Here is a 56,345-nt window from a genome sequence, read left to right as displayed (position 1 = left end):
ATTTCGATAGTGACTCGATTCTGAGAGTAGCTGAAACGGCCGTAGTTAATCTTAAGATTAATATTCAGATTAGATTTAAGTCGGTTCAGTATGTGGAGCCACTATGAGCGACCAATTCACCGAGGCCCTCGATAAAACAGAGGAGGCACAGGAGACCTATGCGAATCAACTCGGGATCAAGCCAGAGCGAATTCCGTTCACGGCTGAAACACTTCCTGACGCGAGTATTGCGGTGCGTGCGAATCAAGATCTACTCAACGAAGTCGCGAGCCACATCCTGAATCGAGCAGGCCACATCTCGATCATCGATGAACGGGGCGCTGGGAAATCTCACTTCCGTGATCTCGTGTACGATGCTCTTTCAGATGGNAATCGAGCAGGCCACATCTCGATCATCGATGAACGGGGCGCTGGGAAATCTCACTTCCGTGATCTCGTGTACGATGCTCTTTCAGATGGCCCTCGGAGCGAGGAGTTCCGAGTCGCTCGAATACGCGAAGTGGAGTCCATCACGACACGTCGCTTCTATACACGCCTTCTCGACGAGCTCAGCGAGTACGATGACCTCGAGATTCCAGAGTCTTACCCTCACGCCACAGACGAAGTTCGACAGCTCGTCGAGGAGGTTGCCGACCAGCTCGAAGCCCTCGATATCGCGTGTATTATTCAGGTCGACCAACTCGAGGATGCAGCTCGGAATACACGGACCTTCGAGCAGCTACTAGCCGCGTTGCAGAGTGTCGGTGACCTCGGAGAAAGTGAACCAGTTTTCATTCTCTTCCTGTTCGGAACAGAGCGTGCTGGTGATCGAATCGACGAACTGCGCGAGACACTCAGTTCGCGACTCGTCGCGAANACAGAGCGTGCTGGTGATCGAATCGACGAACTGCGCGAGACACTCAGTTCGCGACTCGTCGCGAAGGATCGGACGCTGGAACGGTTCGGGTTCGCAGAAACAGAAGAACTCATCGCCAGATGGCTTGCCTGGGCCCGTGAGGAAGAGTACGATTCTGGATATCCGTCCGACCCCTACACGGCGAGTGCCATCGAGACTGTCGTCGAAGTCAGCGATGGGACTCCGCGTAATACTCGACAGAAGTGCTATCATGCATTCCGGGCTGGTGCGCAGCAATTCGCAGCCGAACAAGACGTCCAAATCACGGACGAGACGTTAGACGAATATCTTTAATATTAAGCTTAAGAATAAGAGCGTATGAGCAACGACAATCCATTCGGCGAAGCGATGGATGACGCAGCGGAGGAAAAAGACCGAGTGGACCAGCAAGGTTCGTCGGACTTCGATACAGAACCTTACTACGACGCACTCAACACTGGCGTGAAGGACCACACAATAGGCGTCTCGGTAAGCGAAGAGATGCATCAGTTCTGGCGTGAACTCCAGGACACGGATGATGTCGACGTCAATCCAGCCCAGTCCATTCGTAATCATCTCGAGAATCTCGCCCATCGTCACCCGGACGTATTCGAACGAGCCATGCGGAAACTCGAAATCGATCGGGAGATGTGACCGACGCCCTTAACCAACAGGCCTATCGGAAGACATCTCCGCGTTGGTTAACTGGCAAGAGAGACTCAGATTGTCTTGCAGTTGGTGACTCGCGGACAGTACGCATCGACTCTGCAGTGACGTAGAATCCGATGAATTGCATCCTAATCGCCAGGATGCGGAGGCTCACCTCTATCGACTTGTTCACCGAGACCACGCGCGTACACAGAGTCACCTCTATCGATTTGTTCAGGGGCGTAGCTATGGGCAGTTCGATCATTGAGGAGAGACATTCCCGAATTGCAGGATGGAATTATGAACGCGGAAAGCCTTGCTGGGGAACGGATTCTGCATATTACGGTACTGACTTTGGAACCACCCTCTCACCCCTATCGATTTGTTCTCCCGGGAAAGAGCACCACCGGGGCAGTTTGACGCCAGTGGAAGTAATGAGAGATACCGTGATTGGGAGCTATAACCCATATTTTCTGCTTTTTTAAGACTGTTTTCGACTTTTTCGGGAGACGAGGACGATGTAGAACAAATCGATAGGGGAGACTGACCGAGTTCAGAAGCAAGTCTAAGGACTTGTATTGGAGATGTAGAGGCTGACCACACCCACGTTACAGGAACCTGTTTAAGTCAAGAAACGAAGCCAAATCGAACGACTCCAATTGATCAGAACAAATCGATAGGGGTGTGTCTACTCTAGCTAGTCTAGTACTAGAACTAGAAGAAAGAAGAATAGATAGAGAAGACAACAGCTCATCCAACGATAATTCGGCTTTGGGGTGGCGACAGCGTGATCAACATCGAGTGACCCCTACCCCTCCTTTGTGGGTAGAACAAATCGATAGGGGTGAGAGGGTGTTGTTCATTTCTCGTGATGTCGTCCAAAGAAAGCCTCTCTAACAAATCGTCGGAGGTCTGCGAGCAGAACGCTATAACTCGTTGATTCTGTACCGATGAGCCTCATAACGGTAGAAAAGAAATCGACAGGGGAATCTTTTAGTATCCTGATAGAGTGGGGTGGGGTATGCCCACGGATCCTGGTCCCGAGGAAACACCCGAGTCCACGGGTTCTATTAAAGATCTCATCCTCGAGCAGGAAGAAGCCGCGAGTCTCATCAAGAACCGTTCTCTTCTCGAACCGAACGAGATCGTCGACGAGGAACGTATCGTCGGTCGCGACTCCCAGCTCACCGACATCACCCAGCATCTTCGAGTCGCGATTAGTAATGAGCGCCCTCCAAACCTCTTCCTCTACGGGCCGTCAGGGACTGGAAAATCGCTCATCATTAACGCCGTCTGTTCGAACATCCTCGAACTCTGTGAAAGTCGTGACATCAGATTCGGCGTAATCCAGATGAACTGCCAGAACGTCGGGACTCTCGGCTCAGCCGTTTACGAGCTAGCCCGAAAAGTCGCGAACGACGTCGGAGCGACCGTTGAGGTCCCAGAACACGGTATCCCGAACAAGAAGAAATGGCGAGAACTCTACCGCCTTATTAACGAACACTACGATACTGTCGTCTTCATCCTCGATGAACTTGATATGCTCGTCGGTCGCCGAGATATGGACGAGCCGGCCTTCTCCCGTCTTCTGTACCAGCTTTCTCGCGCAGGGAGTACGGACGAGATCACCGCCCAAGTCTCTGTAACCGCCATCACTAACGACACAAAGATGATGGAGAACGTTGGCAGTCGAGCACTTAGTTCGTTCACGCCGGAGGACGTCCACTTCAGCGACTATGATGCCAACCAGCTCCGAGAGATTCTTTGGGCTCGGGAAGATGCTTTCCACGAAAACGCACTCAGTAACGACGTGATTCCGCTAGCTGCCGCGTTCGCTGCACAAACGAACGGGGACGCACGGAAGGCGATCGACCTCATGCGAACAGCAGGGTCGATCGCTGAGAAAGCAAATGCGGACCAGGTTCGCGAAGAGCACATCCGAGAAGCCCAAGACAAAGTCGAGAAGAACCGCGTACTCGAAGTGACTCGTGGGATTAGCACCCAGAAGAAGCTCTGTCTCTTTGCGACTGCTGCGGTTGCTCGGGAAACCGGGACTGGTGCAGCGAAAAGTCCGCTCGGCTATCGCGTGTATCAGTATCTGACGGGGACACTCGATGCAGATCAGTATCACCAGGAGACGTATGTGAACAAGATGAAGGAACTCACGACGTATTCCTTGGTTGAGACCGAGCGGAAAAGTCAGGGACCGCATTCGGGAAGCTACCTCGAGTTTACGTTTGGAGAGAACCCGAACACCATCATCGAGACACTTCGAGAAGATTCGCGACTGAAGGACGTCAACGTGGACGAACTACGGACCGTCGTGAAGGCTCAGATCAATAAGTAGCTTCTTCTCGGAACAAATCGATAGGGGCGAGGGTGCGGTGACGACCTAGCTCACCCGACATCGAGAACAAGTCGATAGAGGTGTGCCCAGGTGTTTGGTGGTTTCTCACACAACAAATCGATAGGGGCGTCTGTCTCACTCTAATCTACGGTATTCTCAGGCGACATTTGTTCTATACTGTCCTCGAAATATGGGGCACGAGTGGTGCCGCTCCGCCAGCCTACTGGCGGAGTCGATTCACTAGTCTACGCTCATATTCATGTAGCCGCCTTTAACGACTTCCTCGAAGGGATCTCCACGAACCAGGGATTCAGCGTCCGACACATCTTCGAGTACTATCTCAGAGACGAACCGCGTCTCTGACGCCCAGTTGGGTGTCCCTGGCTCAGGAACATGGACGAGCCGGATCACATATGACCGATCTCCTCGGAGGAATGCCTTGCAGCGACGGTATTCGTTGGTCGTTAGTCGGAAGTGGAACGGTGGGGTACGGCCGCCGACCGCCTTCACCTCGACGGGAACGAACTGGCTGATATCGAACTCTCGCCGTGGACCTGATAATGGACCGAATGGGTCGATTACGTCGAACCCGGGGCCCTGTTCAAGCGTGACGTTACAGAGTCTGACCAGTGGGTGATCCCGAAGCCGTCCATCTCCAAGGTGATCACGCCAGTCGACGATAGATTCCCGCGTTAACCCACCGCCCGACAAGAGCGGTAGTAGCTCCTGGTCCCAGACTCGGTCGAGATGCCAGTTGTGATCGCCGTTCTGCTGATCGTCGTGCAACGCGCGGAACGTCGAGCGGACCGGCCGAATCATTCCGATGGGCTGGTCGTCAAGCCAACGAGCAGCATCATCCAGAATCGCGACGAGCGTTGCAGCCTCACCCTGCTGACCACGACCACGATACTGCGTACTCCCACCGCCACCGCCACTGCCAGTTGTCCTCGTCTCGCGTCGCCAGGTAACACGTTTCGTCCACAACTGCTGGCGAACCAGTTACGTCCGGAATCGTCTCCGTCCACTGGATCGATCCATCGGAGCGGGCGAGGGCTGTCAGGGTCGCCTGCTCGTAGTCCGGACCACGTGTAACGGCCAGGAGCGTCTCATCTGCGAGTGCGACTCCGACAGCGCGGCCTGTTTCGAGGTGCACGTCAAGTTGCTGTTCGCCAGATTCAGCGTCGAACCCTGCAAGGTAGACGTCCGAGTTCTCGGCGTCATCCCGCGACTCGACATAGGCGAGGTAGACACGCACCGGGCCGACGATCGGTGCCGTTGCGCCATGTAGGTCCTTCCCTGGACGCCGAAGCCAGGCGACGTCGACATCGCCGTGTGGGACTGTGGAGGCCGCGTAGCCGGTTCGGCCGCCATCGTGTCCTTCCAAGAGCCAGTGACCGGCCGCCGTGTAGCTCGCAGTGTACTCGTCGTTCGTGAACGGCTTCGGAACCGACCCCCTACGTGAGAGCCCGGGAACGTTCGGGGCGGTACACCCGGCGAGAGACAGCACACTTCCGCCAGCCACAGTCTGTCGGAGGAGGTACCGACGCGTCAGCGAGACCATATGAACAGTGGACAACACTGTGTCAAACATCTTCTGGAGGGACAAACAACTGCTAGCGTCGGTTGCGGTCTCCTCGAAAGCCCCCGAACGCTCGCCGGCTGCGTCTGGCGATACTGTGGTCTCGCTGAGTCCCGCTCGCACTGCTCACGGGACCCTCGCTGCGCGCCTCGTTCCTGCGGTGGTTGCGTCGCCGGGGCACGTCGAGCGTCCGGCCCCTTTCACTCCCACCCGGTGTGGGGTGGTTAGCATCGCTGCTTCACTGTCTGCTAAGGTGTGACGACTCGGTACGCCCGCTCGCCGTCCGGTCGGCCGGCCGCCTACACTCGGCTCACGCTGTTCGCCTCGGCACGCCGCGGGACTCCCAGTAGTCGTCCCGCGCGTCGTTCGCTTCTCCCGAAGCGCCAGCGGGTTAGTCAGTCGACGCCTGCGCGCCAGTCGGTGCTCGTCGTCGACGAGACTAACTCCGCTGGCCACTCGGACCGGCCTGTCCGGCGCGCGTGCTTGTCTGTGGAGCCTTCCGTGAGCGCTCTCGCTCGCGCCCCAGGGGGCGCTCACGAAGGCGCGAGCGAGAGCGCGTAGACGGGTCTGTCGGGTGACGTTGTGAGAAGTCCGCGATGTAGGAGCATCGCGGTGTTGGGCGCGTGAGCGCCTTCAGGAACGTGTGAGTTCCAATGTCAAGTAACAACGCAACCAGTAATGTAGTTTCGGTGGATGAACAGGCGTTCGAAAACGCGGATGAAGCAGCGGTCGACGAGGACGGCTTCGAGGTCGTCGATGAGACGCCGGAATTCAGAGCGACAGTGCAGATGGAAGTGCAAGCGAAGGTGGACGCGAACCACCCGGATGGAATCGTCGATACCGATGACGAACGGATCTACGGAGCAACCCTCGAACAGGAAGAGCGCATTCGAGGTCGTGAGGAAGAGCTAGAGCGCATCAGTGCACGAGCGACGTTCGGAACGCAAGCGGGACGAGAGAAGCGGTCGCGAGACGTGGCGGTGAGACAGAGTGTGGAGCGACGGACGACGTTCCAGAAGCGAGCGGCGAGCGTGGATGTGTGGGCCGACCCGGATAGAGCCGATCCACGTGAAGAACTGTCCCAGGAGCAGTTGGCAGCGGTGAACACCCAGGCGATGCGGTTGAGCGAGAAACTCGATGGCTGGTCGCGAGCGGCGATTGGGCGGCGACTCGGTGAGGCCGTGATCGGTGGCAAGGACATGATGAGCGCGGTCGTCAGTGTGTTCGAGGAGTTGCAGACGGCGCCGGGGCAGGTGGTTCCGATTGGGAAGCTCGAGGACGTGAATCGCAAAGAGGTACGCATCGAAGGGCGTGTCGAGACGCTGTGGGTGCCCTCACATCCAAGTATCGCTCAAGTGGGCCTCATCGCGGACGACAGTGGGAAAACCCGAGTGACAGTCTGGAAAGCGTCGAATGCACCCCTAATGGACGAGGGCGAGCAGGTGCGCATCGATGGCGCGGCTCGGAACTGGTACGAAGGGCGCGTTTCACTGGCCGTCACCGGGTGGTCGAGTCTCACCTTCCCTGAGCGCGGTCGGTGGTGGGAATAACCGGTTGTCGTGGCCTTCTTTTTTGCTATGTGCCCGTTCGCCCGCTTCCCGCCACCCCACCCAACCTCCACGTTCCGGGCGGCTTACCAGCCGCCGGGCTTTCGCTACAGCTTGGTGGTGGATTCACTCCGTATGGGCGGTCTTGGATTGTTCTGAGTTGAGACTCACCGTTTGATTTCGCGATGACAGCCGTAAGGAAGCCAACGACTAAGCAGACACTCTGTTATGTCGCTATCATGAGCGCCCTCCAATTGAATCGCCGCGCAGTACTCGCTAGCGCTGGCGCGGGGCTCGGACTGGGGAGTCTCACCCAGCTGAGCACGTCAACGTCACCACCAGTAGAAGGGTCGTGGCCGCTCGGTCGAGGCGATCCACAGAACACGGCCTATACGACCGACAGCGGGCCAACGAAATCGGTGACCGTCTCGTGGACGTACGAAAAGCATCTCAGCTCTGTCAAAGCTCCAGTTATCGCAGATGGGACGGTCTATCTCGGATTCCACGACGAGGTATCCGCGTTCGTTGCATTGGACGCAGCAACTGGCACCGAGCAGTGGCGTACCAAACTCGGGGACGGGTCAGCGGTCGGCTTCCCAGATGCGGCTGCCGCTGTCGTAGACGATCTTGTTCTTGCTCCGTTCGGGGACCACCTGTTCGCGTTCGACCGCGAGAACGGAGAGATCCAGTGGGAGCGGCAGTTTGAGGACGAAATCGATGCTTCGACTATTGTCGATGGTGTCGCCTATCTCGTCATCAGAGGCAGTGGTGCCCTCGTCGCTCTCGATAGCAAGACAGGTGAGACGATGTGGGAACAGTCAATCGGAGCGTGGGCCGACGGTGCAGTCGCTGTCTCAGAGAACCGAGTGTACGCAGTCGCCACGACAGCGGATGAAACCGGTGCAGTCGTCGCCCTCGATGCGACGACTGGGGAGAAACAGTGGCAGTACACGAGCTCACACCGGCTCGCCGGGACACCGGCCGTTGCGAAGGGAACTGTCTACGCCAGTGACGCCCGTGGAGTCCACGCGATTTCGAGTGAGGATGGATCCCGTCGCTGGCGGTTCGAGGGCCAGCCGATCAAAGACCACGAATGGGGGAATTTCAGTTACGATGGGTCTGCCCCTGCAGTCGCCAACGGGACGGTCTACACCGGTGCGGCCGATGAGCGCGTGTACGCACTTGACGCCGACTCCGGTGAGAAACGCTGGGAATTCTGGACGTGGAACAATGTGACCGGCGAACCCGTTGTCACCGACGACGCAGTCTATGTCGGGAGTGAAGATTCACTCATCTACGCACTCGACGTTGAGGGTGGGACACGGTACTGGGAGTTCGACACCACGGGACGCATCAGAGGGACCGGTGGAGCAGTTGTCGACGGCCGGCTGTATATCTCGACGTTCTCCGATGGGCTCTATGTCTTGGAGGAAGCATGAATCGCCGTTCGTTCATTGGTGTGCTTGCGGGAGGTCTTACTGCCACGGCGGGCTGTCTCGGTGGATCAGGTGTGACGGGGTCAAGCGCCGAGCACATTGAACCGCGCCGGAACCGCGAGCAACGGCCGACTATCGTCGCATTCGACGAAGCTGAGAGTGCTGTTTACATCACTGGCCACATGGCCTACGGATCGAGTAGTTGTAACAAGGTCGGGATTGCGTCGACGGCGTACGATGCGAAAGCGAACTCGCTCCGTGTCGTCATGGAATCGCAATCCGAGAATTCGCTTCCCTTCCTCCCGTTCGCCTGTACCGCAGACATGGCCGCAACATGGTACCGTGCGACTGTCCAATTCGCGGGTGAGTTGCCACAAAAGGTGACCGTCGTCGAACGGCGTGGCTCCAGCGAGGACGTACGGGTGGTCAACCGCCGTGAGCAACGTCAGCTATGTACTACGGATCATCCTCCAGATTCGACGGAAGCGAAGGAAGCGCACTGGACCTGTCCCGAACAGTATGTGGCGAACTCTACGAACCAGTAGTCGGTCAAGCGGTCGATTTGACGGCCAGTGTTGGGGCGAGCCCCACGGTAGGCAGTTGCTCAGTCTGTGACTTCTAGCCGCCATCGATGACGTTTCAGTTGTCGTGCTGAATAGAACGTGCGAGTCCTTCAGACCAGAACAGATCGGATTACCTGCTTGGAAACCACCCGAGACGAGAATACACGTATTCTCTCGTTGATACTTCCACAAAGCATATTTTCACTGAATAGGTTGCCAGTTGTATGAATCGTGTTCCACAGAATCAAACAGTCCCTCAATTGAATCGTCTCGGAGGAATACTGATTGTATTCGCACTCGTAACTGTCGTCATTTCCTACCCACCGCCCGCTACCGGAATCAGGCCTCTTTTCGGCTTTGGGAATCTGTTCCTGCCGCTCTTCATCGCAGCAGGTTCGCTTGTGATCGCCACCGTCGGTGGCATACTTCTTGCTCGTAACATTGCGAGTGCACAAACAGAACGGGGCCGACGACTCGCTATCAGCGCCTTGATACCCGCTAGTGCTGTGGCTGTTGTTGGTGCGTACCTCGCTGTTGTAGCTGGGTTTGACCCGAGTACTCCCATCATCATCGGCGTCTTGACAATCGCGGCTGTAGGTGGGTTAATAAGCGAACTTGTCAATTGAACGTCCGCACCTATCTGTTGATGTGCTGATTTCACCCTCGAGATTCAGCACGCAGCTTCTGACAGCGTCCGGTGAGGTTTCTGTGGTCGTGCTGAATACAGCGCGCAAGTCGCTCAGAGACAGACAAAACCGTTGGGTTCATACTACTATTGATGAAATATATTGTACAGATGACGGATGGCCCCTCCAGACGCCGTGCTCTCCAGCTGTTTGGGACAACTTGTGGCATTTCCCTTTTGTCCGGGTGTAACTCGACTCAGAGTTTCACATCGTCTCCGTTTGTTCCACAGTTCGATGCCAGGTACACTACGAACCAACCAACAGAGGCAGTCGTGGCATCAAGCATAACGACGCAAACTGGGCCACCTTACTATGCAACTCTCATTACAACCGAGGAACAGGCTGACGAGTTGCTACGGATCGAGACCCTCCCTGAGCACGCCCACTCAGAGTGGCAGTCGATAAACTATGAAGAAGAGTTTGTTGCAGTCTTCCTGTCTCGATTTGATCTCGGAGGACCATCCGGGAGCAAGCCTGCGTCGTCCATCGAAGAGGACACGTTCGTCTTCTCCCTCAATGGGATGGATGGTGAGTTCTACTATCAAAATCACATCTACACCATACTTGAGAGATGGACGCTCAATGGCGCTGATGCCCCGCAAGAGAGTGTCGTGAAACTCAACTATGGAGAGTGACCGACACACCCTCTGAGTGTTGCACGTGAAATCTGACAGCGATTGGTGAGCTTTGTACGGTCGTGCTGAACTCAGCGCGCATAGTCAGCATCGTAATCTCTGAACCAATCAGTCACGAGAATAGCCGGGGATTGAGATAGTGTCACGAGTATTGCTCAAGTTGGCAAACACATCCCCTGCCCGTTTGACGACTACTTCAAACTGAAGAGTATCGTTTCCGACAGCGTCATTCAGAGTATTTGCCGAGACGACTTCGAGATTATCGTGGGTCTGGGAGTGAGCTGTTAAACTATAGAACCCAGAGCCAGTCTCAAAATCATCTACAATGACTGTGTCACCAGATTCAGGAAGGTCGTAGCTGCCCCAAACGGGCCGTTCAGTAGAACCATCGCGTGGTGCATAAACAAGGGTCAAATCCATCTGCTCAGGTTGTCCTGTGTCTGATCGGAGAACGATTCGGTCAACCGTTGCCTGTCCTTCATCTGAGGACGAAGAACAACCAGCAAGTCCAGATAACGTTACCAAACCAAGTGTCCCAGAGAGGAGGGCTCGACGACGCATATTCAATCAAAAGTTTTGATGCATAAAATATCTTGCTGAACTGAAATTTACAGTCAAACATGCATGCTCACTGTGCTGAATTTTCCCTCTAAGTTCAGCACGCACCTTCTGTCACCACTTGGAGAGGCGACGAGACCGCAGTGTTGTTTTTCTGCCCCTGAGGGGTGAGGGGCGCAGAGAGATTCGCGATTCGTCTAGTGTCCCTCGTGAGTACCATGGCAACCAGAGACATCTACGAAACGAGCTTCGACGAAGACGTCCAGTGTGAATCCAGTTCGAACACCTGTCCCGAATGCAACGGCCACGTGGCGACCAACGCAGTGGAAACAGTTTGTGAAGACTGTGGGCTGGTCATCGCAGACCAGCAGATCGACCACGGCCCCGAGTGGCGCTCGTTCGAAGACGACAACAGCAATCGCGAACGGACAGGTGCTCCACTCACAGCGGCCCGTCACGACCGGGGCTTATCGACCACGATCGGGCGCAGAACCGATGGGAAGGGACGCACGCTCTCAGGGTCGAAACGATGTCAGCTTGCCCGACTGCGACGTGAGCAGACGCGGGGGCGGTTCCAGTCGAAAGCCGAGCGCAACCTCGCACACGGGTTAGGTGAAGTTCGAAGAGTCGCAAGCGCTCTCGGACTTGCTAGTTCGATTCGTGACCAGGCGTGTCAGCTCTTTCGCAGTGCCCAACGCGAGGACCTCTTGCTTGGCCGGTCGATCGAAGCGATGGCCGCCGCCAGCGTCTACGGGGTCTGTCGGTGTCACGGACGACCACTCGCCCGTGATGACCTCGTCGACATTGCTCGAGTCGACCACTCGAGTATCACGAACGCGTACAAAACGCTCAACAGAGAGTTGGGACTCCCGACACAGCCCGTCGCCCCACAATCGCTCATTCCGAAACTCGCCTCGGAACTCAATGTCAATTCACGGGTTCGTCGTCGAGCGCGGACGCTTGCCGAGCGTGCGCATGAGACGTCCATTACGAACGGCTCTCAGCCGTCTGGGGTTGCTGCAGCCTGTCTCTATCTCGCCAGTCGTGAACACGGAGAGTCGCTGACACAGGCACAGGTTGCAGCGGCCGCCGGAACGACGCCGGCGACACTTCGAGCGCGACGTACAGAACTTACCAAGCTGGTCGACGGGGAGGTCCAAGTCGCATCAGCGTAGGGTTCTCCGAGTGAGGACAGCGTCGACAGACAAGACGAGTGCTTCTGTGGCCGAACGCAACCCGAGTGCGGTTCGTCGAGGCAGTCTCGATATTGAAATACGAGGACGGATAAAATCGAGACAAGCCGATGACTGACCACTACGTCGACCACGAAGCACTCCGTCCGGTGGGTGAAGCAACCCGGGCGGCGGATTGCGAACTCGGTGCTCGATTCGACGCTCAAAATCGAGAAGAGTCTCTCGTAGGCTACCCGGCCGAGAATTACCAGCGAGAGACCAATTGTGCCTCTTGTGGGACGTCGATTCCGCCGGGGCAGCCAAAGTGCCGATTCTGTCTCACCCACCATCTCGATCCATCGGACGAGCAGCGTCACTCGGACACTGGGTTGTCGCTCTTGCACGTCGTGCACCTGTTCGTCGAGTCGTCGACGTACTACGGCGCCGTCGCAAAAGGAGCCGCCGCAGCGAGACTGCTTGTGACGAATTCGTTTGATCCCGTCGTCGACGAGTGCCAGCTCATCTACGACTTCGACGAGGCGCCTGCCGCACAGGTGACCGACGAATGGCCTGTACTCCCCGACGCGATGGGAACCACCTCGGAATGCGGTAAGGAGGCGCTTGCGGTCGCTCGTGAACGAACGGCTTGGGGAAACACCACTCGCTCAGCGACTGAACACGCGACGTACCTCTACGACGAAAGCGGGAGCCCCATTCAGGATGAAGCGCACCTCTCGGCACTCCTCGAGAGCACAGGCGACGATGGCTGGCTCGTTCCAGCGATTGCACTCCAACGCTCACCCGTAGAGACGCGTTCGGAGTCTCAAGAACACCAGATACCAACGAAGCGGTCGCTGCAGTGTCGAGAGACCACACATCGGCTTTCGGCGTTCGAGGATAATCCTGACGACGCGTGGAGTGGACAGCCAATCTGGGAGTGCAATCTCTGTGGAACACCCTGCTTTGGGTCAAATCCGGGAATAGAGACGTAGGGTCGCGCAGAGAAATTTCGAGAGAATGGTGGGGGAGGAGGGCCGAACTGTCAGCGAGTCATTGTGCCGACAGGAGTAGCGAAGTGAGTTCCATATAAATTCTTTCTGGAAAGAAAACTCGTGAACGGAACTAAACAGCAGAGTGGTTCCGATTTGTAGCCTCGGAGAGATTTTATTTGCCCCCTGAAGGGTGCGGGGCACTCGAGAGGTGCCTCGTCGACCCATGACGAACGCATTTGCACACCTCGACAGTACTTGGAGAGTCGTCAAACGAGCCCAGTATGAGGCATTCGAGTTCGAATGCTGCGATGGCGGTATTCGCGTCAGAAACTGCAGTCACGCTGAACCAGCGAAGCACGAGTACCACGTCACCGTCGACGGTGGGATTCCGGTAGCTTGTGAGTGTCCAGCTGACGCGAAGTATTCCTCAGCCTGTAAGCACCGTGTCGCAGTTGCGATTCGGACCCCACTCCTCGATGCCGCTGCAACACAGGCGGTCGCTGACGGCGGAACCGTCGTGAGCGACGGCGACGCTGGAGAGACAGACGAGTGCGACTGTGCAGACCTCGGCGACGGGGTTCCCTGCTGGGAGTGCTATCGAACGGGGAAGCGAACGCTGCCGGAGTAACGCCGACTCACAGCTCACGAAGCGAGCAGCTATCGGTGGTTCTTCCCCTAAAGATGACAGATTGAGTATACTAAACGTAGAATTCGGATGTGTCAGGTAGTCATTGTCGCTTCCCAGTTTATTACGACGAAGAAGCACTTGTAAGAGTGCAACTCTGCCGACTACTCTTCGTTACGTTTCCAAGCATTCAGTCCCCCATCAAGGGCACTCGCGTTTCGGCCTTGATCTTGGAGTTGACGGGCAGTCTCCGTTGAGGCAACACCCGCATCGCATACCATAACCAGTTCCTCCTCATCGGAGAGATCTTCCAACTCGGCTAACGCTGCCTCCACATTGCCTGATAGAAGTTTCTCCCGAATCGGTCGGTTCACACTTCCCTCAATATGGTATTCCTCGTAGTCGGTCTCTGAGCGAATATCAACCACACACACGCCTTCGTCGTTCTCCAACTGTTCCTGAAGCGTTTCAGGGTCAATCGTGGTCATCACGGGCACATTCCAGGGCGAAGTTCATGAATACAGTGGTCTTTGTGGGTAACCGACTCGCGCGCTGAGTTCCACACACCCCCAGAAAATCATCGTATCTTCTGACAAAACCGCCGGGCGAATGGCGAAGAGAATCACCACCAGGTTCAAGCAACATGTGAACAAAATAACTCTATGAACCTCGGTATCATTCTGGAGACCAACGATCCTGAACGCGTCTGGAACGCGTTCCGTCTCGCCAACACAGCGCTTGATTCGGGCCACACGGTCGAGGTGTTTCTCCTCGGCGACGGTGTCGAGGCACCGGACCTCGAACACGAGAAATTCAATCCCCACGATGTGATGGTCAAATACACTCGGAATAAAGGAGAACTCCTCGCTTGCGGAACGTGTCTCGACTCCCGCGATATCGAGGCGGACGACCTCAGACCACGAGCGACGATGCAAGACTGCCTCGGAGTCGTCGAAGATGCCGATAAGGTACTGACGATCGGCTAATCAGAACCCGTCGAGCGTAGAGGCTTCAGTTAGCGGCCGTCTGATCGGCTTGGCGGGTCTTTTCGACCTCTAATGGATCTGCTGTCGACGTCGCCGTAACTAGTCGTAGGAACTGCCCGGCGTTCGTGAGAATTTTGTTCTCTGCCTTCCGGAGGTGTTCTTCGTACGTCGAACGAGCGACAGCGGTCTGGTCAGCCAGTTCTCTGAGTGATGTCTTGCGGGGTTGCTCGTAGTATCCGCTCTCCAGCGCCAACCGAAGCGCCGCCAGTTGTCGCTCAGTAACGTTCTCGAACAACTGGTCGACTGGAGCCAACATACTGTGTGGAATTTGTTGTTCCGTAATCGCGGTTTTCGAGAGGACTTCGATATCACGATCTGCCTCCAGATCGTGTAGGAGTGCTCTGACGTCGCTCTCGTCGAATGCGATCACCGTGTAGTGTTCCCATCCCTGACGATGGATCGTCGGCGGCTGGTACAGACAGTTATGTGCTTCGAACCGCTCGATGATGGAATCTTCCAGTGAACAGAGGCAGGATTGCGTAACGACGTGAAGCCCAGATTCATCAATCGACTTGTGGAGAATTGTCCCGATGTGGTCAATCTCGTCAAGTAACTCTTCAGTTGGCGAACCAGGTGCTGTGATTTCGATCACCTGGCAGTCGCTCAGGTACCACTCGCGAATCGTGAGATCCGGGTGGCGTTCCGAGATTTCGCGATACGGACACTCGTGTTTGACCCGGAACGAGGCCTCGTAAAGACTCATAGAGATGTATTCGAGCTGAATTTGATTAACAGTGCCGGTCATGTCCGGCAGTAGCTATACACTAATACTCCCCGTATCAGTAACCACTGATGTCGAAGATTACCCCCGAGAAACTGGGCGAACGATTACAGACTGACGATGATGACCTGCTCGTGGTCGACATTCGCCACCAAGAAGCGTTCGATGACTGGCACGTACCGGGGTGTATCAACGTCGACGTCTACGACGAACTGACCAACGGCCCTGACGAGGCCAAGGACGGTCTTTCGGATCTCTCCGAGCAGAAGGAGGTCGTAACTGTCTGTGATGCGGGCATCGCTGCTGAGACGGCAGCGGACGTCCTTCAAGAGATGGACTACGACGCCAAGGCTCTCGCCGACGGGATGAACGGGTGGAGCCGGGTTCACCGTCACGCGCCGGTCGGCGTTGACCTTGACGGCACGCTCGTCCAGGTCGCACGGCCGGGGAAAGGCTGTCTCTCACACGTGCTCATCGCCGACGGTGAAGCGGTCGTTTTCGACCCATCACACTACCTCGAGGAGTACGAGGCGATTCTCGACGAGCACGACGCCGAACTCGTCGGCGTCTTCGACACGCACGCTCACGCCGATCACGTCTCCGGCGCTGCAGAGTTCGCTAACCGTCACAGTGTCCCCTATTATCTCCACCCGAAGGATGCACTGGCCATCGACGCGACGCCTGTCGAAGACGGGCAGTCTATACCGGTCGGGAGCCTCGACATCGAAGTTATCCACACGCCGGGACACAGCGAAGGAAGCGTCTCGTTCGATATCGATGGCGCAGCGTTGATCACGGGCGATACGCTCTTCCACGAGAGCGTCGGACGTGTCGAGCTCGGTGTCGAAGCAGGAATCGAGGACTCAGATGCCGAACAGAACGCCGCGACGCTCTACGAGAGCCTCCAGCGACTACTAGACCGGCCAGACAACGCTCTGGTCCTGCCGGCGCACGACCCTGGTTCGCCCGAACCGCCGGTGACCGCGACCCTTGCGGAGGTCAAGGAACGGAACGAAGATCTCGGACGTGATCGCGAGGCGTTCGTCCAGGAACTCGCGTCGGATATACCGGATCATCCGCCGAACTTCGAGCGCGTCAAGCGAACGAACGTGGGACAGGAGTCAGTTCCTGCTGACGAACTGGCCGAGCTCGAACTGGGTCCGAACAACTGTGCAGCTGAGTGATTCATGAGTACGGACACTGAACTCAAACAAGGGATCCGCGAACACCTCGGACAGTTCTCGCTGCACGTCCTCTTGGTGTTCGCGACCGGGTTGACCATCGGGTCCGAGCGCGCCGTCGTCCCTGTGCTGGGGCGCGACGTATTAGGTGTCGAATCGCTGTTCGTTATCGGCTCGTTCGTCGTCTCGTTCGGCTTCGTGAAAGCGCTGCTCAACCTCTACGCCGGCAAATGGGGTGGTGAATACGGCCGCAAGCCCGTGCTCATCCTCGGATGGGTGACCGCACTCCCACTCCCTGTCATCCTCATCTTCGCGCCGAGCTGGGGGTGGATCACCGTCGGGAACATCCTGTTGGGCATCAACCAGGCGTTGACTTGGAGTATGGCGATCAACGCTAAGATCGACATTGCAGGTCCCGACCAGCGAGGACTCGCCGTCGGTATCGACGAGGCGTTTGGATACACCGGCGTCGCCGTCGGTGCCTGGGTCACAGGCATCATTGCCGCCCGGACGAGCCTCCGGCCCGAACCGTTCTACTTCCTCGCCGTCGTCGTCGTCCTCGCGTTCCTCATCTCGGTCTTCCTCATCAAGGAGACGGTCCAACTCGCGGAGGTGGAAGTCGAGGATGACGACCACCACGACGCGAACCTTCCGTTCGTTGAGGTACTGAAGCGGGCGACATACGGCGATAAGACGCTGTTCGCCGCGGCACAGGCAGGTCACATCGAGAAGTTCGTCGATACGTTGTTCTGGCTCGCCGTCCCGCTATATCTCACAAGTCAGGGCCTCGGTATCGCAGCGGTCGGATTCATCGTCGGCGTCCATAGCGTGATGTACTTCCTACAAATTGCAACGGGTGGCCTCGCGGACCGTATCGGTCGGCGTCCGCCCGTCGTCGCGGGGATGTTCCTTGCCGGCGCGGGTATCCTCGGAATGGTATTCGTCGACGGCTATCTCCCGTGGGTCATTCTCTCGGGCGTATCTGGCCTCGGGATGGCGTTGCTCTACCCGAATCTGATGACCGTTCCCGGCGACGCCGCCCACCCGACCTGGCGTGCGACTGGGATGGGCGTCTACCGGATGTGGCGAGACTCCGGCTACGGAGTCGGTGCGATCTTCATCGGCCTCTCGATGGAGTTCGTAAACGCGGAGGCCGCCTTCTACATGACTGCACTGTTGATGTTCATCTCGGGTGCAGTGGTGTACATCTGGATGGAGGAGACTCATCCGGACTTCGGCACTCATGAGCCACCAGCTCCTGCAACGGAGCCACGAAAACAGGTAGTAACCGAAGATTAGTCGCCGATTTGCTACCGTCGCTCTTCACCCGCAATAGTCATCAGGATTGACGGAGTATTGTATAGTATGGGATACACCATACAGACACGCACCGATGACGCGTTTGACGATGTCGTTGACCAAACGGTAGCCGCACTTCAGGATGAAGGATTTGGGGTGCTCTGTGATATCGACGTCCAAGCGACGTTCGCTGAGAAACTCGACGCGGAATTCCGCCAATACCGAATCCTCGGGGCTTGCAATCCTCAACTCGCCTATGAGGCTCTGGACGACGAACTTGAACTCGGTGCCCTCCTCCCGTGTAACGTCATCGTGTACGAGGACGACGACGGAACGACAGTTGTGAGTGCTGTGGATCCACAACAGCTCGTCGGGATTACCGACAACTCCGAGCTTGACTCGATTTCCGAGGATGTCTCTGAGCGATTCGAGCGCGTACTCGATTCACTCTGACTGGCCGTCCAGTGACCAATGGCAGACTCCGGCCCTCACAGCTCACAAGTTGATCTCGAAACCGCTGATATTCCAGACTTGTGGAAACGAATCGGGACTGATGCCACTCGAATAACTGACGAACGTAACCCTATCGTCCCGATTTAGGCCATTTGTTATCGGTAGCATATTTTTGACGAGGGCATACATAATTGTAATGGCATCTATTACATTTGTAGGTTCAGCTAATGTTGCCCTTTTGTATTGTAATTCCTAGTTGGTTAGCAAGACTATGGAACCCCCTCCTTGGGGGGATTTCGGCACGCCTGTGAAAATTTCCTTATTGATTTTGGAATTTGAGTTGTCGTGGGACAAACGAAGATTGATGATATTGTCATCTCTATAAAAGACTGTAATGTCAGACGATAAAACGCACGCCGCCGGTGGAGTCGAACCAGGCGACACAAGCAAGCGGGTCGGTATGGAGGTAATCCGTGAGCGTGGTGTCGATCCCGAAGAACTACGTGAGAAGCTGATCGACGCTATCGGCGCGGAGTTCACCACTTATTACTACTACACAAACCTTCGAATGCATTTGGCGGGCGAAGAGGACTACAAGGAGATCACCGAGGATGCGCGTCTGGAGGATCGTGCGCACTTCGAGTTAGTCGTTCCACGGGTCTACGAACTCGAGGGATCACTCCCGAATGATATCCGCGACTTCGCCGACCGTGCCTCTTGTCCAGACGCCGAGGTACCGACCCCGATGGACGACGAGGGTGGATTCGACACGTCCGAACTCGAGGTCGAAGACATTCTCGAAGTACTTCTCGAGGCCGAGCGCTGTGCGATCCGGACGTGGAGCGAGATCTGTGATATGACGCGGGAGGCCGATCCTCGTACGTACGATATGGCACAACGCATTCTCAACGAAGAGATAGACCACGAGGCGTGGTTCATCGAACTGCTGAGCAAGGAGCGCGACGACGAGATCAATCCGGCCGGCCACTTCGCACGTGGTGAGCCTGGGGACGCGCCGTACTCGACGAACAACCGGTTCAACGATTCGGCGTAGGCGGTCGCGTCAATCGACCGTCTCTGTATCCCTGTTATGATGGCTACCGACGATGGACCCGACATATGGACGGTGACGATTACGATACCCAAAGACGTCGACCGCGACGACGCGGGGCGGACATTCGAGATCGAGGTGTCCGCGGACGAGACGATCCTCGCGGCCGCCCGCCGTGAGGGTGTCTGGCTACCGGCCGACTGTCAGCAGGGGTGGTGTACGACCTGCGCAGGTCGAGTCGTCGACGGGGAAGTCACCCATCCGCACGCCCGCCGCTACCACGACGAAGACCGTGAGGCTGGCTTCGCACTACTCTGCACGGCGAGACCCCGGTCGGATGTCACCGTCGTCACCGATCAGTACGACGAGTTGCTTGCGTTTCGAGCGAAACATGACCGCCCACCAGGGAACGCGAAATTCAATGACGACTAACCCGGCGATGTAGCCCACCTGCTGCCACTCACACGACCGGATACGGATGGCGAAATATACCTACTCTTCTACACAGCTTAGCCCAACATACGCTTCGTACCACGAACCGTCGCCATCATATGGTTTGGCACCAACCAGGAGAGCATTAATCGGGCCCCGCAAGCTGAAAACGAGTACGCGGTGGGATGCTTATCGTTTGATGTCTGATCGAATGATAGACATTACAGATCGTCACGATGTGTCCTCTCCGTCTGAACTACTCCATGCTATCCACTGTTGAATGAGCTGATTCACGTTATAGAACACGAGACCTACTGACGCGAGCGTTGTGATGAAGTAGACGATGAGGCCAGGTGGCCCTCCGATTGACGTCCCTATGATGCCTCCAACGAGTCCGACAAATGTGAGTTCGACCCACGTTACGACAATCCGTGATGCAAGCTGTGGTTTCGTTTTGGAGTGAGATTGGGAATTCATTCGTGGTTCATCAAGTTCGACGGTTTTTGAGCCCCAAGGATGATTTGACTTGCCTGTGGGGTTCTTTTGTAGATCATCTGTACGTTTCCTCGCTTTCGATTGGACCGCTGAACGCGGAATAGAGCACGACAAAATACCCGAATACTAGGGGGAGTAGCACACTCGCCATGATCGTCATGAGGTTGAGCGGCAGCGTCGAGATGATGGCGTCGCGAATCGTTAGCTCAGCCGCTCGATCGACGACCGGGAACATGAGTCCTGCAAGCAGTGTGACGAGTGCAAAGACGAGCCCGGCCGCGATTACGAAGGTCAGATGATATCGCTGCGTACGGAACGCGAGGATGTACCCCGCGACGAGACCTCCGGTCAGGAGGACGAGACCGACGATGGCAGGTGATTGGAACGAGGGGCGTAGGCTTGGGGTAGTACTATACACGAGTCCTAGCGTGAGGCCAGTTAGTACGAGATAGCCAATGGCTGCCCGTACGCCATACGTTCGTGCGTCATCTCGGAGCGCCCCCCGCGTTTTCAATCCGAGGAACGCCGCGCCATCGACGACGGTTAGTGCTACAACTGCAAGGCCAGCAAGCACGCCCTGTAGACTGATGAGTGCGGATGCACCAAGGAGCCAGTTCATCACGAAGATTCCGAGCAGGAACGGCGTCGTCGTACTGCCGATGATGAACGCGTATCCCCAGAACCGTCGCCACTGGGTGTCTTCACGTTCTTCGTACATCTCCGGTGCAAGCCCCCGAAATCCGAGTGCGGCGAGGATCGCGAACATCAGCAGATAGTACCGGCTAAAGAGGTTTGCATATACTGCGGGGAAGGCGGCGAACAGGGTCCCCCCAAAGACGACGAGCCAGACCTCATTACCGTCCCAGAAGGGACCGATAGCTGCGAGTAGTTGCTCTTGTTCGTGCTCGTCGTCACGGGTAGCGAAGAGAATGCCGACACCGAAGTCGAAGCCATCGAGAAAGAGGAACATCGCGAAAATGAAAAACAAGAGCGCGAACCAGAGTTCTGGGAGTGGAAGTCCAAACAGCGGCTCGCTTGCGAGCGATCCAATCTCAGTCACTCGTGGTCACCTCTGATTCCGTCGCTGTCGAATCCGCGCTGCTCTGCAGGTCCTCATCTGCTGGTGGCCCTGCCCGAATGAGGCGACTGACGACGTAGGTGTACAGCCCCAGTAGCAGTGCGTAGCCGGTGACGAATCCGAGCAGTGTGAACGTTGCTTCTGCACCCGTTAATCCAGGTGAGACGCCGGCTTCGGTCTTCATAACGCCCTGAATGACCCATGGTTGGCGGCCGACTTCGGTAACAATCCAGCCGACCTCGACGGCGACGAAGCCAAGCAGTGACGACCCCATCAACGCCTTATGGAGGAGGTCGTCCTCGAAGAGTTCCCCGCGCCACCAGCGATACGCACCCCAGAATGCTAACAAGATGAACCAGAAGCCGAGCGCGACCATAATGCGGAACGCCCAGAAGACGATTGCGACTGGTGGTGCCTGTGTGTCGAAGGACTTGAGCCCGCGTATCGTTGCCTGTGGATCACCACCGCTTGCAAGCCACGATGCGCCACCTGGTATCCCGATGCCGAAGAGGTCCTTGGTCCGGGGATCCAATAGGTCGTTGACGTCTGTCGGGAACGCAACGATGTACTCTGGGACATACGATTCAGTCTCCCAGACTGCCTCCATCGCGGCGAACTTCTGTGGCTGGGTTTCGTAGACGTGACGGGCGTATGCGTCACCGTGGAGTACCTGGAGTGGGGCTGTGATGAGTAACGCGACGAGCGCAATCTTGAGCGTTTTTTCCCAGAACCCGATGTGTTCGATCGGATAGCCCCAGACGTGGTGGCGGAACACGTAGTAGGCGGCGACGCCAGCCATGAAGAGCGCGACTGACTCGACGGCTGAATTCTGCATGTGGACGAACATATACGGGAATCGTGGGTTGAGATACGCTGCTAATGGATCGGTGAGTTTCACGACACGGTGGCCGTTCTCGACGACGACCTCGAATCCACGGGGTGTTTGCATCCAAGAGTTCGCGATGAGGATCCAGACAGCCGACAGCCACGTCCCAAGGCCGACAGCGATACTCGAGAGGAAGTAGAGTCGGTCGGACACTCGTTCGCGGCCAAAGACGAAGATGCCGAGGAATGTCGCCTCGAGCATGAACGCCATCATCCCTTCAAGAGCGAGTGGGCCGCCGAATAGTTCGCCAGCGGTCGTTGAGAAGGCGGCAAAGTTCGTCCCGAACTCGAACTCCAAGACGAGACCGGTGACGGTTCCGACGACGAAACTCACTGCGAAGATACGGGTCCAGAACCGACGAAGTTGCTCGTAGATTGGTTGTTCTGATCGAACTTCTTTCCACGTGAAGTAGATGAGGAAGGGTGCAAGTCCCATGCTCATCACGGGGAAGATGATGTGGACGATAGTGGTAATCGCAAACTGGAGTCGACTTGCGATGACGGGATCAACCACTAAAATCACCACCTCGTGTATCCCGCTGGAGACGGCATATTGCGTATCTGAGAGACGTATCTACCTTGGATCGACGGCTCAACCCTGTTCGTTGATTGTTCTTCGGAGAGGGGATAAAGGGGAACGCGTTGGGTTGGCATCAATGGTATTTCGCGATGGACGCAAATTAACGGGCGTCGGATTCCCATCGAATGGGAATCCGCCATCTATTCATCCCTGATCACTTCGATAGCTTTGCTAGAGAGACTCAGTCGACGGCCAAGATCAGCATCTCACAGACCCACATGACGAACACAGTACTCAACACCGAAATCGATCGCAGTAGTACCGGTGAGCAGACTGCCGAATCGCAGTCGCTTACTACCTGTCCGGAATGTCAGGGACGAATCGTTCGCGATGACGAGCACGGTGAGACACGCTGCGAAGACTGTGGGCTGATTTGCGAAGACAGAGCACTCGATCACGGTCCCGAGTGGCGTTCTTTCGATACTGAGGAGCAGGACGAAAAGAGTCGCGTCGGCGCTCCAACGACGCAGTTGATGCATGATAAGGGTCTCAGCACGACGATCGGCTGGCAGAATACCGATGCCTCTGGACGGGCCGTTCCAACGGAGAAACGTGCTCGCTTAGAGCGGCTCAGAACATGGGACGAACGGTTCCGGACGAAAGATGCCCAGGAGCGAAACCTCAAGCAAGCACTTGGTGAGATCCAGCGGATGGGTTCCGCGCTGGGGCTCCCCGAGCCGGTTCGCGAAACGGCCGGAGTCCTGTACCGCCGCGCCGTCGAATCGGATTTACTCCCCGGTCGGTCTATCGAAGGGATGGCGACCGCCTCACTGTATGCCGCTGCACGGCAACAGCATTTCCCACGGCCGCTGACCACGTTTGCAGACATCAGTCGCGTCGAGAAAATCCGCATCCAACGAGCGTACCGTTATCTCTCTCGCGAGCTTGGCCTACAAATTGAGCCCGAGGATCCGTCGACGTACATTCCCCAATTCGCGTCAACCCTAGAAATCAGTGATGAAGCTGAACGAACGGCACGAGAGCTACTTGACGTAGCAAAGAATACCGGCACTCACAGCGGAAAGAGCCCTGCGGGATTAGCCGCAGCCGCCCTCTATGCAGCGACTCACTTGACTAACGAACAGCTCACCCAGGCAACAGTGAGTAACGCCGCGGATGTGAGTATGGTCACGATTCGGAATCGCTACCAAGAACTCCTCGAAGTCTACGCGGAGCAACTGTAAGTCTGGACGGGGCCTGAAGCAACCAACTCATGATACAGCGTACTATCTACCGATGTACGAACCGAACCGAGATATGAGTACGTTCGAGCACAAGACGGATGCAGAAATTCTAGAGACACTCCTTGAGCACGCTCCAGTCCACGTCACGGATCTCGCTATGGCAACAGACACGCATGCGATAACAGTCGATCAAACTTGTTCGCGGCTATACCAGCAAGGATTAATCTATCCTCTCGGTCGAGGGTGCTACAAAGTGACAGACGCCGGAAGACGGCTGGTGGAGACTGAATGCGATTTGTGAGTATAAGGATGTCCATCTCTCATGTCGATTCCTATACCTAGTAGTGTCTCCTCGAAACATGTCTCAGACGGTTTCGTTACCTGTGTGGCCACTTCGACCGTCTTTCGTGAGAGTTCACCTGCACACCAATCGAATGTCATATTCCGGAGCATCTCTTAACTCAGATAATGGTGCGCGATTCAGCGTCGTCCGAGGACTCCCCATCCTTGCAGAACGTCCTGGACGCGCTGGACGACCCCGACTGCCGAGCCATTCTCAGAGTTACAACTGAACCCATGACCGCAAACGAACTTACGGACACCTGTGACATCCCCACATCGACGTTGTACCGGAAACTGGAGCTTCTCAGTAACGCCTCGCTCGTTCGCGAGCAAGACACGATCAATCCCGGAGGTGGCCGCACGACTCGATATAAGCGAGATTTCGACGACGTAACGATCTCGATGACTGAGGAAGACGATTTTTCGGTGACGGTCGAACGACCGCCCCGGAAGGCCGACGAACGGCTCGCTGATATCTGGTCGACAATGGGTGACGAACTATGACTTGGATGGGGACGGCGATCGTCGTCGTAAAGACGGTGATTCTGCTCTTGGGGAGTGGAATCACCTACATTGCATTCAAAGCGTATCGTCGGACTGGAGCCCCATCGATGCGGGCTCTTGGCATCGGGTTTGGGACTGTCACCCTCGGAGCACTTCTCGCTGGAATTGCTAATCAACTGCTCTCTGTTTCGCTTGAAGCCGGCGTTTTGATCAACAGCGTCCTCGTTGCAATCGGGTTTGCGATAATCATGTATTCACTCTATCTCGAACGTGGGTGATCTCTGCGTTCGCCTCCGAAGGTTCGAAGTCGAAGTCGGTTTGTATAGCAATCCCAATACTCCCACGTATTGATGACCGACAGCTCAGACAATGCTGACGAAGAGGCTCGCTCCTTCCGAGAGATTGGTAAAGGACTGTTAGATGAAGAGATGGGGCCGAGTTCTTCGATGGCACACCTGTATCGGGGGGAAATTCATCGGATGAAATTCTGGCGTGAACGCCTCGACCGAACGACGAACTGGGCCGTCATCATGATGGCGGCGATCCTCACGTGGGCCTTTTCGAGCCGAACGAATCCCCATTACGTGATTCTCGTCGGCTGGGCTGCACTGACGGTCTTTCTCGTCGTCGAAGCGCGCCGTTATCGGGGGTACGACATCTGGCGCTCCCGCGTCCGAACGCTCCAGCGAAACGTGTTTGCACTGGGACTAGATCCGTCTCGCGAACTTGCTGACCCTGATTGGCGGTACAAGTTGGCCGACGACTACGACCAGCCGACACTCAAAATCACGATGGAGGAAGCGATTGCACACCGGCTGCGGCGGATCTATCTCCCGCTGTTCGCAGTCCTACTTGCTGCGTGGGTCATTCGTGTCACAGCGTTCGTCGAGCAACCGTGGCCATCGAGTGCTGCAATCGGTCAGATTCCTGGCGAATTCGTGACGGTCATCGTCTCTCTGTATGCACTCATACTCGGAGTTATTGCCTGTCGCCCCCGAACATGGTACGCGGAAGAAGAACTGCGGACGAGTGATTTTCGAAGGGATCAGTGAACTACTAAATTGAGTTGCCCCACTGGATCGGTATTGATTCGAAATCAGCCGCAATAGTGACCTACTCGATCAGGACCAATAGGTCCGTTGTAGCTTAGATGAGGAGTTGAATGTCCGATTCCGCCATGTCCTGGATTGCGGTCGCAGCGCCGACACCGGTCGTCACGCCGTCGTAGAAGTCGGCCTCGTCATAGTCCATCAGGTCGATGGTCATCTGACACGCTTGGAACTCGACGCCCATCTCCAGTGATGTCTCGATGAGTTCCTCGATGGTCGCGGTATCGTTGTCCTTAATTTGCTTTTCCATCATCTTTGTCGTCACGCGGTCCATACCGGGGAGTGCACCAACGACGTTCGGAACGGGCATGTTGGGGTTGCCCACCGAACTGAGCTTGAGCTTTTTCGACCGCTCCTCGTGGAGAATATCCAGACCCCAGAACGTGTGGAATACAGTTACTTCGTAGCCGAAGGCAGCCGCCGTGCTCGCGAGGATGAGCGGCGGGTACGCCATGTCGAGCGTCCCTTTCGTCGCGATGATCGACATTTTCTGTTGGTCATCACCCGTCGTATTCTCGACAGTAGCGAGTCGAGTTTCGAGCTGTTCGATGCGTGCTTGGAGCTCCTCTCGACTGAGTGTGTCTGTCGTCTCTCCCGTTTCAGTCGACGTCTGGGTTCCGTCGTTTGTTTCGGTGCTCATTCGTTACTCGGTCTTGCGAACGTAGTGTTTGTACACGTCATCGCCTTCTTCTTGGTCGAGGAGCTCGACCCCATCGGTCGTCTCGGCCCATCCAGCGAGGTCGCTCATACTCCCCGGGTCGGTTGCGAGGACTTCGAGAACGTCATCGGTAGCGAGCTGGTCGACAGCCTGTTTGGTCTTGACGACGGGCATGGGGCAATTCTGTCCTTTGACATCGAGGCTCTCTGCGATTTCGTCTTCCATCATAGTATTGACTTCGACACCCAATACTGGACACGGCAGTAAAAGTGTATCGATGGCAATTCCAATACCTCACATTACCATAGGGGTTATTATGTAGAAAAGCGGCGTGGTATAGCTATGAGCGTAAAAATTGGGGCTATAGTATTGTTCGATATTTGGTTTTCTATGCGAATCTTTATTGGCGTGTGGCTGGTAGCAGTAGGTGACGATGACCGAAGCGACTCCAGAGACTGATGGAGCGGTCGAATCGATTACGCCCACAGAATTGAAAGCACGAATCGACGACGGTGAAGACGTGTTCCTCCTCGACGCCCGCTCGGAAGGAGACTATGCGGAGTGGCATATCGATGGGGAGACCGTCGACATCGTGAACTATCCGTATTTCCAGCTCCTCGACGGGATCCCGGAGGACTTGCTCGCCGATCTCCCAAGGGATCAGACGGTTACCGTCCTCTGTGCGAAAGGCGGGTCAAGCGAGATGATCGCCGAGTCGCTCGAAGCCGAGGGCTACGACGTCAACCATCTCGAACACGGTATGAAGGGCTGGGCGCGCATCTACGAGTACACGGAACTCGACGTTGATATCGACGCCACAGTCGCCCAGTACCAGCGTCCATCCAGTGGGTGCCTCGCGTATCTCGTTGCTTCGGACGGTGAAGCGGCTCTTATCGATCCACTTCGCGCGTTCACTGACCAGTATCTTCAGGACCTCCGACTGTTCGGGGCTGACCTCAAATACGCTCTAGATACGCACATCCACGCGGATCACATCTCTGGGATTCGCGAACTCGCTACGGAGACCGGGGCGTCCGCGGTTCTCCCCACGCCCGCAGCTGACCGCGGTGTCGGCTACGATCTCGAGTACGAAACTATCGGTGACGGCCAGAGACTCACCGTTGGAAATGTCGAACTCGAAGCGATCCACACGCCCGGGCACACGACCGGCATGACTGCCTACCGGGTCGGAGACGTGCTGTTCACCGGCGATGGCCTCTTCACCGAAAGTGTTGCCCGTCCGGACCTGGAGGACCCGGAGGCTGCGAGGAACGCCGCTCGGACGCTGTACGAAAGTCTCCACGAGAAGGTCCTCCCCCTCCCTGACGAGACGGTCATCGCACCTGCACACTTCAGCGATGCAGCGACACCGACCGACGATGGTACCTACACAGCTACACTCGGCGACCTCCGCGAACGCATGGACGCTCTTTCGATGAGCGAAGAAGCGTTCGTTGAGTTCATCGTCGCCGACATGCCACCCCGGCCGGCCAACTACGAGGCAATCATTGCGACGAACCTCGGTCAGGCGGCACCGGACGACGATCGAGCGTTCGAACTCGAACTCGGTCCGAACAACTGTGCGGCCAGCGACGAGGCGCTCACCAACTGATGATGGAGTCAATCATACCACTGCTCGCGGTCGGTGAACTCTTCCCTCGAGGAATCACGCCGTATCTCCTCGGTGGACTGCTCGTTGGACTCGGAGCCGCGATCATCTACCTTGCCACGGGCATCATCGCGGGTGCGAGTACGTTTCTCGAGTCGACGCTCTCGTACGTCTCGGACGTGCCGCGGTTCAATCGCTTCAAATACGTCCAGTCGCGCGGGTGGCGGCTGGTGTTCACCGCCGGTATCATCAGCGGTGCGGCGATCTGGGGGCTCGTCTTGCACCCCGGTATCTGGACGACCGATGTCCAGTGGTGGCGACTGCTCGGCGGTGGATTCCTCGTCGGCGTCGGCACCCGCCTCGGAAAGGGGTGTACCTCCGGGCACGGTGTTTGCGGCGTCGGATCGCTATCGAATACGTCACTCGTGAACGTCGCCACCTTCCTTGTCGTCGCCATCGGGACGGCACAGCTAGTCCAAGCCCTGGGGGTGTCGCCGTAATGGCTGAGACCGAGCGCAGTCCGTGGTTCCTCCCCGTCATTTACGTCGGTGGGCTTGTTTTCGGGCTCGGGTTGGCAATCAGCGGGATGGCCCGCCCCGAAGTCGTGCTCGATTTCCTCCAGTTCGAGGATTTCGGTCTACTCTTCGTGATGGGCGGGGCCGCAGTCGTGACCGGGGTTACGTTCGCAATTGCGACACGCTCGCTCAACCGCGCGCCGCTGACCGGAAGCGAGTACACGCGCCGTCTCAAGGACTTCGATCGCAACGTCCTCGTCGGTGGTGGTATCTTCGGCGTTGGCTGGGGCCTCTCCGGCATCTGTCCTGGGGCCGCATACGCAAGTATCGGTATCGGGAACTACCCCATCCTCTGGGCCATCGTCGGCATGTTCCTCGGTGCGTATGCACAGGGCTACTGGCGGACGCTCCGTGCCGGAGATGCCGCTGATGGGGTTGAATCGACGGCTGATTGAATATCATGTTCAAACTGAATCACCCATCACACCTACAGCAATGGTATAGCGTCAAAATGACTCGATCACACAAAACTCTAGGTGGCAAGTGAAATGTTCGGTATCGAAACGCTGAGCAGTACCTCACAGGCAGCGGCACAAATCGGTCTCGTCCTCGCCGAGTCGATTGTGCTGTACGTGGGCTACGGCGCGCTCACGCAAGCGGTCGGCCCGACGGTACTCGATACACTCGGTGGTGAGTAATAATGGACGTGTTCGGGATGAGCCTCCTGTTGATTCTCGCGTTCGTCGGCTTCGGCCTGATGATCGGGACGCTCTTCGGCTTCTTCGGTATGGGTGGATCGTTCCTTGTTACGCCGGCGCTGTTGGTCATTGGCTACCCGGCCGAGGTCGCTGTCGGAAGTGGCCTTGCGTTCGTCTTCGGGACGAGCGTCATCGGTGCGATCAAACATCGCGACCACGGGCACGTCGATTACAAACTCGCGGCCATCATGACTGTCGCCATGACGATCGGCATCGAGGCTGGGAAGTACGTGGTTCTCTTCCTCAAAGCGACGGGCCAGGCGGATCTGATCATCAGCATCGCGTACGTCGGTCTACTGGCCATCGTCGGTCTGTTCACCCTCCGGGACGCTCGTTCGACGGATGACGAATCGAGCGTCGATCTGTCCGAAACGGTACAGGGAATCGAGCTTCCACCGATGGTCACCTTACGCGGTGACATCCAGGTGTCAGGTGTCATCATCTTCGCCGTAGGGTTGGCTGTCGGTGTCCTCTCCGGATTCCTCGGTGTCGGAGGCGGCTTCTTGTTGATGCCCGCCATGATGTATGGCCTCGGTGTTCCAGCTGCAGTCGCCGTCGGAACGGATATCCTGCAGATCACCATCTCAGGAGCGTACGGTGCGTTCTCGTATGCACAGGCCGACGCCGTCGCACTTCCCGTCGTCGGTGCGATGCTGATCGGGAGCGCCCTCGGTGCTCGCATCGGTGCCGGCGCGACGGATCTCGTCGACGAAGATGACATCAAGGGCTACTTCGCCGCGATGTTGCTCGCGGGGAGCCTCGCTGTCGGTGCGAAGCAACTCGGCACCGCGTACGGAATTGAGGCGCTAAACACCGTGAGTATCGTGCTCATCTTCGGTGCAGCGCTACTCGTGAGCAGTGCTGTCGTCCTCGCCGCGATCTGTCGGCTCCGAGGGGATGCTACCGGAACGTGGTGCCGGCTGACCACATCGTAGCGTACAGTCTTGTACCGACTATACAAACGTTTTTACGAACTAGGGACGTACACTCGAGTATCGTATGACCGATTCGATGAGTGAAATGCTCCGCCAGGACATGACCTGTGAGGGCCTGCTAGAGTGTTTCCACGGGACGAAGGAACTCGACAAGGACGTGTTCGGATTGCTTGTAGCGAGTTCTGAGCCCCTCACTGTCGACGAAATTGCCGAGCATATCGACCGTGAGCGGTCGACGGCGTATCGGGCCGTCCAACGACTGATGCAGGCCGGGTTCGTCCAGAAAGAACAGATCAACTACGATCAGGGCGGCTACTATCACGTCTACCGACCGACTGACCCCGACAAAATCGCTGACGACATGCAGCGGATGCTCAACGACTGGTACGCGAAAATGGGGCAACTAATCGGCGAGTTCCGCGAGAAGTACGACCAGCAGATGGCCGATCCGGTAGCGGCCGAACAGTGACGCTACACGAAGTCTTGCTGACGTTCCGTATTCCCCTCTTGAAACGGATCAAGCATCAGGTATAGCAGGTATGGCCGAAGATTCTCCCACCCCCCCCCTTTTCGCAGCTCTCTACGATCCGGTAACAGCAGTCGCCGAACGAACGGTTCTCCGTCCCCATCGAGAGTATCTTGTTCGTAACCTTACGGGGCGTGTACTTGACCTGGGTGCTGGGACCGGTGCGATGTTCCCGTACTTTTCAAAGTCCGAGGCTGCCTCCTTGCACGCGATCGAACCTGACCCCTATATGCGAAAACAGGCCGAATCGAAGGCGAGCGAGCTTGACTTAGAGATCGATATCGGCGACGCGAGTGCCGAGTCGTTACCGTACGGAGACGACCAGTTCGACACCGTGGTCGCCTCGATGGTGTTCTGTACGATCACCGACGTGGAAGCGGCTCTCGCGGAAGTTCATCGGGTCCTGAAGCCGGGCGGTGAATTCCGGTTTCTCGAACACGTCCACGCTGACGGATGGCGAGCTACTGTCCAGAACGTACTGGCACCGCTGTGGCGGCGAATCGCGGGCGGATGTCATCTGAACCGACAGACGGTCTCTCAGTTCACGGCCAACCCAGGATTCGATATTCTGGAGATCAAGCGCCTCGATGTCGGGATGACGCCGGTCTGGCCGTTCGTCCGCGGTCGCCTCCGAAAACGCGAATGAATCGAGTTCGGCCGGGTTATCGTTTGTCGTACGTATTGATCCCGGCAACTTGGTTTGCCGGGCATTTCCGCGTCGTTCCAGTAATAACGAAGATCGCGCCAGCGACGAGGATGAGTGCTGTCACGGCCAGTCCGACAGTCCCTGCAAGTCCGATATCGAGATACCCAGCGAGGAGTGCGACACCGATCGCAACGAGGATAGGACCGCCAATGAGCCGTGCTGTCCGGTCGAGGCCGCCGACATTCTTTTCCATACTAATATCTATTAGGCAGGCGGTCTATTAACAGTTTGGCAATAGTGTACAATACTCGCCCGTCAGAACTGAATCTCCAACTCAAATTGATATTTGGACTCAGCTGGATATCCGAGAGTACTACGTTCGAAAACCGACGATGACGAACGTCTCTGGGCGAGTTGATTCGTACTGTATATCGAATCCACCCTTACGAAGCGCTGTTGCCGCTTCTTCTGCGGTGAATCGCTCCTTGAGAGGTGGACCGCTTTCTCCTTCCCCATCGGCAGACCAGTCGGCGATGACAATGCGACTGCCTGATACGAGTACCCGGCTCAGTTCCTGTATCGCGTCACCGCTCGTGAACTCGTGGTACGTCATCGTCGAGAATGCCGCATCAAGCTGTCCATCCTCGAACGGGAGGTTTTCGACACCGCTCGTGATGAGTTCGACGTTGTCCGGAACGCCCTTCTCACGATAGTAGTCGTGCATGGCCTCCTGTACGTCGACACCGTAGACATAATCGACGTAAGGAGCGACGTCGTCGGTGTAGAATCCTGTTCCACTCCCGAGGTCGGCGACTCGATCTGATGACGAGGGAGCGAGTGCCCCTAGGAGCTCATCACGGGAGAGGTATCGATAGCGACTCCCGGCATCCTCCAGATTGTCCGCCTTGTCAGCGTCGAACGTATGGTGTCCCACACTGACTAGTTGTGCACGAGTTGCAAAAGTCTGTTCGATACAGATGGGGCAACAAATCCTGCTTCAGGTCAGTATCAGCTGTCCTCGTCTGAATTTTCGCCGCCGTCTGCCAACGCTGTTTCACGCTTCCGTTCGAACCATGCCCACTCTGCTGTGTAGAGCCCACTTTCTTTGAGATCCCACGGGTCGGCGTCCGGGACTCGTTTTCCTTCGAGCCAGGATGTGACCATATTGTAAAACCAGATAATCTGGGCGACCGAAATGATCACCGCCCCCAGCGTAGTGATCTGATGGAGCGATGTGAACTGCGGAAGGTACGTTGCATATCGCCGGGGCATCCCTCCGTAGCCGAGCAGTATCATCGCGAAGAACGTGATATTCACGCCGATATTGCTTAACCAGAAGTGCCACTTCGCGAGCGTCCGCTGATACATACGTCCAGTTATAAGTGGGAACCAGTAGTAGATCGCGGCGAAGACAGCAAAGACGGTACCTCCCATAAGGAAGTAGTGGAAGTGGCCGACGACGTAGTAGGTGTCGTGGAGGATTAAATCAACTGGAATCGATGCGAGAAATACCCCCGTCACCCCACCGATAATCAGATTCGAAACGAACCCGATACAGAATAGCATCGGTGTGGTAAGCCGAATATTCCCGTTCCACATGGTCGTAATCCAATTGAACGTTTTCACCGCCGTTGGGACGGCGATTGCGAGTGATACCGTCATGAACGAAGCCCGTAGTCGAGGGTCGATACCCGTCGCGAACATATGGTGAGCCCACACGCCGAATGAGAGAACGCCGATGGCGAGTGTCGAGTACACGACGAATTTGAATCCGAAGAGCTTCCGCCCCGAAAACGGAGGTATAATCAGGCTCACGAACCCCATCGCAGGGAGAATAAGAATATACACCTCTGGATGTCCCCAGAACCAGAAGAGATGCTGCCAGAGGATGGGGCCGCCGCCGTCGACGGTGAAGAATGTCGTTCCGAAGTTTCGGTCGAGGAGCAGCATGATGAGTGCGCTTCCGAGCAGCGGGAAGGCGAACAGGATGAGTCCAGACTGCGTAAGGACGGTCCAAGAGAAAATGTCGAGATTCGACCAGGATACGTTCTCACCGCGCTCAGTGAAGATCGTCGCGATGAAATTTATAGCTCCCATCGTGACGCTGATTCCGGAGAGATGGAGGCCCAGAAGCATCAGGTCCACAGCAGGACTTGGTAGCTGAAGCGATAGCGGAGCGTACATCGTCCACGAGGTTTGTGCAGCTGGTATCGCGGGGATGAAGAAGCCAGCATAGACGAGCAATGCCGACGGCGGTAAGAGCCAGAAGGCGATGGCATTGATCCGTGGGAATGCCATGTCGTCAGCACCAATCAGCAGCGGGATGAAGTAGTTCGAGAAAGCAGCCAAAATGGGCGTCCCGAATAGAATCAACATCGAGAGCCCGTGGCTGGTCATCAAGGCATTGTAAAATGAGGGCGAGATGAGATCTTGTCCCGGTGTGAGTAGCTCAAAACGCATCACTAGGACTGCAAACCCGGCCCAGCCGAAGATCGCCACAGAATACACGCCATAGAGAATTCCGATATCTTTGTGGTCCACAGTAGTCAGCCAGCGGACGATACCGGACGGTTTCTCTCGATGCGTCTCACCGGCTTCCCCACTCACCCCGCCGGTTCCGAGTGGCGAGTATGAGCGCCACTCTTCTACTCGTGAGAGCCAAGCAGCAACGAGGACAAGGAACACGGCCATAACAGCGGTTAGCACAATCTGTGACGTGGCCATACGAGACCGTTCGGTCCGTAGCCATCTAAATTATGAATTGGCGCACGACAATCGAAGAACGGCACTGTCTAGTTAACCTCCTGAGCTGGCGTTCGACCGGCGAGCGATTGATGTGGTCGCTGAAAATTATAGTAGTGAACGAACACTGCAAGACACTGGCGGACGCTCAGCCGACTGCCCACCCATGAATTATGGAAACGGTCGACTCTCATTTTGAACGTGTGAAACCACTTCTCAATCAGGTTTCGCTCCGAATAGTCGATTCGACCGTTCAGTCCTAATCGAGAGAAGGCAGTCCGATAGCCGAAAGCATCGGCCAGAAACACAGTCTCAGAACAGTCGTGTTTCTCGCAGAGTCCATGGAGAAACGCAGCCGCCGGATCAGTCCCGTGATGTTTGAACAACGCGACATCAAGAATCGCCTTTGTATCGAGGTCTATTGCAGCGTACAACCAAGACCACTCGCCGTTGATTTTGACAGCTGTCTCGTCAACCGCGACCCGCCTCGGCTGCGCCTTCGGCGGGTCTGAGACGCTGTCAGCCAGCCGATGTACCCACTGGAAAATCGCTCGAAACGAGCGTTCTACGCCGAGGAGATGGAGAATCTCTTCTGTCTCTCTGAGCGAAAGTCCCGCAGCGTGGAGTCGGACGGCGAACGCCCTGACGGGCGTCGCCGTCCGCTCCCGCTGCCAACATTCAAGCGTAGCAGTGTCTAAAGTCTCTTTGAGCAGGTTTGAGAGTAGCATGAAACACTAGCTCTTCGACCTGCTCGTTCCTTATCTAGACAGTGCCCGAAGAACGGTAGAGTAGAGAAACCGACAGGTCACTGCATGGAATTCGTCTCGAGTTTTTGGGTTGCATACCGCCCACGTTCGATCGGAGCCCCAACGGTGTTCCCCCATTCGACCCACGAACCGTAGTAGTGCCGGACGTCCTCCTGGCCAAGGAGTTCGTGGAGAACGACCCATGCCAGAGCAGAGCGTTCACCGATCCGACAGTACACGAAGATTTCCGTTTCCGAGTCGAGGATGGGTTCGTAGACGTGTCGGAGTTCTTCTGGGGGCTTGAATCGTCCGTCTTCAGCAACGGCCTGACTCCAAGGGATGTTAATTGCACCAGGAATGTGGCCGCCCCGTTGCACGCCCTCGTTCCACCCCGGCGGTGCCAGCACCTCGCCACGGTACTCTTCTGGAGACCGGACGTCAACGAGCGATACGTCGCGGTCGAGCGCGTCGTTAACGATTTCCCTATCGACACGGATCTCGTCGTTCACCGCTGTCACCTCGTACTTCCGTTCCGTGACGGGGGGCTGCTCCGTGCTTAATGGAAACGACTGTCTGGTCCAGTAATCTCTACCACCGTTGACGAGTCGGACATCGGGGTGCCCGTAGTATTTCAATAACCAGAACGCATAGGCAGCGAACCAGTTCATCATATCGCCGTAGAGGACGACTGTCGTTTCCGAGGTAACTCCATATGACCCAAGTAGCGTTTCGAAGTCTTCGCGAGTCAGAACGTCGAACGTTTCGGGATCCTGTAACTCGACGTTCCAATCAAGCGAGTGTGCACCGGGAATATGACCGTCGTCATACACATCCGTATCGACGCTGACCTCAAACAATTGTAGAGCTGGATCGTCTGCCTGTATCTCGTCGAATCGGTCCACGACCCACTCAGGAGAGACAAGAACGTCGTGTGCGTACTCCGCCATTGGTTGCCTGGAGTTTCGTCTCGATGTTCTTTAAGTTCCTGTTGGAGTCCGCCAACAACACTTCGTAACGTCCTCAGTCATCAACAGATTCGCCGATGTATCCACGGGCAAGTTTTGCTTCAGCTTGTCGAAGCCGATACGAGAGTGTCGAACGAGGCATATCCAGCTGGTCTGCGAGGTCGTCAAGTTTGATCTGGCGAGGGGTTTCGTAGTATCCAGCGTCGAGGGCAGCATGGAGTGCTGCTCGCTGTGAGGCAGGCAGCGACACGGCTGCGAGTGTATCCTGCTGCCATCCCTCTGCATCGCGAAGGTGCCCCATCCGGAACGTAAGGTCCGAACGCAGGGCGGCCCCCAGTGAGTCGTACAGCATCCCGACCTTCTCATCCGAGCGCATCAGAATGCGCCAATCATGGCGATCCTCCTGACGGTGGGTCTCGAAGATCAATCCCGACGGCAAATACCGACCGGCGAGGGTGTGGACTGATTCACAGCCACTAATTCCCTCAAGATACGTGTACAGTACTCGCTCGTTGTTCGTTCGCTTAAGGACATCGTGGTGTCTCGTCGCCCGACAGTCAGTTTCCGTGATTGACTCGCCACAGATTGAATCATCGAAGCGGAGTTCTTCGATCCGGTTGAGTGCCGCCGTTGGGCCGGTGATCCGTTCGACCCGCCAGAAGTGGTCTTCGGTGACACACCCATCCAGCGAATGAGCGAGCACCTCTGGATGATTAATGAAGACGTCCATCACTGGGTCTGTATTGGCTTCGTACTCGATGCCAAACGTGAATTCGCGCATAATTACTGTCTCGTATCCCGGGAAGCGCGAGTGACTGAGGGTCGAGACCCGATAAATACGCATACTCTCAGATGGGAGAGTTCCCCGCGGAGTCCAAGGAGAAAACGAGGGCCACGCATACCGCTTACTAAGATGTTCGGCATAAAAAATGTTGTCGTCCGCCAAACGGAGTACTACCAACGGTCTCCGCGTAGGGGAGAGTATGGATGGACGCTCGGGTACGACCGTCCGGCGCACACAGGAGTCCACCGAGCGGGAGACGAGTGAGTTCACTTGTCCTGAGTGTACAGCACCGCTCCAACAGGACGAAACTCACGGTGAGACAACGTGTATCGAGTGCGGATTAGTCGTTACGGAGGATGAGATCGATCGAGGGCCCGAGTGGCGGTGCTTCAATGCGGCAGAAAAAGAGGACCGCTCTAGAGTGGGGGGACCAACGACGAAACGCTTGCACGACGATGGACTGAGCACGGTAATCGACTGGCAGAACTCCGACGCACACGGGAACGCGTTGTCATCGAAGAAGCGCCAGCAGATGCAGCGGTTGCGGACCTGGGATGAGCGGTTCCGTTCAAAAGACGCTCAAGAACGGAATCTCAAACATGCACTCGGCGAGGTAGACCGGATGGCGAGTGCCCTCGGCCTTCCAGAAGCGGTGAGAGAAACTGCGAGTGTAGTGTATCGGCAGGCACTTGATGCGGACCTTCTCCGAGGGCGCTCGATCGAGGGCGTTGCCAGTGCCAGTCTCTACGCTGGTGCACGACAAATGGGTACGCCGCGGAGTCTCTCAGAGGTTACAACTGTCTCGCGGGTCGAAAAGCTCCGTATCCAGCGAGCATACAGCTATATCGCACAGGAACTCGGTCTCGGAGTAGAACTGGCTGATCCACACACCTACGTCACTCGATTCGTCTCCGATCTCGACGTCACGCACGAAGTCGAACAGATCGGCCACGAACTCCTCGACGCTGGGAACGCCCAGAACGTACACAGCGGGAAGAGCCCAGTCGGCCTGGCTGCTGCTGCCGTGTATGCTGCGTCCCGACTCGCGAACCAGCGGGTGACCCAAGAAACCGTGGCGGCGACGACAGATGTGAGCATGGTAACGATACGGAACCGCTATCAGGAATTGCTCACTGCGTACGAAATCGCCGAATAATCACCCGACAGAGCGGGATTATAAAGAGTAAGAAGAATNATACGGAACCGCTATCAGGAATTGCTCACTGCGTACGAAATCGCCGAATAATCACCCGACAGAGCGGGATTATAAAGAGTAAGAAGAATACCCGCGCCTCCAGGCGCGGGATGAGTCCGGCAACCCATTCCACAGTCCACCATCGATAGCACCGCTGGATATTCCACCGCCTCAATACGAACTTTCACAAGAAGTGCGAGTATAAGCATTTATACAGGCGTTCCACGGATGCTGGAAATCCACCGAACACACCGAGCGAAGATCCTCAACCACAGTCAGGTAGAGGACTCGCTCGACCGTCACGGGTGGAGTGCCAGCAAGCTCTGGAACGTCGCCAACTACCAATCCCGAGACGTCTGGGAAGACACAGGCGAGATACCCGACCACGAGGAGTTGAAAGACGAGTTGAAGACACATCCAAAGTACAAGGGACTACACAGTCAGTCCAGCCAGCGGGTTCTGGAGGAACTCGCTGAAGCCTTCAACTCGTGGTACTCCAGTGATGACGACCGGGATAATCCGCCCGGCTACCGTAAACGCAACTACTACGACGACCAAGAATACCGCGTCCACGAGGAACACCCGCGTTCCACCGTGACGTGGAAGCAGAACGGCATCCGTCACGACTCGAAGAACAACCGTGTTCGTCTCTCAAAAGTGCGAATCACAAGGAACACCCACGAGCGTGGGAGTACATCCTCGTCGAGTACGAGACACGCCCCGGTGTCGAGGTTGAGAATCTGCAACAGGTTCGCGCCGTCTACGACCAGGCGAAGGAGCGATGGGAGTTACACCTCGTCTGCAAGGACGAGATTGAGACCCCCGACGCTCCCGGCACTGAGACAGCGGGTATCGACCTCGGCATCAGCAACTTCGCTGCCGTCGCCTACAGTACGGAGGAAGCTGATCTGTACCCCGGCAACCGCCTGAAACAGGATGGGTACTACTTCCCGAAAGAGATCGCCAAGTGCGACGACTCAAGTGGTGACAGGGCCACGCGACTCCATCAAAAGTGGTCTGAACGTCGTACCCACTCTTCCACAGTCTCGCCAAACACATCGTGGAGCAATGTGTCGAGAAGGGCGTGGGTTGCATTAACGTCGGGGAGTTGGAAGGTGTGCGCGAGAACGAAGACGGTGAGTCGAAGAGCTGGGGGAAACATGGCAATCTCGACCTGCACGGGTGGGCGTTCGACCGCTTCACGTCGATTCTCACGTACAAGGCGAAGGTCGAGGGCATCGAGGTCGTGGAAGTGGACGAGAGCGACACGAGCAAGACGTGTTGCGTCTGCGGTCGGGAAGACGACAGTCAGCGGGTTGAACGCGGCCTGTATGTGTGTGAGGAGTGTGATGAGGCCTATAATGCGGACGTGAATGGGGCGGAGAACATCCGTCTCGACATCAACGAAAGTAACTCCGAGTCATCACCCGTTCTGGGTGGGGATAGGAGTACCGGCTGGTTGGCACAGCCCGGAGTCCACCTGTACGACCTCTCCTGCGGATTCCAACCGCAGGCCGAGGTGGTGGACTCCAAACCCTAATATCCCAACCTCGGGATTCCTCCGCCTTCAGGCGGAGGAGGATGTCAATTGTCTGTCATCCCCTGCAGCTGATTCGCCCGTTCGACACCCTCTTCCGCGACGTCCTCGATCGAACGATCGTTGTGTTCGGCTAGTATCTTGATGAGCTGTGCCAGAAACAACCCGTAGTCGCCCTCACTGTCTTCCCGACACCCACTCAGCATCATCGGACCGTCTTCCATCGCCGCGAACAGCTGAAAATACTCGACTTCATCGCTGTCCAATAGAATCATTGCGCCCTCACGTTGCCGTTCGAAATCTGTCGGTTCGTCGTTCATGACTACGTATCACCCTCCAGAGGAGGCCATTTGGTCAACTGTACCGATTCAACACGGAATTGACAGCGCCGATTCATTCCTGTTTTTGGGCTTTGCCCATCCGGCGAAGGAACTCCACGAGTGTTCCTAGTCCTTGCCGGACATCGTCATCCCGAAGGGCCCCAAGCAGTCCTCGGATTCCAGTCGGTTCCGACGTCCGCTCATCTGTAAACGCAGTCAGTCCAGCATCGACTGAATTGATGAGTTTTGGGTCACCAAGACGTTCGGCGAGCGACAGCATGTTTCCGAGATTCTGCCCCATCTCGTATGGCTCAAGCTCGCGGTCCCCCCGCGCGTCAGCGAAGCCTGCTACAACTATCCGGAGTTGTTCGAAGGAACTCCGTGAGCCAGCGGCAGCAGCCTTCAGCTCTGGTATAAGCTCGGTCACTAACCCCTCGGTCGCCTCCAACAGATCGAGGAGTTCGATGAATGTATCCGTGTTCTCCCCCAGTTTCTGGAGCAGCACGAGCGGTTCCTGCCCCTCGAACGCGACCCGGAGCTCTTCGAGCGGTTTGCGGGCGTCAGCGGCGACGGTTTTGACCTCCGGTACGAGATCGTCCGCAAGGTCCTTAGTCGCATCCAGCAGCTCGAGAAGTTCCGTGAGCGTCTCCACGTTCTCGCCGACCGTCTGGAGGAGTACCAGCGTCTCCTCCCGTTCGAGCGCGAGTCGGAGCTCCTCGAGTGACTCGCGGGATTCTGCGGTCGCCGTCTTGAGCTCCGGCGCGAGATCGGCCCCGAGTTGCTTCGTTGCTACCAAGAGGTCGAGGAGCTCAACGAGCTCGTCCGCGTTCGCCTCGACCCGAGCGACCAGTTCGTCCATCTCGGACTCCGGTGGGGCTGTCGTCCCCTCGACATTGCTCGCCATCGATCTACACCGGAGCGGGGTCGTACCCCTTCATCCACATGTTCCAGTAGGTAGCCGGGAGGACGTTGACGTCGAGTACCCAGTTCGCACGGCTCTCGACAGGGGCTGACAGCGCGTCCTCGTAGTCGAACTCCGCGATGACTGCCTTCCCCTTTTGGGTGAGCAGCGGACACGCCGCATAGCCGTCGTAGTGGCCCCGCATCGGGTTCCCTTCCATATGTGCGATGAGGTTCTTTGCGACGACGGGCGCTTGTTTTCGGGCTGCTGAGGCCGTTCGAGATTTCGGGGCGTCGTCGCAGTCTCCGAGTGCGAATACGTTGTCGTACTCGGTGTGCTGGAGGGTGTGCTGATCGACTGTCACGTACTGGGGTGGTCGCTGTGGATCACCCGAGTAGATCCTCTCCTGTTTGTCGAACGTAACGGGCTCGCCACCCTCGGTCAACGGGGAGTTCTCCGCGATAGAATCGGCTCCGTACTGCGGCGAGACGGGCGCGTACATATCGTACTCGATTTCGTCGCCGTCCGTAGAGCGGACGACCCGGTTCTCGTAGTCGACTTCTGCGACGGAGAAGTTCGGGACGAACTCGATGTCGCGGTCGGCCCAAATCTCCTCCATCTTACTCTTGTACGGTTCGACGCCGAACACGGCCTCCCCCGGCTTGGTCATGATGACCTGTGAATCCTCCCGAATGCCTGTGCGGGACATGTAGTCCTCCATGAGCATCGACATCTTCAGCGGTGCACCGGCACACTTGATCGGCGTGTCTGGCACCGTCACGAGGAAGGTCCCGCCCTCGAACTCGTCGACGGCATCGCTCATGCCGGTCGCAGCATCGTAGTGGTAGTACGGGAACACCTCGTCCGTTTCCCGCCACCCTTCGGCCATTCCCGGAACCGATTCGGGCTCGAGGGTGTGGCCTGAAACGACGACGAGGTAGTCGTACTCGACGTTCTCCCCGGTACATTCGACGACTTGGTCGTCGGGATTGACGCCGGTCACCTCGTCCTGGTGGAAGTCAATGCCCGGGTTCAGGAGTTCGTCTACCGGCCGCATCTGCGCCTCCGGCATCATATAGTCGAACGGAAGGAGGTAGTACGACGGCTGGTAGTAGTGCGTGTCGCTCTTGTCGATGACGGTGATGTCGGCCTCGTCACGCTGGAGTTTTCGTCGAAGGATGTTGGCTGTCATCGCTCCGCCGGACCCAGCGCCAATGATGGCAATCCGTGTCATGTGCTGCTCATTATCAAACTCGGTGCGAACGTGTTAGGGGTTCTCTTGGCGAGCGCCAACTTTCAGCATAAGCAGGGGAAGTATTGTCTTGAATCAGCCCCTCGATGTCGGTCAGAACATATAGAGCAGTGCGCCAAGAGTGAGGCTACTCACCAGAACGAGACTGATTGAGACCACAACGACGGGAGTGATCCCCGACTCCCGGAGTTCCCCGATGTTGATACTAAGCCCTAGCCCAGCAAAGGCGACGAGAAATAGCCAGTTAGACGCGTTGTCAAGAGTTTGGATTTGTGGCTCTGAGAAGAGGCCCGCACTCCCGAGTAGCATAAGAACCACGAACCCGATAATGAATTTCGGGAAGCTTTCCCAGAGGTAGCGCCACTTGTTCTCGACGGTTGCAGTCGTTGCACCTCGGCGACTGTAGTACAGGGCATACCCGATGGCGACGACGCCGATGAGAGCATTCCGGGTGAGTTTTACTAGAACCGCCCACTCTCCCGCTGTTCGTGAGTACGCGAATCCAGCAGCCGTGACTGGACCGGTGCTGAACATCGTCGTACCGGCCCAGATTCCGAAGACGACATCGGGAAGCCCGAGCAAGCGACCAACGAGTGGATAGATAACCAGCGTAACTGCATCGAACAGGAGTACAGTTGCGGCCGCATACGCGATCTGTTGCTGATCGGGTTTGATACTACCTGCGACCGCAGCTACAGCCGACACACCACAGATACCCGAGCCAGCTGCGAGGAGCGACCCGATTTTCTCGGGAATGTCGAAGAGCTCTCGAGCTAGTATTTCGACTGTGAGGACCGTTACACAGACCGCAATCCCAACGACGAACAGTACCTGCAGGCCAGCGTCAACGACTTGCTGAAGCGCGACTGTAACACCCATTAGGACGATTCCGGCCTCCAGCCAGAGACTGTGTGTATCGACGCCAGCCACAGCCCAGTCGGGAACACCGACCGTATTGGCAACGAGAACACCTAATCCAATGACGACGATCAGATGGCTCCCGAGTGGAACGACTGCTGTAATGCCACGGGCGAGGAACCCAAGCGCCAACAGAACCCCCAGACCCGGGAGGAGACGACGCAGCGCCCCCATCGTCACCACGGAATCGGGAGCCCGACCCCGACAGCGAGAACGAGAACCGACGAGAAACAGATCGCCTGCCATCCACGGTCTAACGCCGTCCAAGCTTGATAGAGACCCGCTATCGAACCATCTACTTCGACCGAGGATTCGTGCGACTCAGACCCTTGGTGTTGCTCATTACTCATTACCCAATACCAGCCGCCGATAGTTGCATAATGGTTCGTTTGGCGAGTGCCAATATTATTTAATCAAGAGTCCTCTCGTCACTGCACAGAAGGATCAAGCCTCACTACCTCGCTCGCTGGAGTTCAGCTTGGTGGACCGTCTTCCGTGAACTTCGAGTATTCTAATTTCGAATTCGACCCGCTTCCCAGCGAGCTCGTGATTGAAGTCGATCGTGGCTGTCTCGTCATCGACATCAACAATCCACCCAATATCGTTAGTTCGGCTTCGAACGAGTTCACCGAGTTCGGCAGTTGTTTCGCTTCGTGATTCAAGTTTCGACCGGGGGACCGTTACGACTGCTTCATCGTCTCGTTCGCCGTACGCGTCTTCCGGATCTAATACGACAGTCCGTGTTTCTCCGGAACGCATGTCCTGAACGGCGTCATCGATACCGGGAAGGACGTGCCCTTCGCCGACACGGAACTCTAGAGGTTTGTAATCGCGATGATCATGGTAGATCCTCTCGTCGAGTGCAACGTCTACGTCCGTGGTTTCGAAGACGGTCCCATCGACTGTCCGTCCGGTGAGATGGACTACCGCGATCTCTCCCGCTTCGATCATCGTCCGTCACCCCTCCTCGACCGTGCAATCCACGGCGTGAGGCATGTACGCAGTGTTGGCGTAGCCACCTTTATTCCACGGGAATTTGTCGTTCTCGATCCCCCGGAGCTGTTCCTCCGGAGCGGAGATGGTCGAGGGTTGACTTCGCCCTTGTTCGTCGGTCGCACGTGAGACGAGCGTGTACTCGCCCGGGGACGCGTCCCACACGTATCGGAACTGTCGCCACGAGTTTGGCCCGGCTGCCGGCCCGAAGAATTCCGCTTCCCCGAAGGTGTCGCCACCATCCGTCGAGACCTCCACGGTATCCACGCGGTCGTCGCCGGCCCATGCCACGCCGAGGACCTCAATTTGCCCGGCCGGGTTCGGCGTGACCGTTTGCCCCGCTCCGGGATAGCCGATCAGTGATTTCGCCATCTGATCGTACATGTACGCGTTCCGGATCTCGTCGGTTCGATTCATCTGCTCCCTTGTGTCGTAGACCGGAATATCCTCGTACTGTTCTGCGCCGTCATCCTCCTCCGGAATGACACGGTACGAGTACTGTTGCCAGTGGGTGTACAGGCGCTGGTCACCGTCCTCCCATTCGTCCCCGATGACCATTTTGTCCATCACGTGCATTCGGTTGACCCATTTGACGTTGTTATTACCGTACCACCCGGGGACGAGTAACCGGACGGGGAATCCGTGCTCGGCGCTCATCGGCGCACCGTTCATTTCGTACGCCAGCAGCGTGTCGTCCAAGACCTTCTGCATCGGAATCGAGCGACAGAAGATGTCTTCTCCCTCTGGAGCGTCGCCGCCCATCACGGACAAGAAATTCCCCTCGGACGTGTTCCCGCCGTACTGCTCCAGAATCGCACTGACGGGTGTTCCGGTCCACACGGTGTTCCCGACCGCGCCGAACGACCACTGGTTTCCTCCCACTTGTGGCTCGAAGTACGCCCGACCGTTACCAGAACACTGCATCGTGTGAGTGACCGATTCCGTACTGAAGGAGTGTTTGATCTCCTCCATGGATAGGTCAACTTCGGAGTCAACAAGGCCGGTCAACGAGATGGTCCACTCCTGTTCATCGATCTGTGGAGATGGGTAGTGATTCCGGATGTAATGTTCCTCACGCGGCGTGATGAAGTGTGTATACGTCTCCCGTTGAGCGGCCTGCGCGTTCTCCGGTTCGGGAGAAAGGATCTCTAACCCAGGATATTTTTCCTGGAGTGAGGGGCCAGTTTCTTGCTCCGGAGTGGCAGTCGGACTCTCCGTTGGTGTCGCCGTCGACGTTTCGGTCTCTGTCGATTCGTCCTGTGTCTGCCCACATCCAGCAAGAGCAGCCACTCCTGCGACTGCCCCCGTTGCATGTAAAAATCGACGTCGTTTGAGGAACCGGCTGGCAGACTCCTCATCTGAGTCTTTAGTGTTGCCATCGGTATTTTGATATGCCATAGCATACCATGACACGCAGACAAACAATCAAGACTCGGTTGGCGAGCGCTAACTACTACTCCGTCACGGTGATTTCCCCAACCATTCCCTGACCTTCGTGGGGTGCGCACACATAGACGTATTCTCCAGCCACATCGAACGTATGTTCGAAGGTTGCCCCCTCCTCCATGACTGTATAGTGCTCGTCACCGTCATAGCTTGCAAACGGGTCCGCGCCCTCCGGATTTTCACACTTTTCTGATGCTCCTGGCTTACTGGTTACGTTGTGGCCCGGACTTTCCGCGATCCAACGGACGGTCGTGCCAGTTGAGATCTCAATGGTCTCCGGATCGAAACGGAGCCGCCCTTCGGGCCCACTAGCGACCTCCGTCATACTGCTTTTCGGGGTTGGACTCGGAGTTGGACTCTCCGGTTCTGTTTCAGTTGGATCATCGGCTGACGGTGCACCAGTACATCCGGCTATCGTCAATGTCGTTCCAACCCCTACTGTTGAAAGGAATCGCCGTCGATTCATATACCCAAACACTTGCTGTCATTGTGACATAGTGGTTCGGTTGGCGAAGGCCAACTGAGCGTTGATACTATCTAACGGGGCAATCCAGTCCAATCGAAGATTGAGATCGAGATAGCAGGGACCACTGAATTCAGTCTCGATCGAAAATCAACCCATAGTGATACGGCGGGAGTTCGATATGAGACCGCTGCCCGAACCCCGCTGGTTCAACGAGTGCGGCCGTGGACCGTGGAGACAGACGGAGCTCCGCCGGTGGACCCCGTGGCTCACCGGCTATCGGCGTTTCGGCCTTGGGTGCAGGATACCAGTTGACGATGATGAACCGTCCATCAGGAGTGAGAACGCGTCTGACCGCCGATGCGAACGCTTCCTGATCCGCCACACCGTGGAAGGTGTTCATATGGAGGGCAATATCGACAGACCGTTGCAGAAATGCGGCCATATGGCGAGCATCACCACAGATCGGATGGACATTCTCTATCTCCTGACTCTTCGTTCGAGCGTGGAGGGCTGCGAGGAGGTTCGCATCTATATCAACAGCAAAGACGGGGGCAGTACCCACGAGTCTTGCCGTCGGCAACGTGAAATAGCCATCTCCAGAACAGACATCCACGATTGAATCATCGGTAGCGACACCGAGTCGTCGAAGTACCGTCTCCGGATCGGGCCACAGTTCACGCCACCAGCTCCAGTCGGGTTGCCCGGTGTTTTGGAATTTCACTCGAATCTCGTACCGACTGCTCAGTTTGCTGCGCAGTTGTTCGGCCCGAGTTCTAGGTCTTCCGCGTCATCATCCAGTGGTTCATCGCCCCAGTTGATGTGCTTGATTTGCTGGTAGTTGTTGGGGGTGTCCGATAGGGCGTCGACGATGGTCTCAACAAACTCCTCTTCGTTACCGGCTTCAACCATCCCGAACAACTCGTTGTCTTCTGTAAGACTGACGAGTCTCGTTGCTAACGGACGGACCTCTTCGTCGCTAAAGTGACCCGGCAGGACGACCGTGTCATCGGGGAGCTCACCAAGTCGCTCCAGACTATTGAAGAGGTCTGAAGCAGCCTCGCGGATCGCGTCCTCGCTGCTGTCCTCGAGGTCGGGGCGACCGACGCTCTGGAGGAACAGTGTATCTCCGGAGAGAACTGTTCCTCCGAACTGGAAGGAGACGCTCCCCGGTGTGTGGCCGGGTGTGTGGATCACGTCGAGTTCTCGCGTTCCGACGGACAGCGTTTCACCGTCCTCGATAGATGTGTACTCATCGAGCGAGCCACCGTCTTCATCGTGGAGGTAGTATGGCACGTCGTCTTCCTCGGCAATTATTCGCCCACCGCTGATGTGATCCGCGTGCGCATGGGTGTCGACCGCTCCGACGATCTCCACCCCAATGTCGTCAGCGATGTCACGATATCTGTCGATGTATAGGCTCGGGTCAACAAGAAGCGCTTCGTCATCATCGAAGACGACGTACGAGACGCAGCCCGTCCCGGGACGAACGACCTGAAGCACGCCAGGCTCGGACTCCACGTCGTACGTTTGATGCACGCGACCCCAGCCCCTCATTCCGTCGCTCATCGAACGAGCCTCGTAGCCTCGCTCTCGCAGGAATTCGGCAGCGCTAGCAGAGGTGATGCCACCGACACAGATCACGGCGATTTCCTTATCCTTTGGAATCTCGTCAAGCGCCGATTCGAGCCCCGAGAACTCATCATCGAGGAGCTCATCGTAAATCGGGAGGTTGTAACTTCCACTGACGGCCCACTCCTCGTAGTCATCCTCGTTGCGGACATCGAGGATGAACAGCTCGTCGTCATCGCGCCGCTCCGCGACTTCCTCCGGGCTGATATCCGTGGATGCGAAGTCTGTCTTGCTCATCCTATACATTATTAGTGGGCCTCGATGCATAAGCCTGCATTTGGCGAGCGACAAAGTATCGGTGCAGGTGTTACACAGAGACATGTTTATCTGGCATCTATCCGAAGTTCAAAAAGCGACATGGAAGACTCACCAAAGCCGGTCCAGCGAGGTGAGGATATACGCCCACCAGAGGTCCTCAGCGTGTCACAGCTGAACGACCGAACCGCGTCTGTCGTTGAGGAGACGCCTGCCCTCCACGGTGTCCGCTGTATCGGAGAAATCACTGACCTCCACCAGAACAGTACAGCGCTCTATTTCACGCTTACCGACGGGAACGCCGAACTCCCCTGTATGCTCTGGGCAAACCGCTATCGGAACATGGATGTCGACCTCGAGGACGGGACCGAGGTCATCCTCGAAGGCGATATCGACTACTGGGTCGAAGGTGGGAAAATCGACCTCAAACCGTGGGAAGTCATCGTCGTCGGCGACGGCGACCAAGCGGCTTCCGTCGAGCGACTGCGAAGCGAACTCGAAGAGCGTGGCTGGTTCGACGACGAACAGAAACAGCAACCGCCGGCGTTCCCGGAGCAGGTCGGCGTCGTCACTTCCCTCGGAGGGGACGCCCGGTACGACATCCAGAATGCGATCCACGAGCAGGATCCCACCGTCGACATCCTGGTGAAGGACGCAACCGTCCAGGGGTCGAACGCGCCGACGTCCATCGCGAACGGCATCCACCATCTCGACCGCTCGGAGGACGTCGACGCGATCATCGTCGGCCGGGGCGGTGGGAGCGACACCGACCTGATGGCGTTCAACCACGAGTCCGTCGCAGAGGCCATATTCACGTCTAACACCCCGGTTGTCGCAGCCGTCGGTCACGCAGAAGACCGGACGATAGCAGGACGCGTTGCGGATCGAAACGCGATCACGCCGACTGACGCCGGTGAGTACGTTACTGCGGACGTGGAGCAGTTCCTCTCTGGCGAGGTGGACAGATTAGAGCAAGAATTGGAAGCCGCCTACGAGTCGTTCAAGCGGGAGTTCGAACACGAAAGAGAACTGGAGCAAGCCGCTGCGGAGGCGGGTAAGCCAACAGGAATGAGCCCAGCCTACTACAAGGCAATCATCGCGGTCCTCATCGTGCTCCTGCTGGTCGTGCTCGGATTGTGGCTGTTCATGTAACCATGGCTAAAGACACAGAAATCTCGGAGAACGTCGATCGAATCAACACCCTCATCGAACAGCTAGAATCCGGTGACCATTCGAAGTCCACCGGGGAGGAACTCTTCCAGGAGGGACAGGGTCGGCTTGCGAAGCTCCGCGAACTCGTCAACGATGGGGATGGCGAGATTATCGAGCTGGACTGACGGATCTACTCTGAATAACTTAACCAACGCGAGGCGGTACTCCGCCAATCTTGTTGGTTAAGACGTGTCGCTCTTATGTAGAACTCAGGAGTGACCCTGTAGCAAGGCAATCGACGACGATTTCGAGGGATGCGCCGACGAGGTTCAACGAGCGAATGAGTCCGAAGGTGTGAGCGGCCTGCTCCAAGCCTTGCTTGGACAGGCCGCGGAACTTTCGCAGCCATGGCTTCACGAGCGAGAAGAGACACTCAACCTGATTGATGTGGACGCCGTCGGCGGAAACGTACCGTTCGTCGTGGACAACGATTCGATGGTCGTACTCCATTCGTCGGTACGCTTGGAGACCGTCGGTCCAGACCTCTCCCAGCGGTTGGGAGAGGTCTTCAGCCTCCTGCATGACCGGCGCTAAGTCCGTCTCAAAGTCGATTCCAAGATGACCGCGAATCACCCGCAGCACGTCGCGGCAGGCCGCGACGAGCGTGATCTGATCGCCGTGACGTCCCTTCCATCGTGAGCGTCCGGATCGAGACGACCCGCCGCGGTACCGACTGTTCCGCGGCGGGTCTTGGCCTTTGTAGCCTGAACAGACCGTGCTGGATTCGTCGACTTGCGTTGGGCCCGAGATAGAGTGTTGGAACTGCTCCCAGACGAGGGGGAAGCCGCGCGTGACCGCGGCTTCCACCTCTCGAATCGCGTAATAGACGGTTTTGTACGCCCTGTCGAGCAGGACTGCAATCTGAGAGATACTGAGCAACGTGTCTGCATAGAGAAGGTACGCGAGAAGCACCTCTCCTGCGGTGAGGTGCTTCTCGTGAAAGGGCGTGCCATAGGTGTAAACCGGTTTGAAGTCGCAGTTTCGGCAGATAACACGATCAGACGATTCCCACGTGTGAATGCTGGGATGGTCGCAGCGAGGACACGTGGTATACTCCCAAAACTCCTTGAGTCGCCGCTCGATGCCGGCATCGAGCGGCTCGGTATCCAACTCGAAGAGGCCGAGATCAACGAGCTGGCGAAGCATCCCGCCGAACGCTGGCTGAGTCTGAGGCATAACCTCAAGTTTTCGGCTCGCTCACCGTAACTACACGGTCGTTCCGCAGCTCTACACAAGAGCGAGACGTGTTCGATGCTGTCCTCCAGCCAAATTCTCCCGATTTATTTCTAGCTTAGTAACACTCGCAATATCCAGAAAATATTTATTTCTCATCCAAATACTCAGTCAATATGTACCACGACTCCGTTGGTGCATACCCATACTCGCACGTATGATAACTCGGTCAGTCACCATCGAAGACATCGATGATCTGTACCTGATGTGGAACGACCACATCAACGCCTCCGCCCTCTATCGCCGCGCTCTCCGGGAGGAAATGGAAGTTCGCGATGTCGACCCCGACGACCTCCGAAACCTCCTCGAACGGGCCCGCGAGCAGGGCTACACGAAAGAAGAAATCGCCGACGAGACCAACCGGTACGCCGATCTGAAGGCACTCGTCGAAGACGCAGAGGAATAACCCGCTATGACACAGGACAGTACAACCTCCGAGACGTCTAAGAATCGTACTGACAATCAGTCCACGGTAGTGAGCAAGGTCCCCAGACAAGCCGTTCTCACCGTCGCACTGTTGACCCTGTTCGCTGTCCAACCCGCCGCAGCGCAGACCAGCGCGGTCTGTAGTGCGGATAACCTCCCCAGCATGATTGAGGGATTCTTCCAACTGACTACCGGACTCGGCATCGTCGGCCCTGTCTCTTATACACATCTNCTCAAGCGCCACAAGCGCTCGGCGATGAAGTCTGCCGTCGTCCTCGTCGTCCTCGGCCCGCTGTACACCGTTGCGGGGTCGATGATGGGGCTGCCGCTGGCACAGTGCGTCGACCTCGTCCCCTGGTAAGTCACTCTACCATCCCGTCGCGAGCCCCCATGGAACAACGAGAGCTCTCCGTGCTCATGGCCGCCCTGTTCGTGACGAGCCTAGTCACGGGTGTCGTCGCAGCCGATCCACCACGCCCGGGTACTGAGGAGAACGGCCTTTCTGAGAACGAGTCAGCGACGCTCTGGTCTCGCGATGCGGATAACTATATCAGTCAAGAAGAGTACCGCCAGCGCTACGGAGAGGACCGCACGTCCGTCCACCAGCTCGCGAATGGGACAGACATCACGTTCAAGCGGCCGCCTGCAACTGCCGCAACGTGGACTCGAAACGATTTCGGCGACCTCGAAGCCGGTGGGTCAGATACGTCAGTTCATCCGCCTCACGCATCCCTCGAAGATGGTGTGTTCATCGAAGACGCCCATGCGACAGTGTTTGCGGTTCAGCCGTCGACGCGGGGCCACCTCGAGTCCGGCGAAACCCCGCTCTACATCGCACCGAATGGGACGATGCGCGGGTTCGTCGATTACCGCGTCCGTGTTCCAAACGGGAGTTCCTCGGGGAACAGGACTGTCGAGTGGTCGCTTACGAACCACGAGATCGAGGAAGTTCGGCTGCAGAAAGACGGGGAAACCATTGCGAGGACCGATGGGTCGCACACGCCGGCCATCGACTACCAGATCGACGACGACTGGAGTGCAACCCTCACGCTTGAAGCAGAGATCCACGTCCGGCTGAAGAAGACGATACGGACTAACGTGGGGAACAGCACCGACGTCGACGTCGTCTACCGTGAGGAGACACGAAACGTCTCGGACTCGATCGACGTTGAGATCTACGACCTCTCTGCGTACCCCTACTACGCCGAGTACCCCAACGGCGATGCTGGCGTTGCCATCTTCCAGTCTCGGCCGTGGCAAGGCTACACGCTCACCGACGAGGGGAACGCGAGCGTACGCGGTGTCTGGCGGTTCTATACCGCCCGGAACACCAACTGGGACACGCTCGTCAGGTCGAATCGAACCGACAGCGCCGAAGTCGAATCCGATGCGATCCCCGTGTACGTCCACGCGTATCCCTCCCGAATCGGACCGCGTGCGGAACCCGTTCGCGACGGCCCAGAGATCATCGACACCTGGGGCACGGAACGTCCCTCTCCGCAGGGGACCATCGGCGAGAACGTCAACATCGAGGTCGTCAACCAGTCCTACGAGACGACGTACGGTGTCGCCGTCCGTGCCGAGAACGTCGACAGAGAGGCACTCCACGTCGCGGGCATCGTCCGCGGTGTGAACGCATCTATCGTCGAACCCGACGCCGGTTCCGATCGGCAGCTTCGTCGCAGCAACCTCACGGTGGAGGTTCTTCAACAAAACCAGTCGCAAGCGACACTCCGGATCGAACTGCGTGACAACCAGACTGGCGCACCGATCGTCCTCAACGACAGCGCCCGCCGGTATCCCATCGGGGGTCGCCCACGTGATGGCTACATCACCATCGCCAACCGGGAGGTCGAGACCAACGTCTCTGGCGTAGCCGTAGTGACGATTACTGAACCCGGCATCTACACCGCCCGATATCATCCGGGGTCGTGGCTTGGACACAACCCAGCCTACGTGAGTGATACGGCGACCGCCAGGTGGCATCCACTCGGAACCATCGACGGCTGGTTCGCATTCATCTTTGAGGTCGGCTGGCAGTTCATCCCCTTCTTTGTGATGTTCTACGCAGGACGCCGTCTGCTCCGAATGCTCGGCCCAGAAGACATCTTCCAACGAGATCCATGACCAGAAACCATCCACACATCAGTCGAAGAAACGCCCTCCGAACAGTTGCAGGCGCGGCACTCGCGAGCGTGGCTGGCTGTCTGAACGACGGTGGAAGCTCCGGAACTCCCAGTGACGGGACAGTCACTACAAACAGCCAGGGGCCGCTCACGCGAGTCGCCGTTGAGGGCACGACGCTCGTCGTCGAGCTCTCGGCAGAGGCCGACGTCGACCAAGTCAACCTCATCCAGCCGAACGATGAGCTGTTCGGAAAGCGTGACGTGGCTGCAGGGGCCCAGCAGGTCTCGTTCGAGATNGTCGACCAAGTCAACCTCATCCAGCCGAACGATGAGCTGTTCGGAAAGCGTGACGTGGCTGCAGGGGCCCAGCAGGTCTCGTTCGAGATCGGAACTGCATACGACCCCGGCGAGTACCGCGTGGTCGCGCTGAAGGGGGAGGAGACAGTCGCCGAAAGCACGACAGATATCGAACCGGAAGTCCAGATTCAAGACGTTGGACTCTACCGAAACAATCCCGACAAACCGTGGGATGAGGTTTACGGAGACACAGAGACAGACCGGTTGAAAAACGGCGAAGCGTTCGTTACCGTATCAAACGCTGGCACAGGCCCAGATGCAATTGTTGAGCTCGTGTTCTCTGGAGATGTTCCGAACCCCATCGAAGATCCCCGGGGAAGCGGGATGTACGAAACAGAGCAAGTGGTTGTTGCCCCTGGAGAGACAGTAGATCTCTTCAGCAATTCGTTCCCCTTTGGCTCAGAGTCTGAGAAAGGTATGGGGTGTTCGCCTGACGGAAATAGCGGACAATTCACCGTTCTCGTTGAGACAAGGGTCAACGGGAACGAGATTACGAAAGCGTTCGATGTGGAGTACTCAGGATCTGAGGAGATGAGTGATTGTGAGGTCGCAATCACGGAGGCCTGACGATGGTTGACTTGATTGACGTCGTACTGGAAGGGTTCAAAGACGTCGTTGAGTGGGTCATCGGTCTCTTCATGGATGGCCTCCGGTTAGGGTATCAGACCCTGACTGAGGCGATGTTTGGTACACCAACGCCACAGACTGATGGAACGTTCATCTTCGGTGACCCAAGCAATGCACCGTGGCCAGCGATTCAGGATGGACTCGTTGGTGGCGAGATCATGCTCATTGCTCTACTCCTGCTCGTAATGAGCGTACAGGGCCGCCATACCATTCGAATATTCAACGTGGGCAGTGCCTACGAAGCCCGAAAGACCAAGAAAACTGCATGGGTCGGTGCTTTCCTTATCATCACATGGTACTGGATCGGCGCTCTCACCCTGTACCTTGTAGATGGGTTCACCATTGCCCTAATGCCCGATCTCTCCTCGGTATCTGCAGCGATGCTACGGTTCTTAGGCGTCTCTATTACCAATCCAGGTCTGGGGCTATTATTCGCCCTCTCTGGTGGTATCTCGATGTGGGCTTTGGAAGCCCTCTTCTACATTCGCAAGATCCTGCTCTACGTCTACCTGTACGGAATGCCGATTGCGTTTGCGCTAGCCTATGGGAATATACCCGTCATTTCTGATATCGCGATGGGTTTCGCCAAGCGATTTGTTCCTTTGGCTGTCCTGCCACTTCCAGCAGCAATGGTACTCAAAGGATACGACCTCATCTATGCTGGAGGCTCGCTAACGCCGGGTACCGCGTTTCTAAAGTACCTTGTTGCTGCGTCTCTCCCGCTCGTCGCACTCTATGTGACCTGGAAGACGTTCAAGTACGCGACTCCGCTGACTGCAAAGGTCGTCGGAGGCGCGACGAAGGGGGCGGCACTCATCGGTGGAGTCGCAGCGGGTGCGTACGTCGGTGGCGCTGGCGTCGCGACGACCGCGGCCCGTTGGGGACCAAAGGCAGCTGCTGGTCATGCTGTCGCGCAGAAAGCCGCAGCTCGGGGAGAGAGTAGTGACGAAGAGAACAGTACGCCGTCGTACCGGCGGACCGAGAACGACCCTGGAATCTACTAAGCACCCATGTCGATGGATCAAGACGCAGCCGCACGGCGCATCATGGACCAGTTCGGCGAAGAGAGTCGAATCCCCTACCTCAACATCGAGGAGGGAGACGTCGGCGTGCTCATCGCCTTCCCGATTATTGGGCTGTTCGTCGCTGGTCTCACCGGAATCGAATCGCTCGCCCTCCCGTTCGTCGCAGGAGGATTCGGGTTTGGCGTTGCCGTCATCTACGTCTCTCCCGACCATCTGAACGCGTGGACGTGGACGAAGGACGTCTATCGCTACGCCAAGCGTCCGCGAGTCACGTTCAGTGCCCCAGAAGAGCCCGAGAGTACCACGAACGAGACAGAGCGAAACGAGGGCGGGCTCGCGAACTACACGCCGTTCAAACCGGACGAGCGAACGCAGGACCTCACAAACGTCAAGCGGGCGTGGCCCGGTGCTGGAGCGATTCAACGGGCAGACGGAACGATGGAAGCGTTCATCGAGATCGACCCGGGGAACATGGATTTCGCCATGTCCGACGACTGGGCACAGCTCCAGGAGGCTGGGGAAGAGTTCGCCAACAAGGAGCTCGACTCGAAGCTCAAACTCCACGCGACAACCCGGTCATTTCCGGTAGAACAAATCACCGAGACGATCGAAGAGCGGCTCAACGACGAGGACGTCAAGCAGAACCCGATCTTCCGGGAACTCCTCGAAGAGTATCGTGAGACGCGTCCCAAGGAGATGCGTGATCGTGGCATCCAGCAGGTCCGCTACTACATCGGCGTCGAGGTCACGCCCCTCGAAGTCTATGACAGATACCGAGACGAAGGGACACCTGCCGAGAAACTGACGCAGTTCCCCGTCATCGGGTTCCTGTTCAACCCGTTCGTGACCCGTCGTGAGGACCTGACGGATGTTGAGCGTCGGGCACAGATGTTCGAGAAGCTCGACAGCCGCGTCAACGACGTTCGTGCCGAGTTCATCCAGCAGGCCTCTGGCTGGTCTGCTCGCCGGCTCAGTACGGTCGAACTGTTCGTCCTTAACATGGACTTCTGGAACGGGAGAGAGCACGACTACGACGAAGCAGAGCGTGTTGTTCGCGAGCAACCGATTATCGGCCACTCGCGCCGGGAGGATGAGACCAATGCGTAACGTCGTCCTGCAGGCGGGTGATGGGTCCCTCACCCAACTCACAGAGTGGCTACTGAATCCAACGTCGCCCGAAGGTGCGGCGATTTACCTTCTGTTGGTTGTGGTCCTCGGAGTCGTCGGGAAGCTCCTCTGGGACCGCCACACCGCCGACGAGGAACCCGAAGTCGACTTCTCGGACGTCCTCGACGAGGAGACGCTCGAAGAGGGGCACGCAGAGGGACAGCTCCTCGACGACATCTCCGAGTCTCACAAGACGGTGACCGCGCCGGCAGCCATCGAGTGGGAGACACGAGCCGCTCGGGTTGGCGAGCAGTGGACGACGACGCTGTACATCGCTGACTACGCCGACTACCCGAACGACGGCTATCTGAGCGACCTCTTCGAGTTGACCGACGTCGAGTTCGACCTTACAGC

The 56,345-nt window shown here is 57.0% G+C and carries 60 protein-coding genes and 2 pseudogenes; 37 read left to right on the top strand and 25 right to left on the bottom strand.

From position 1 onward, the window contains the following. Positions 1 to 103: 103 nt before the first annotated feature. The 3 genes from C474_RS23145 (at position 104) to C474_RS14100 (ending at position 3,869) form a co-directional block, all read left to right on the top strand. On the top strand, positions 104 to 1,189 hold the full coding sequence (locus C474_RS23145) for a ribonuclease H family protein (protein ID WP_049917020.1): 1,086 nt from the start codon (positions 104 to 106) through the stop codon (positions 1,187 to 1,189). A 24-nt stretch (positions 1,190 to 1,213) separates the two neighbouring features. Next, on the top strand, positions 1,214 to 1,528 hold the full coding sequence (locus tag C474_RS14105) for a hypothetical protein (RefSeq protein WP_049917019.1): 315 nt from the start codon (positions 1,214 to 1,216) through the stop codon (positions 1,526 to 1,528). Positions 1,529 to 2,543: 1,015 nt separating this feature from the next. Continuing rightward, positions 2,544 to 3,869, top strand: a complete 1,326-nt coding sequence (locus C474_RS14100) for an orc1/cdc6 family replication initiation protein (RefSeq protein WP_008387977.1) — start codon at positions 2,544 to 2,546, stop codon at positions 3,867 to 3,869. Positions 3,870 to 4,109: 240 nt separating this feature from the next. Here the strand turns inward: C474_RS14100 and C474_RS21650 are convergent, their stop codons facing one another. Both C474_RS21650 and C474_RS22155 read right to left on the bottom strand, forming a co-directional pair. After that, entirely contained in the window at positions 4,110 to 4,655 is a 546-nt protein-coding gene (locus C474_RS21650) for a hypothetical protein (protein ID WP_204366096.1), read from the bottom strand. Positions 4,656 to 4,752: 97 nt separating this feature from the next. Further along, positions 4,753 to 5,430 (bottom strand): PQQ-binding-like beta-propeller repeat protein, encoded by a 678-nt coding sequence (locus C474_RS22155; protein ID WP_049917018.1) that lies wholly within the window; start codon positions 5,428 to 5,430, stop codon positions 4,753 to 4,755. 671 nt (positions 5,431 to 6,101) lie between these two features. Here C474_RS22155 and C474_RS14090 point away from each other — a divergent pair. The 3 genes from C474_RS14090 (at position 6,102) to C474_RS14080 (ending at position 10,315) form a co-directional block, all read left to right on the top strand. Further along, positions 6,102 to 6,998 carry an SOSS complex subunit B family protein gene (locus tag C474_RS14090; protein WP_008387976.1) on the top strand — a complete coding sequence of 299 codons (897 nt, stop codon included), beginning with the start codon at positions 6,102 to 6,104 and terminating at the stop codon, positions 6,996 to 6,998. 236 nt (positions 6,999 to 7,234) lie between these two features. Next, on the top strand, positions 7,235 to 8,434 hold the full coding sequence (locus C474_RS14085; protein WP_160166842.1) for an outer membrane protein assembly factor BamB family protein: 1,200 nt from the start codon (positions 7,235 to 7,237) through the stop codon (positions 8,432 to 8,434). A gap of 1,518 nt (positions 8,435 to 9,952) precedes the next feature. After that, positions 9,953 to 10,315, top strand: coding sequence for a hypothetical protein (locus tag C474_RS14080; RefSeq protein ID WP_008387973.1), 363 nt, complete (start codon positions 9,953 to 9,955; stop codon positions 10,313 to 10,315). Positions 10,316 to 10,423: 108 nt separating this feature from the next. On the opposite strand, the gene C474_RS21640 is transcribed toward C474_RS14080, so the two are convergent. Continuing rightward, positions 10,424 to 10,876: a hypothetical protein gene (locus C474_RS21640; protein WP_083862048.1), complete on the bottom strand. Its 453-nt coding sequence runs from the start codon at positions 10,874 to 10,876 to the stop codon at positions 10,424 to 10,426. A gap of 215 nt (positions 10,877 to 11,091) precedes the next feature. On the opposite strand from C474_RS21640, the gene C474_RS21635 reads away from it, so the two are divergent. The 3 genes from C474_RS21635 (at position 11,092) to C474_RS21625 (ending at position 13,665) form a co-directional block, all read left to right on the top strand. Further along, positions 11,092 to 12,048, top strand: coding sequence for a transcription initiation factor IIB (locus tag C474_RS21635; protein ID WP_083862047.1), 957 nt, complete (start codon positions 11,092 to 11,094; stop codon positions 12,046 to 12,048). A gap of 128 nt (positions 12,049 to 12,176) precedes the next feature. Continuing rightward, positions 12,177 to 13,037, top strand: coding sequence for a biosurfactant protein 1 (locus tag C474_RS21630; protein ID WP_083862046.1), 861 nt, complete (start codon positions 12,177 to 12,179; stop codon positions 13,035 to 13,037). Positions 13,038 to 13,260: 223 nt separating this feature from the next. Next, positions 13,261 to 13,665: an SWIM zinc finger family protein gene (locus C474_RS21625; RefSeq protein ID WP_083862045.1), complete on the top strand. Its 405-nt coding sequence runs from the start codon at positions 13,261 to 13,263 to the stop codon at positions 13,663 to 13,665. A gap of 161 nt (positions 13,666 to 13,826) precedes the next feature. Here C474_RS21625 and C474_RS14070 read toward each other — a convergent pair whose 3' ends face one another. After that, positions 13,827 to 14,150, bottom strand: a complete 324-nt coding sequence (locus C474_RS14070; protein ID WP_008387970.1) for a rhodanese-like domain-containing protein — start codon at positions 14,148 to 14,150, stop codon at positions 13,827 to 13,829. A gap of 174 nt (positions 14,151 to 14,324) precedes the next feature. On the opposite strand from C474_RS14070, the gene C474_RS14065 reads away from it, so the two are divergent. After that, complete coding sequence (locus C474_RS14065) at positions 14,325 to 14,648, top strand: DsrE family protein (protein WP_008387968.1); 324 nt, start codon at positions 14,325 to 14,327, stop codon at positions 14,646 to 14,648. Between the two features lie 25 nt (positions 14,649 to 14,673). Here the strand turns inward: C474_RS14065 and C474_RS14060 are convergent, their stop codons facing one another. Then, positions 14,674 to 15,411 (bottom strand): helix-turn-helix domain-containing protein, encoded by a 738-nt coding sequence (locus C474_RS14060; protein WP_049917044.1) that lies wholly within the window; start codon positions 15,409 to 15,411, stop codon positions 14,674 to 14,676. Positions 15,412 to 15,500: 89 nt separating this feature from the next. Here C474_RS14060 and C474_RS14055 point away from each other — a divergent pair, with 89 nt between their 5' ends. The 5 genes from C474_RS14055 to C474_RS14035 all read left to right on the top strand — a co-directional run bounded on the left by C474_RS14055 (position 15,501) and on the right by C474_RS14035 (position 19,845). Further along, positions 15,501 to 16,613, top strand: coding sequence for an MBL fold metallo-hydrolase (locus C474_RS14055; protein ID WP_008387964.1), 1,113 nt, complete (start codon positions 15,501 to 15,503; stop codon positions 16,611 to 16,613). A gap of 3 nt (positions 16,614 to 16,616) precedes the next feature. Beyond that, positions 16,617 to 17,909 (top strand): MFS transporter, encoded by a 1,293-nt coding sequence (locus tag C474_RS14050; RefSeq protein ID WP_008387962.1) that lies wholly within the window; start codon positions 16,617 to 16,619, stop codon positions 17,907 to 17,909. Positions 17,910 to 17,975: 66 nt separating this feature from the next. After that, positions 17,976 to 18,362 (top strand): DUF302 domain-containing protein, encoded by a 387-nt coding sequence (locus tag C474_RS14045; RefSeq protein ID WP_008387960.1) that lies wholly within the window; start codon positions 17,976 to 17,978, stop codon positions 18,360 to 18,362. Positions 18,363 to 18,756: 394 nt separating this feature from the next. Continuing rightward, positions 18,757 to 19,416 (top strand): DNA protection during starvation protein, encoded by a 660-nt coding sequence (gene dps / locus C474_RS14040; RefSeq protein ID WP_049917016.1) that lies wholly within the window; start codon positions 18,757 to 18,759, stop codon positions 19,414 to 19,416. Between the two features lie 36 nt (positions 19,417 to 19,452). Further along, on the top strand, positions 19,453 to 19,845 hold the full coding sequence (locus C474_RS14035) for a 2Fe-2S iron-sulfur cluster-binding protein (protein WP_008387956.1): 393 nt from the start codon (positions 19,453 to 19,455) through the stop codon (positions 19,843 to 19,845). A 550-nt stretch (positions 19,846 to 20,395) separates the two neighbouring features. On the opposite strand, the gene cydB is transcribed toward C474_RS14035, so the two are convergent. Together cydB and C474_RS14025 are read right to left on the bottom strand one after the other, a co-directional pair. Beyond that, complete coding sequence (cydB, locus tag C474_RS14030) at positions 20,396 to 21,400, bottom strand: cytochrome d ubiquinol oxidase subunit II (RefSeq protein WP_008387955.1); 1,005 nt, start codon at positions 21,398 to 21,400, stop codon at positions 20,396 to 20,398. Further along, entirely contained in the window at positions 21,393 to 22,817 is a 1,425-nt protein-coding gene (locus tag C474_RS14025; RefSeq protein ID WP_049917042.1) for a cytochrome ubiquinol oxidase subunit I, read from the bottom strand. Before C474_RS14025 ends, cydB begins: the two co-directional genes overlap by 8 nt. A gap of 284 nt (positions 22,818 to 23,101) precedes the next feature. Here C474_RS14025 and C474_RS14020 point away from each other — a divergent pair, with 284 nt between their 5' ends. From C474_RS14020 to C474_RS14005, 4 genes are all read left to right on the top strand, one after another. Beyond that, positions 23,102 to 24,067 carry a transcription initiation factor IIB gene (locus C474_RS14020; RefSeq protein ID WP_049917041.1) on the top strand — a complete coding sequence of 322 codons (966 nt, stop codon included), beginning with the start codon at positions 23,102 to 23,104 and terminating at the stop codon, positions 24,065 to 24,067. Positions 24,068 to 24,535: 468 nt separating this feature from the next. Then, entirely contained in the window at positions 24,536 to 24,913 is a 378-nt protein-coding gene (locus C474_RS14015) for a winged helix-turn-helix domain-containing protein (RefSeq protein WP_008387949.1), read from the top strand. After that, complete coding sequence (locus tag C474_RS14010; RefSeq protein WP_008387947.1) at positions 24,910 to 25,191, top strand: DUF7521 family protein; 282 nt, start codon at positions 24,910 to 24,912, stop codon at positions 25,189 to 25,191. The genes C474_RS14015 and C474_RS14010 overlap by 4 nt, the downstream gene beginning before the upstream one ends. Before the next feature lie 72 nt (positions 25,192 to 25,263). Then, positions 25,264 to 25,965, top strand: coding sequence for a DUF2270 domain-containing protein (locus C474_RS14005; protein WP_008387946.1), 702 nt, complete (start codon positions 25,264 to 25,266; stop codon positions 25,963 to 25,965). Positions 25,966 to 26,059: 94 nt separating this feature from the next. Here the strand turns inward: C474_RS14005 and C474_RS14000 are convergent, their stop codons facing one another. Continuing rightward, positions 26,060 to 26,662, bottom strand: coding sequence for a DsrE/DsrF/DrsH-like family protein (locus C474_RS14000; protein WP_007979203.1), 603 nt, complete (start codon positions 26,660 to 26,662; stop codon positions 26,060 to 26,062). Positions 26,663 to 26,665: 3 nt separating this feature from the next. Beyond that, positions 26,666 to 26,908 (bottom strand): sulfurtransferase TusA family protein, encoded by a 243-nt coding sequence (locus C474_RS13995; protein WP_007979199.1) that lies wholly within the window; start codon positions 26,906 to 26,908, stop codon positions 26,666 to 26,668. Between the two features lie 205 nt (positions 26,909 to 27,113). Between C474_RS13995 and C474_RS13990 the strand changes: the two genes are divergently transcribed. The 7 genes from C474_RS13990 to C474_RS13965 all read left to right on the top strand — a co-directional run bounded on the left by C474_RS13990 (position 27,114) and on the right by C474_RS13965 (position 31,669). Then, entirely contained in the window at positions 27,114 to 28,292 is a 1,179-nt protein-coding gene (locus tag C474_RS13990; protein WP_049917015.1) for an MBL fold metallo-hydrolase, read from the top strand. Positions 28,293 to 28,294: 2 nt separating this feature from the next. After that, positions 28,295 to 28,789, top strand: coding sequence for a YeeE/YedE family protein (locus C474_RS13985; protein ID WP_026178032.1), 495 nt, complete (start codon positions 28,295 to 28,297; stop codon positions 28,787 to 28,789). Then, positions 28,789 to 29,259: a DUF6691 family protein gene (locus C474_RS13980; protein WP_008387943.1), complete on the top strand. Its 471-nt coding sequence runs from the start codon at positions 28,789 to 28,791 to the stop codon at positions 29,257 to 29,259. The genes C474_RS13985 and C474_RS13980 overlap by 1 nt, the downstream gene beginning before the upstream one ends. A gap of 93 nt (positions 29,260 to 29,352) precedes the next feature. Next, entirely contained in the window at positions 29,353 to 29,502 is a 150-nt protein-coding gene (locus tag C474_RS22665; RefSeq protein ID WP_018129179.1) for a DUF7512 family protein, read from the top strand. Positions 29,503 to 29,519: 17 nt separating this feature from the next. After that, positions 29,520 to 30,497, top strand: a complete 978-nt coding sequence (locus C474_RS13975) for a sulfite exporter TauE/SafE family protein (RefSeq protein WP_008387941.1) — start codon at positions 29,520 to 29,522, stop codon at positions 30,495 to 30,497. A gap of 64 nt (positions 30,498 to 30,561) precedes the next feature. Next, the gene (locus C474_RS13970; RefSeq protein WP_008387938.1) at positions 30,562 to 30,966 is read left to right on the top strand and encodes a helix-turn-helix domain-containing protein; all 405 of its coding nucleotides are present in this window, start codon (positions 30,562 to 30,564) and stop codon (positions 30,964 to 30,966) included. 70 nt (positions 30,967 to 31,036) lie between these two features. Next, on the top strand, positions 31,037 to 31,669 hold the full coding sequence (locus C474_RS13965; protein ID WP_083862043.1) for a class I SAM-dependent methyltransferase: 633 nt from the start codon (positions 31,037 to 31,039) through the stop codon (positions 31,667 to 31,669). Positions 31,670 to 31,685: 16 nt separating this feature from the next. Here C474_RS13965 and C474_RS13960 read toward each other — a convergent pair whose 3' ends face one another. The 6 genes from C474_RS13960 to C474_RS13935 all read right to left on the bottom strand — a co-directional run bounded on the left by C474_RS13960 (position 31,686) and on the right by C474_RS13935 (position 36,903). Then, the gene (locus C474_RS13960) at positions 31,686 to 31,922 is read right to left on the bottom strand and encodes a YgaP family membrane protein (RefSeq protein ID WP_008387934.1); all 237 of its coding nucleotides are present in this window, start codon (positions 31,920 to 31,922) and stop codon (positions 31,686 to 31,688) included. A gap of 120 nt (positions 31,923 to 32,042) precedes the next feature. Next, positions 32,043 to 32,603, bottom strand: a complete 561-nt coding sequence (locus tag C474_RS13955; protein WP_008387932.1) for a class I SAM-dependent methyltransferase — start codon at positions 32,601 to 32,603, stop codon at positions 32,043 to 32,045. A gap of 74 nt (positions 32,604 to 32,677) precedes the next feature. Next, positions 32,678 to 34,360, bottom strand: a complete 1,683-nt coding sequence (locus tag C474_RS13950; RefSeq protein WP_049917040.1) for a cytochrome c oxidase subunit I — start codon at positions 34,358 to 34,360, stop codon at positions 32,678 to 32,680. Between the two features lie 101 nt (positions 34,361 to 34,461). After that, a complete protein-coding gene (locus tag C474_RS13945; RefSeq protein ID WP_008387927.1) occupies positions 34,462 to 35,139 on the bottom strand; it encodes an IS6 family transposase in 678 nt (225 codons plus the stop codon). 77 nt (positions 35,140 to 35,216) lie between these two features. Continuing rightward, complete coding sequence (locus tag C474_RS13940) at positions 35,217 to 36,104, bottom strand: sulfurtransferase (RefSeq protein WP_008387925.1); 888 nt, start codon at positions 36,102 to 36,104, stop codon at positions 35,217 to 35,219. A gap of 73 nt (positions 36,105 to 36,177) precedes the next feature. Next, a complete protein-coding gene (locus tag C474_RS13935) occupies positions 36,178 to 36,903 on the bottom strand; it encodes a helix-turn-helix domain-containing protein (protein WP_008387924.1) in 726 nt (241 codons plus the stop codon). A 202-nt stretch (positions 36,904 to 37,105) separates the two neighbouring features. On the opposite strand from C474_RS13935, the gene C474_RS13930 reads away from it, so the two are divergent. Together C474_RS13930 and C474_RS13925 are read left to right on the top strand one after the other, a co-directional pair. Next, positions 37,106 to 38,062, top strand: a complete 957-nt coding sequence (locus C474_RS13930) for a transcription initiation factor IIB (protein WP_049917014.1) — start codon at positions 37,106 to 37,108, stop codon at positions 38,060 to 38,062. A 267-nt stretch (positions 38,063 to 38,329) separates the two neighbouring features. Further along, a pseudogene (locus C474_RS13925) lies at positions 38,330 to 39,641 on the top strand (RNA-guided endonuclease InsQ/TnpB family protein). Between the two features lie 44 nt (positions 39,642 to 39,685). Here the strand turns inward: C474_RS13925 and C474_RS13920 are convergent. From C474_RS13920 to C474_RS13880, 9 genes are all read right to left on the bottom strand, one after another. Further along, entirely contained in the window at positions 39,686 to 39,958 is a 273-nt protein-coding gene (locus C474_RS13920; protein WP_204366095.1) for a hypothetical protein, read from the bottom strand. Between the two features lie 73 nt (positions 39,959 to 40,031). Beyond that, the gene (locus tag C474_RS13915; protein WP_083862063.1) at positions 40,032 to 40,817 is read right to left on the bottom strand and encodes a DUF1641 domain-containing protein; all 786 of its coding nucleotides are present in this window, start codon (positions 40,815 to 40,817) and stop codon (positions 40,032 to 40,034) included. A 49-nt stretch (positions 40,818 to 40,866) separates the two neighbouring features. Further along, entirely contained in the window at positions 40,867 to 42,093 is a 1,227-nt protein-coding gene (locus C474_RS13910; protein ID WP_083862041.1) for an NAD(P)/FAD-dependent oxidoreductase, read from the bottom strand. A 111-nt stretch (positions 42,094 to 42,204) separates the two neighbouring features. After that, positions 42,205 to 43,203: a YeiH family protein gene (locus C474_RS13905; protein WP_049917039.1), complete on the bottom strand. Its 999-nt coding sequence runs from the start codon at positions 43,201 to 43,203 to the stop codon at positions 42,205 to 42,207. Positions 43,204 to 43,473: 270 nt separating this feature from the next. Beyond that, positions 43,474 to 43,980: an FKBP-type peptidyl-prolyl cis-trans isomerase gene (locus C474_RS13900; RefSeq protein ID WP_008387909.1), complete on the bottom strand. Its 507-nt coding sequence runs from the start codon at positions 43,978 to 43,980 to the stop codon at positions 43,474 to 43,476. Positions 43,981 to 43,986: 6 nt separating this feature from the next. Continuing rightward, positions 43,987 to 45,420: a sulfite oxidase gene (locus tag C474_RS13895; protein ID WP_049917013.1), complete on the bottom strand. Its 1,434-nt coding sequence runs from the start codon at positions 45,418 to 45,420 to the stop codon at positions 43,987 to 43,989. 55 nt (positions 45,421 to 45,475) lie between these two features. Continuing rightward, positions 45,476 to 45,793, bottom strand: coding sequence for a plastocyanin/azurin family copper-binding protein (locus tag C474_RS13890; RefSeq protein ID WP_008387905.1), 318 nt, complete (start codon positions 45,791 to 45,793; stop codon positions 45,476 to 45,478). Positions 45,794 to 46,064: 271 nt separating this feature from the next. Beyond that, positions 46,065 to 46,655: a class I SAM-dependent methyltransferase gene (locus C474_RS21610; protein WP_008387902.1), complete on the bottom strand. Its 591-nt coding sequence runs from the start codon at positions 46,653 to 46,655 to the stop codon at positions 46,065 to 46,067. Between the two features lie 20 nt (positions 46,656 to 46,675). Beyond that, positions 46,676 to 47,800, bottom strand: coding sequence for an MBL fold metallo-hydrolase (locus C474_RS13880; RefSeq protein WP_049917038.1), 1,125 nt, complete (start codon positions 47,798 to 47,800; stop codon positions 46,676 to 46,678). Positions 47,801 to 47,920: 120 nt separating this feature from the next. Here C474_RS13880 and xseA point away from each other — a divergent pair, with 120 nt between their 5' ends. Both xseA and C474_RS13870 read left to right on the top strand, forming a co-directional pair. Further along, the gene (gene xseA, locus C474_RS13875; protein WP_049917010.1) at positions 47,921 to 48,970 is read left to right on the top strand and encodes an exodeoxyribonuclease VII large subunit; all 1,050 of its coding nucleotides are present in this window, start codon (positions 47,921 to 47,923) and stop codon (positions 48,968 to 48,970) included. 2 nt (positions 48,971 to 48,972) lie between these two features. Then, positions 48,973 to 49,155: a hypothetical protein gene (locus C474_RS13870; RefSeq protein ID WP_008387895.1), complete on the top strand. Its 183-nt coding sequence runs from the start codon at positions 48,973 to 48,975 to the stop codon at positions 49,153 to 49,155. 73 nt (positions 49,156 to 49,228) lie between these two features. Here the strand turns inward: C474_RS13870 and C474_RS13865 are convergent, their stop codons facing one another. Then, on the bottom strand, positions 49,229 to 50,206 hold the full coding sequence (locus tag C474_RS13865; protein WP_008387894.1) for an IS1595 family transposase: 978 nt from the start codon (positions 50,204 to 50,206) through the stop codon (positions 49,229 to 49,231). A gap of 214 nt (positions 50,207 to 50,420) precedes the next feature. On the opposite strand from C474_RS13865, the gene C474_RS13860 reads away from it, so the two are divergent. The 7 genes and pseudogenes from C474_RS13860 to C474_RS13830 all read left to right on the top strand — a co-directional run. Then, complete coding sequence (locus C474_RS13860; protein WP_008387891.1) at positions 50,421 to 50,669, top strand: hypothetical protein; 249 nt, start codon at positions 50,421 to 50,423, stop codon at positions 50,667 to 50,669. 6 nt (positions 50,670 to 50,675) lie between these two features. Then, the gene (locus tag C474_RS13855; protein WP_008387890.1) at positions 50,676 to 51,050 is read left to right on the top strand and encodes a hypothetical protein; all 375 of its coding nucleotides are present in this window, start codon (positions 50,676 to 50,678) and stop codon (positions 51,048 to 51,050) included. Positions 51,051 to 51,079: 29 nt separating this feature from the next. Next, positions 51,080 to 52,816, top strand: coding sequence for a hypothetical protein (locus C474_RS13850; RefSeq protein WP_049917009.1), 1,737 nt, complete (start codon positions 51,080 to 51,082; stop codon positions 52,814 to 52,816). After that, positions 52,813 to 53,739, top strand: a complete 927-nt coding sequence (locus C474_RS13845) for a hypothetical protein (RefSeq protein ID WP_049917008.1) — start codon at positions 52,813 to 52,815, stop codon at positions 53,737 to 53,739. The genes C474_RS13850 and C474_RS13845 overlap by 4 nt, the downstream gene beginning before the upstream one ends. Before the next feature lie 2 nt (positions 53,740 to 53,741). Then, positions 53,742 to 54,803, top strand: coding sequence for a hypothetical protein (locus C474_RS13840; protein WP_008387885.1), 1,062 nt, complete (start codon positions 53,742 to 53,744; stop codon positions 54,801 to 54,803). A gap of 6 nt (positions 54,804 to 54,809) precedes the next feature. After that, positions 54,810 to 55,931 (top strand): hypothetical protein, encoded by a 1,122-nt coding sequence (locus C474_RS13835; RefSeq protein WP_008387883.1) that lies wholly within the window; start codon positions 54,810 to 54,812, stop codon positions 55,929 to 55,931. Next, positions 55,924 to 56,345 (top strand): annotated as a pseudogene (locus C474_RS13830) (VirB4 family type IV secretion system protein); the annotation flags it as partial. The gene C474_RS13835 and the pseudogene C474_RS13830, both read left to right, overlap by 8 nt.

Origin of the sequence: Halogeometricum pallidum JCM 14848 (genome assembly GCF_000337095.1) — an archaeon.
GTDB classification, from domain to species: Archaea; Halobacteriota; Halobacteria; order Halobacteriales; family Haloferacaceae; genus Halogeometricum; species Halogeometricum pallidum.
The sequence above is the reverse complement of the archived record's forward strand: the minus strand, read 5'-3'. Positions and strand labels throughout refer to the sequence as shown.

Excerpts from the sequence above, each read along its gene's own strand:
- C474_RS14105 (WP_049917019.1), top strand. The coding sequence starts at position 1,214 with ATGAGCAACGACAATCCATTCGGCGAAGCGATGGATGACGCAGCGGAG.
- C474_RS14100 (WP_008387977.1), top strand. The coding sequence starts at position 2,544 with ATGCCCACGGATCCTGGTCCCGAGGAAACACCCGAGTCCACGGGTTCT.
- C474_RS22155 (WP_049917018.1), bottom strand. The coding sequence starts at position 5,430 with ATGGTCTCGCTGACGCGTCGGTACCTCCTCCGACAGACTGTGGCTGGC.
- C474_RS14090 (WP_008387976.1), top strand. The coding sequence starts at position 6,102 with ATGTCAAGTAACAACGCAACCAGTAATGTAGTTTCGGTGGATGAACAG.
- C474_RS14085 (WP_160166842.1), top strand. The coding sequence starts at position 7,235 with ATGAGCGCCCTCCAATTGAATCGCCGCGCAGTACTCGCTAGCGCTGGC.
- C474_RS21640 (WP_083862048.1), bottom strand. The coding sequence starts at position 10,876 with ATGCGTCGTCGAGCCCTCCTCTCTGGGACACTTGGTTTGGTAACGTTA.
- C474_RS21635 (WP_083862047.1), top strand. The coding sequence starts at position 11,092 with ATGGCAACCAGAGACATCTACGAAACGAGCTTCGACGAAGACGTCCAG.
- C474_RS21630 (WP_083862046.1), top strand. The coding sequence starts at position 12,177 with ATGACTGACCACTACGTCGACCACGAAGCACTCCGTCCGGTGGGTGAA.
- C474_RS21625 (WP_083862045.1), top strand. The coding sequence starts at position 13,261 with ATGACGAACGCATTTGCACACCTCGACAGTACTTGGAGAGTCGTCAAA.
- C474_RS14070 (WP_008387970.1), bottom strand. The coding sequence starts at position 14,150 with ATGACCACGATTGACCCTGAAACGCTTCAGGAACAGTTGGAGAACGAC.
- C474_RS14065 (WP_008387968.1), top strand. The coding sequence starts at position 14,325 with ATGAACCTCGGTATCATTCTGGAGACCAACGATCCTGAACGCGTCTGG.
- C474_RS14060 (WP_049917044.1), bottom strand. The coding sequence starts at position 15,411 with ATGAGTCTTTACGAGGCCTCGTTCCGGGTCAAACACGAGTGTCCGTAT.
- C474_RS14055 (WP_008387964.1), top strand. The coding sequence starts at position 15,501 with ATGTCGAAGATTACCCCCGAGAAACTGGGCGAACGATTACAGACTGAC.
- C474_RS14050 (WP_008387962.1), top strand. The coding sequence starts at position 16,617 with ATGAGTACGGACACTGAACTCAAACAAGGGATCCGCGAACACCTCGGA.
- C474_RS14045 (WP_008387960.1), top strand. The coding sequence starts at position 17,976 with ATGGGATACACCATACAGACACGCACCGATGACGCGTTTGACGATGTC.
- dps (WP_049917016.1), top strand. The coding sequence starts at position 18,757 with ATGTCAGACGATAAAACGCACGCCGCCGGTGGAGTCGAACCAGGCGAC.
- C474_RS14035 (WP_008387956.1), top strand. The coding sequence starts at position 19,453 with ATGATGGCTACCGACGATGGACCCGACATATGGACGGTGACGATTACG.
- C474_RS14020 (WP_049917041.1), top strand. The coding sequence starts at position 23,102 with ATGACGAACACAGTACTCAACACCGAAATCGATCGCAGTAGTACCGGT.
- C474_RS14015 (WP_008387949.1), top strand. The coding sequence starts at position 24,536 with ATGGTGCGCGATTCAGCGTCGTCCGAGGACTCCCCATCCTTGCAGAAC.
- C474_RS14010 (WP_008387947.1), top strand. The coding sequence starts at position 24,910 with ATGACTTGGATGGGGACGGCGATCGTCGTCGTAAAGACGGTGATTCTG.
- C474_RS14005 (WP_008387946.1), top strand. The coding sequence starts at position 25,264 with ATGACCGACAGCTCAGACAATGCTGACGAAGAGGCTCGCTCCTTCCGA.
- C474_RS14000 (WP_007979203.1), bottom strand. The coding sequence starts at position 26,662 with ATGAGCACCGAAACAAACGACGGAACCCAGACGTCGACTGAAACGGGA.
- C474_RS13995 (WP_007979199.1), bottom strand. The coding sequence starts at position 26,908 with ATGATGGAAGACGAAATCGCAGAGAGCCTCGATGTCAAAGGACAGAAT.
- C474_RS13990 (WP_049917015.1), top strand. The coding sequence starts at position 27,114 with ATGACCGAAGCGACTCCAGAGACTGATGGAGCGGTCGAATCGATTACG.
- C474_RS13985 (WP_026178032.1), top strand. The coding sequence starts at position 28,295 with ATGGAGTCAATCATACCACTGCTCGCGGTCGGTGAACTCTTCCCTCGA.
- C474_RS13980 (WP_008387943.1), top strand. The coding sequence starts at position 28,789 with ATGGCTGAGACCGAGCGCAGTCCGTGGTTCCTCCCCGTCATTTACGTC.
- C474_RS22665 (WP_018129179.1), top strand. The coding sequence starts at position 29,353 with ATGTTCGGTATCGAAACGCTGAGCAGTACCTCACAGGCAGCGGCACAA.
- C474_RS13975 (WP_008387941.1), top strand. The coding sequence starts at position 29,520 with ATGAGCCTCCTGTTGATTCTCGCGTTCGTCGGCTTCGGCCTGATGATC.
- C474_RS13970 (WP_008387938.1), top strand. The coding sequence starts at position 30,562 with ATGACCGATTCGATGAGTGAAATGCTCCGCCAGGACATGACCTGTGAG.
- C474_RS13965 (WP_083862043.1), top strand. The coding sequence starts at position 31,037 with ATGGCCGAAGATTCTCCCACCCCCCCCCTTTTCGCAGCTCTCTACGAT.
- C474_RS13960 (WP_008387934.1), bottom strand. The coding sequence starts at position 31,922 with ATGGAAAAGAATGTCGGCGGCCTCGACCGGACAGCACGGCTCATTGGC.
- C474_RS13950 (WP_049917040.1), bottom strand. The coding sequence starts at position 34,360 with ATGGCCGTGTTCCTTGTCCTCGTTGCTGCTTGGCTCTCACGAGTAGAA.
- C474_RS13945 (WP_008387927.1), bottom strand. The coding sequence starts at position 35,139 with ATGCTACTCTCAAACCTGCTCAAAGAGACTTTAGACACTGCTACGCTT.
- C474_RS13940 (WP_008387925.1), bottom strand. The coding sequence starts at position 36,104 with ATGGCGGAGTACGCACACGACGTTCTTGTCTCTCCTGAGTGGGTCGTG.
- C474_RS13935 (WP_008387924.1), bottom strand. The coding sequence starts at position 36,903 with ATGCGCGAATTCACGTTTGGCATCGAGTACGAAGCCAATACAGACCCA.
- C474_RS13930 (WP_049917014.1), top strand. The coding sequence starts at position 37,106 with ATGGATGGACGCTCGGGTACGACCGTCCGGCGCACACAGGAGTCCACC.
- C474_RS13920 (WP_204366095.1), bottom strand. The coding sequence starts at position 39,958 with ATGAACGACGAACCGACAGATTTCGAACGGCAACGTGAGGGCGCAATG.
- C474_RS13915 (WP_083862063.1), bottom strand. The coding sequence starts at position 40,817 with ATGGACGAACTGGTCGCTCGGGTCGAGGCGAACGCGGACGAGCTCGTT.
- C474_RS13910 (WP_083862041.1), bottom strand. The coding sequence starts at position 42,093 with ATGACACGGATTGCCATCATTGGCGCTGGGTCCGGCGGAGCGATGACA.
- C474_RS13905 (WP_049917039.1), bottom strand. The coding sequence starts at position 43,203 with ATGGGGGCGCTGCGTCGTCTCCTCCCGGGTCTGGGGGTTCTGTTGGCG.
- C474_RS13900 (WP_008387909.1), bottom strand. The coding sequence starts at position 43,980 with ATGATCGAAGCGGGAGAGATCGCGGTAGTCCATCTCACCGGACGGACA.
- C474_RS13895 (WP_049917013.1), bottom strand. The coding sequence starts at position 45,420 with ATGGCATATCAAAATACCGATGGCAACACTAAAGACTCAGATGAGGAG.
- C474_RS13890 (WP_008387905.1), bottom strand. The coding sequence starts at position 45,793 with ATGACGGAGGTCGCTAGTGGGCCCGAAGGGCGGCTCCGTTTCGATCCG.
- C474_RS13880 (WP_049917038.1), bottom strand. The coding sequence starts at position 47,800 with ATGAGCAAGACAGACTTCGCATCCACGGATATCAGCCCGGAGGAAGTC.
- xseA (WP_049917010.1), top strand. The coding sequence starts at position 47,921 with ATGGAAGACTCACCAAAGCCGGTCCAGCGAGGTGAGGATATACGCCCA.
- C474_RS13870 (WP_008387895.1), top strand. The coding sequence starts at position 48,973 with ATGGCTAAAGACACAGAAATCTCGGAGAACGTCGATCGAATCAACACC.
- C474_RS13865 (WP_008387894.1), bottom strand. The coding sequence starts at position 50,206 with ATGCCTCAGACTCAGCCAGCGTTCGGCGGGATGCTTCGCCAGCTCGTT.
- C474_RS13860 (WP_008387891.1), top strand. The coding sequence starts at position 50,421 with ATGATAACTCGGTCAGTCACCATCGAAGACATCGATGATCTGTACCTG.
- C474_RS13850 (WP_049917009.1), top strand. The coding sequence starts at position 51,080 with ATGGAACAACGAGAGCTCTCCGTGCTCATGGCCGCCCTGTTCGTGACG.
- C474_RS13840 (WP_008387885.1), top strand. The coding sequence starts at position 53,742 with ATGGTTGACTTGATTGACGTCGTACTGGAAGGGTTCAAAGACGTCGTT.
- C474_RS13835 (WP_008387883.1), top strand. The coding sequence starts at position 54,810 with ATGTCGATGGATCAAGACGCAGCCGCACGGCGCATCATGGACCAGTTC.